This window comes from Bacteroides sp. Ga6A2, assembly GCF_000702225.1.
In the GTDB taxonomy this organism is placed as follows: domain Bacteria; phylum Bacteroidota; class Bacteroidia; order Bacteroidales; family Bacteroidaceae; genus Ga6A1.
Map to the genome: position 1 here is coordinate 115344 of NZ_JNKX01000001.1, position 57671 is coordinate 173014.

General features: G+C 46.1%; 31 protein-coding genes and 1 tRNA gene (2 of these 32 cut by a window edge). 18 read left to right on the plus strand and 14 right to left on the minus strand.

Annotation, left to right across the window (positions count from 1 at the left end):
* From T538_RS0100510 to rsmH, 11 genes are all read right to left on the minus strand, one after another.
* Positions 1-855, minus strand: partial view of a cell division FtsA domain-containing protein gene (locus tag T538_RS0100510; RefSeq protein WP_051655768.1) — the 5' portion only. Its footprint begins 810 nt before the window's first position; 855 of the gene's 1665 nt are visible here — the first part of the coding sequence; the start codon lies at positions 853-855; the stop codon falls past the left edge of the window.
* Positions 856-862: 7 nt separating this feature from the next.
* Entirely contained in the window at positions 863-1609 is a 747-nt protein-coding gene (locus tag T538_RS0100515; RefSeq protein WP_031531636.1) for a cell division protein FtsQ/DivIB, read from the minus strand.
* 9 nt (positions 1610-1618) lie between these two features.
* Positions 1619-2995 carry a UDP-N-acetylmuramate--L-alanine ligase gene (gene murC / locus T538_RS0100520; RefSeq protein WP_031531637.1) on the minus strand — a complete coding sequence of 459 codons (1377 nt, stop codon included), beginning with the start codon at positions 2993-2995 and terminating at the stop codon, positions 1619-1621.
* 5 nt (positions 2996-3000) lie between these two features.
* Complete coding sequence (gene murG, locus T538_RS0100525; RefSeq protein ID WP_031531638.1) at positions 3001-4131, minus strand: undecaprenyldiphospho-muramoylpentapeptide beta-N-acetylglucosaminyltransferase; 1131 nt, start codon at positions 4129-4131, stop codon at positions 3001-3003.
* 75 nt (positions 4132-4206) lie between these two features.
* Positions 4207-5466, minus strand: a complete 1260-nt coding sequence (locus T538_RS0100530; RefSeq protein WP_051655769.1) for an FtsW/RodA/SpoVE family cell cycle protein — start codon at positions 5464-5466, stop codon at positions 4207-4209.
* 19 nt (positions 5467-5485) lie between these two features.
* Positions 5486-6820, minus strand: coding sequence for a UDP-N-acetylmuramoyl-L-alanine--D-glutamate ligase (murD, locus tag T538_RS0100535; RefSeq protein ID WP_031531640.1), 1335 nt, complete (start codon positions 6818-6820; stop codon positions 5486-5488).
* 15 nt (positions 6821-6835) lie between these two features.
* Entirely contained in the window at positions 6836-8104 is a 1269-nt protein-coding gene (locus T538_RS0100540) for a phospho-N-acetylmuramoyl-pentapeptide-transferase (protein ID WP_031531641.1), read from the minus strand.
* Between the two features lie 29 nt (positions 8105-8133).
* Positions 8134-9591, minus strand: a complete 1458-nt coding sequence (locus T538_RS0100545; protein WP_031531642.1) for a UDP-N-acetylmuramoyl-L-alanyl-D-glutamate--2,6-diaminopimelate ligase — start codon at positions 9589-9591, stop codon at positions 8134-8136.
* A 25-nt stretch (positions 9592-9616) separates the two neighbouring features.
* On the minus strand, positions 9617-11854 hold the full coding sequence (locus tag T538_RS0100550; RefSeq protein WP_081834809.1) for a penicillin-binding protein: 2238 nt from the start codon (positions 11852-11854) through the stop codon (positions 9617-9619).
* Between the two features lie 3 nt (positions 11855-11857).
* Positions 11858-12328: an FtsL-like putative cell division protein gene (locus T538_RS0100555; protein WP_051655770.1), complete on the minus strand. Its 471-nt coding sequence runs from the start codon at positions 12326-12328 to the stop codon at positions 11858-11860.
* A 2-nt stretch (positions 12329-12330) separates the two neighbouring features.
* The gene (gene rsmH / locus T538_RS0100560; RefSeq protein ID WP_031531645.1) at positions 12331-13242 is read right to left on the minus strand and encodes a 16S rRNA (cytosine(1402)-N(4))-methyltransferase RsmH; all 912 of its coding nucleotides are present in this window, start codon (positions 13240-13242) and stop codon (positions 12331-12333) included.
* Between the two features lie 257 nt (positions 13243-13499).
* On the opposite strand from rsmH, the gene T538_RS0100565 reads away from it, so the two are divergent.
* The 6 genes from T538_RS0100565 to T538_RS0100590 all read left to right on the plus strand — a co-directional run bounded on the left by T538_RS0100565 (position 13500) and on the right by T538_RS0100590 (position 28852).
* The gene (locus T538_RS0100565; protein WP_081834810.1) at positions 13500-13982 is read left to right on the plus strand and encodes a TlpA family protein disulfide reductase; all 483 of its coding nucleotides are present in this window, start codon (positions 13500-13502) and stop codon (positions 13980-13982) included.
* Between the two features lie 81 nt (positions 13983-14063).
* Positions 14064-14882 carry a 1-acyl-sn-glycerol-3-phosphate acyltransferase gene (locus T538_RS0100570; RefSeq protein WP_031531647.1) on the plus strand — a complete coding sequence of 273 codons (819 nt, stop codon included), beginning with the start codon at positions 14064-14066 and terminating at the stop codon, positions 14880-14882.
* Positions 14883-14916: 34 nt separating this feature from the next.
* On the plus strand, positions 14917-15939 hold the full coding sequence (locus T538_RS0100575) for a GNAT family N-acetyltransferase (RefSeq protein ID WP_031531648.1): 1023 nt from the start codon (positions 14917-14919) through the stop codon (positions 15937-15939).
* Positions 15940-17432: 1493 nt separating this feature from the next.
* Positions 17433-19415, plus strand: coding sequence for a UvrD-helicase domain-containing protein (locus T538_RS0100580; protein WP_031531649.1), 1983 nt, complete (start codon positions 17433-17435; stop codon positions 19413-19415).
* A 2-nt stretch (positions 19416-19417) separates the two neighbouring features.
* Positions 19418-22738: a hypothetical protein gene (locus tag T538_RS0100585; RefSeq protein ID WP_155992905.1), complete on the plus strand. Its 3321-nt coding sequence runs from the start codon at positions 19418-19420 to the stop codon at positions 22736-22738.
* Between the two features lie 12 nt (positions 22739-22750).
* Positions 22751-28852 carry a DEAD/DEAH box helicase gene (locus T538_RS0100590; protein ID WP_031531651.1) on the plus strand — a complete coding sequence of 2034 codons (6102 nt, stop codon included), beginning with the start codon at positions 22751-22753 and terminating at the stop codon, positions 28850-28852.
* A 419-nt stretch (positions 28853-29271) separates the two neighbouring features.
* On the opposite strand, the gene T538_RS0100595 is transcribed toward T538_RS0100590, so the two are convergent.
* From T538_RS0100595 to ruvA, 3 genes are all read right to left on the minus strand, one after another.
* Positions 29272-29344, minus strand: a tRNA-Lys gene (locus tag T538_RS0100595).
* Positions 29345-29455: 111 nt separating this feature from the next.
* Complete coding sequence (gene sprA, locus T538_RS0100600) at positions 29456-36940, minus strand: T9SS outer membrane translocon Sov/SprA (RefSeq protein ID WP_051655772.1); 7485 nt, start codon at positions 36938-36940, stop codon at positions 29456-29458.
* Positions 36941-36959: 19 nt separating this feature from the next.
* Complete coding sequence (gene ruvA, locus T538_RS0100605) at positions 36960-37571, minus strand: Holliday junction branch migration protein RuvA (protein ID WP_031531653.1); 612 nt, start codon at positions 37569-37571, stop codon at positions 36960-36962.
* A gap of 481 nt (positions 37572-38052) precedes the next feature.
* On the opposite strand from ruvA, the gene T538_RS18285 reads away from it, so the two are divergent.
* The 12 genes from T538_RS18285 to T538_RS0100660 form a co-directional block, all read left to right on the plus strand.
* Positions 38053-38217 (plus strand): hypothetical protein, encoded by a 165-nt coding sequence (locus tag T538_RS18285; RefSeq protein ID WP_155992907.1) that lies wholly within the window; start codon positions 38053-38055, stop codon positions 38215-38217.
* A 115-nt stretch (positions 38218-38332) separates the two neighbouring features.
* The gene (locus T538_RS0100615) at positions 38333-39691 is read left to right on the plus strand and encodes a hypothetical protein (protein WP_155992909.1); all 1359 of its coding nucleotides are present in this window, start codon (positions 38333-38335) and stop codon (positions 39689-39691) included.
* 535 nt (positions 39692-40226) lie between these two features.
* Complete coding sequence (locus T538_RS0100620; protein WP_155992911.1) at positions 40227-41201, plus strand: hypothetical protein; 975 nt, start codon at positions 40227-40229, stop codon at positions 41199-41201.
* Between the two features lie 66 nt (positions 41202-41267).
* A complete protein-coding gene (locus T538_RS18290) occupies positions 41268-41453 on the plus strand; it encodes a hypothetical protein (RefSeq protein WP_139185243.1) in 186 nt (61 codons plus the stop codon).
* 49 nt (positions 41454-41502) lie between these two features.
* On the plus strand, positions 41503-42627 hold the full coding sequence (locus T538_RS0100625) for a nucleotidyltransferase domain-containing protein (RefSeq protein WP_031531656.1): 1125 nt from the start codon (positions 41503-41505) through the stop codon (positions 42625-42627).
* A gap of 6 nt (positions 42628-42633) precedes the next feature.
* The gene (locus T538_RS0100630; protein WP_031531657.1) at positions 42634-43059 is read left to right on the plus strand and encodes a S24/S26 family peptidase; all 426 of its coding nucleotides are present in this window, start codon (positions 42634-42636) and stop codon (positions 43057-43059) included.
* Positions 43060-43345: 286 nt separating this feature from the next.
* A complete protein-coding gene (locus T538_RS0100635) occupies positions 43346-43639 on the plus strand; it encodes a hypothetical protein (RefSeq protein WP_155992913.1) in 294 nt (97 codons plus the stop codon).
* Positions 43640-43723: 84 nt separating this feature from the next.
* Positions 43724-45703 carry a DUF3857 domain-containing protein gene (locus T538_RS0100640; protein WP_081834811.1) on the plus strand — a complete coding sequence of 660 codons (1980 nt, stop codon included), beginning with the start codon at positions 43724-43726 and terminating at the stop codon, positions 45701-45703.
* Between the two features lie 5 nt (positions 45704-45708).
* The gene (locus T538_RS0100645; RefSeq protein WP_031531660.1) at positions 45709-47610 is read left to right on the plus strand and encodes a transglutaminase domain-containing protein; all 1902 of its coding nucleotides are present in this window, start codon (positions 45709-45711) and stop codon (positions 47608-47610) included.
* Between the two features lie 92 nt (positions 47611-47702).
* A complete protein-coding gene (locus tag T538_RS0100650) occupies positions 47703-50423 on the plus strand; it encodes an alpha-d-galacturonidase (RefSeq protein ID WP_031531661.1) in 2721 nt (906 codons plus the stop codon).
* A gap of 15 nt (positions 50424-50438) precedes the next feature.
* Positions 50439-54629 (plus strand): beta-d-glucuronidase/beta-L-arabinofuranosidase, encoded by a 4191-nt coding sequence (locus tag T538_RS0100655; RefSeq protein WP_031531662.1) that lies wholly within the window; start codon positions 50439-50441, stop codon positions 54627-54629.
* A gap of 14 nt (positions 54630-54643) precedes the next feature.
* Positions 54644-57671, plus strand: partial view of a glycoside hydrolase family 2 TIM barrel-domain containing protein gene (locus T538_RS0100660; RefSeq protein WP_031531663.1) — the 5' portion only. The gene runs 224 nt beyond the window's last position; 3028 of the gene's 3252 nt are visible here — the first part of the coding sequence; the start codon lies at positions 54644-54646; the stop codon falls past the right edge of the window.

Below are 57671 nucleotides of genomic sequence, written 5' to 3' on the forward strand. Positions count from 1 at the left end.
CGACTTGTATTCAATATCATTGATAATGAACACCTTGTCGTCCTCCTGCTCGTTCTCGTCGGTAAGGGCAAGAGCCTGCTCGCACTTGAATGCCTCGGACCAGTCGTAGTCAATCTGCATTCCGTTGTCGAAATCCTTGTTTATGGTGTTGCTTCCGAGCGGAATTACTGCCAAGTGACGAAGGATGTTGTTGCGGTAGATGCTGACGGTTGTGGTCTCTGCACCAAAGTCGATGAGGATACACCCCGAGCGTTTCTCGTCTTCGGTAAGAAGATTCTCGCCGAGCACCAGCGGAATAAGTCGGGTGTCGGCAATGCTTACGTTAGCATCCTTGAAACTGTTCCACACTCTGTCTCTCAGGCGTGGATTGGCAATTACGTTGATATATTCGCATCGGATACTCTTTCCTTCTGTTCCTACAGGGTCGGTAGTAAGGTCTGAGCCGATTTTGTATTCTTGGCTTATAACGTTGAAAACCTCAGCGTTAGGATAAGTTACGTTCTCACTTTCGTTCTGCATCGACTTGACAATCTTGCGGTCGATTTTTGTAGAACTTACGAAAACTTTGCTGACTGTGTTTTTCACCGAGCGTATAGACTGGCCTCCGATGCCAACATATACCTTTGATATTTTTCCTAGGTCTCTAAAGGCAAGTTGCTTGTCAAGTTTGGTCTTGATAGATCTGATGCAGTTGGCTGTTTTGTCTATATTTGAAACAACACCTTTTCTTATGCAGCCGTTGCTCTGTTCGGTTGCATAAGCCAACACCTTAACACCGTCGGGCTCCTTTCGTCCTACGATGCCGACTATCTGTGATGTTCCCAGTGTTATTGCAGCTATAAAATCTTTTGCCATATATATGTTATTCTTTATTTGTACAAATTATTTGGTTGTCAAATTCAAGGTTTATCATCGAGTATCTGTCCCATCCAACCTTGCCGAGTATTTTTTTGTAGAACTGTTTGAGACGTGTGAGTTTCTCTTCCAAGTTCTCGCCCTTGCCCAGAAGGACTATGTGGTCGCCCACTCGTGGAATCAACTGTATCTCGCGGCTGGCAGTAACATTTATCTGCTCTATCTGGCAGTCCCAGAAATTGTCTTCCTGAATGATGTTAGCCAGTTCGAGAATCTCCTTCTTTGCGAGCTTGCGGTCTATGTTGCCTGTGGCAATCACGATGTCTGCCGGATGTCCTTTGCTCGAGAGAACGAAGCCGTTGTGGTCGAGATAGTAGTCTTCGCCGTTGTTCGACATTATTCTCACTATCGGTTTCTTCTGCGTTGCCTCGATTATAACCTTTCCGTTTGGTGTCTTGTAGCAGTTTGCCGTGTTGATGTACGGCTGCCGCAGCAGTACGGCTTCTATCGCCTTGCAGTCGATTCGGCTGATTCTCTCACCCTGCGGATACATCTTTGCCGACTTCAGCAGCATCTTTACGTTTGATGACGTGATGTAGTCGAGCTGCGCGCTGTCCTTGACTGTTATCTCAATTTGCGAGCAGACGGTTATTTTGCTTTGGTCGTCGGTTTTGAACAGGGCAAAAACCAGATATGTTATCAGCGCAACCAGAAGCAGAACTTGCAGAATGATTTTCAGCTTCTTATTCCACATTTCGGGCTCTTATCTTTTTGACAGAATCTCTGTTATCTCAGGAACAAGATTCTCGATGTCGCCTGCTCCGAGCGAGATGAGCACGTCGAACTCGTTGTTCTTGATGATGTCGATAATCTCGTCTCTGTGGCACATCTGCTTCTTTATTCCCGGCCGCAGATTGTTGTATATCAACTCGCTTGTAACGCCCGGAATAGGCTGTTCGCGCGCTGGATAGATGTCGACCAAGATAACCTCGTCGAGAAGTGACAGACTGCTAGCGAAATCCTTGTAGAAATCGCGTGTGCGTGTGTACAAGTGCGGTTGGAAGAGGGCTGTAACCTTGCGGTTCTTGTACAGTTCCTTTATTGAAAGCGCGCTCTGCTTAATTTCAGCAGGGTGGTGCGCATAGTCGCTCAGGAACACAATCTTGTCGTTTTTAATCTTGAAGTCGAAACGGCGGTCAACGCCTCCGAACGACAACATTCCGGCTTTAATTTCCTCGTTTGATACTCCGCTCATCTGTGCAAGAGCCATTGCTGCGATTCCGTTCTCGATGTTGATGCTTACCGGAACGCCAAGCTGAATGTCCTTGATGTTGCCGAATGGCGAAACAAAGTCGAAGAAAATCTCGCCGTTGCCGATGCGTATGTTCTCGGCGTGGAAGTCGCCCTCGTCGCGGCTGTATTCGTATAGTCTTACTCCATCCTGCAAAGCCGGCTTCATTTCAAGCCCCTTGTGAAGGATTAGTGCGCCGCCCGGCTGAATGAGCGATGTGTATTTGGTGAAACTCTCAAGATAAGCGTTCTTTGTTCCGTAGATGTCCAGATGGTCTGGGTCGGTTGCGGTGATTACGCTTATGAACGGAGTGAGGTGATGGAACGAGCGGTCGAACTCATCGGCCTCGATAACGACATATTCGCTCTTGTCAGAGAGAATGTAGTTTGTCTTGTAGTTCTTTGATATTCCGCCCAAGAAGGCGTTGCAGTCAACCTTGCTTTGGTGCAGAAGATGCGCAGCCATTGTCGATGTCGTTGTCTTTCCGTGAGTTCCGGCAACGCACAGACCTTTGTATGCTCTTGTAAGTGCTCCCAGAACCTGAGCGCGCTTCTCGATGTCGAAGCCGTTCTGCTCAAAGTACACAAGTTCCTTATGGTCGCTCGGAATGGCAGGGGTGTAAATTACGAGCGTCGTATCCTTGTCCTTGCAGCACTCCGGAATAAGAGCCTCGTCCTCCTCGTAGTGGATTTCTGCTCCCTCTTTCTGCAACTCCTCTGTAAGGTTGCTTGGAGTCTTGTCATATCCGGCAACGAAGATGCCTTTTGACAGAAAATATCGGGCTATGGCGCTCATGCCGATGCCGCCGATTCCTACAAAATATACTGATTTTATGTCGTTTATATTCATTTTTTTTATTTGTTAGAGTAAGTTGTTGCCAACTTGAAAACTTCGTTTGCAATTACGTTAGCCGAGTCTCTCAAGGCCAGTTTGGCGATGTTCTTGCTCAGCGATGTCAGTTTGTCTGAGTCGTTTACAGTCTTAATAGCCAGAGGCAGAAGCGTGTCTTTAGCCTCGGCGTCCTTCACGAACAGAGCCGCGTCGTTGTTTACCAGAGCCATGGCGTTCTTTGTCTGATGGTCTTCTGCAACGTTTGGCGAAGGAACGAGAATCACCGGCTTCTCGAGCAGGCAGAATTCAGATATCGAGCCTGCTCCTGCTCTCGAAATCACGAGGTCGGCAGCCGAGTAGGCATCTTCCATCTTCGATATGAAGTCTGTTACGAACAGATTTTCGGGTTTACCCTTTGTGTCGAGTTCTTTCAGAATCTGAGCGTTGTAGAATTTGCCTGTCTGCCATATGAACTGTATGCTGTCTTTAACGGCTTCGATTTCAGGAAGATGATTAAGAATGCTCTCGTTTACGGTTCGTGCTCCGAGGCTTCCGCCAACGATGAGAACCGTTTTCTTCTCAGCCGACAGTCCGAAGGTTTTTATTGCCTCTTCCTTCGGCTTCTGGTTGTTCAGCAGTCCCTGACGTACAGGATTTCCGGTAAGCATAATCTTCTCGGCAGGGAAGAAGCGTTCCATGTTGTTGTATGCCACGCAGACTTTGCTTGCCTTCTTTGCCAGCGACTTGTTTGTTACGCCGGCGTATGAGTTCTGTTCTTGAATAAGACATGGAATGCCCATGGAGTAGGCTGCGTTTAGTGTTGGTGCAGAGGCATATCCGCCCACGCCCACGGCAACCTGAGGCTTAAAGTCCTTTATGATTTGCTTTACCATGTTTTTGCTCTTGAAGAAATCCATCATAACACCGATGTTCTTCGGACTCCATAGTGGTCTGATAAGGCCTCTTACAGGTAAGCCTTTTATTTCGTATCCGGCTGCCGGAACTCGTTGCATTTCCATTCTGCCCTCGGCGCCTACGAATAGGATTTTAGTATTAGGGTGCTGTTCTTTTATAGCGTTGGCGATAGAAACGGCTGGGAAAATGTGTCCGCCAGTGCCTCCACCGCTTATGATAACTCTTAGTTCGGATTCCATAAAAAAATATATTTTTTGCAAAAATAAAAATAAAAACAATATATAAGGTGCATCAGTACAATTTATTGGAAATTTTTACTCAATATTGTCCTCATCGTCATAATCCGTTGTTTCGATGGCCGTTTCTTTTGGCAATGCACTCTGCTGATTATCTTCTTTTTCCGTAACGTAGCGGCTTATGCTCAGAATTATTCCGATGTATATTCCGCTGATGATGATTGACGAACCGCCTCGGCTCACGAAGGGCAGCGGCTGTCCGGTAACGGGAATGATGGAGACTGCTACCGCCATGTTGGTTATTGCCTGGATGGAGATGATTAGCGCAATACCGATGAGCGTGAACATTGGGAAGACCGTTTTGCACCGCGAGGCTATCTGCCCGATTTTTATTACGAGCACGATGTACATGAACATCACAAGCCCAGCTCCGAGAAGTCCTGTTTCCTCGATGATGATGGCAAAGATGAAGTCGGACGATGCCTGCGACAAAAAGTCGCGCTCGCTCGAGTTTCCCGGCATCTTTCCAACGCCGTGACTCGATGCTATGGCTATGTTGGCGTGTGCAATCTGCGCATCCTTGTCGAGGTCGAAACTGTCGGCAGGAACGCGTTCCGAACCGAAGTTCTTCAGACGGTTCTGCCAAGTTATTGCTCGGTGCGTTGCCGGAACGAAGGTCGACACAATCTTGAATATCTGCGGCGGAGTATATCTCAGCACCACAAACGTAGTGCCGCAGAACAAGGCTATGCTTACCAGAATCTTCCGGGCATACCGTGCCTTCATCTTTCCGATGAAGAGCATGCACAGAACCGTTACGAACAGCAGCATCGAGGTCGAGAAATTCTCGCTCAGGATAAGCAGAAATACCGGTGCGGTTACGCCAAGGGCTATGTTCACGGTCTTGTCGGTTAGTTTGCCGTCGGTGTTGTCTCTTCCCTTCGATATTATGTTGGCAATGAGTAGGATGATGCTCAGTTTTGCTATTTCCGAAGGCTGAAACTGAAAGCCGAAGAGGCTAATCCATCGGGTTGAGCCGTTGGTCTCTTGTCCTATGAATTTTGTAAGGACAAGAAGAATGATTGACACAATATATCCCACCGCTCCGACAAGGCGGAAGTATTTGAACGACTGACGATGAACAAGCCAAGCCACTAATATACCGCCAAAGAGCAAGATTGAGTGTTTGGTTATGGGAGCCCACAAGTCGTTGCTCTTGAATGTGAGTCGGCTGTCTGCGCTGAACACTTCGATAAGCGAAACGGTGCAGAGAAACAGATACACAATCCAGATAATCTTGTCTCCTTTGAGTATGTCTTTTAAGCTGAAGATATTCATCTGTCGAATTCAGTTTTGTTTAGAGTGAACGAACCAGTTCCTTGAACTGCTCACCTCTGTCTTCCATGTTCTTGAACAGGTCGAAACTTGCACAGCAAGGGCTCAGCAGAACGGTTGCTCCCGGCTCGGCGAGCTCTACGCAGGCTGCAACGCAGTCCTTCATGCTGTGAGTGTCGCGCACAGGGATTCCGAGCTTGTCGAAGTTGTCGTGAAGCTTCTGGTTGTCTGCTCCGAGATATACAAGTCCCGAGCATTTCTCCTTAACCAAGTCCATGATGGCGTTGTAGTCGTTACCTTTGTCCTTTCCGCCGATGATGAGGACGGTCTTAGTCTTCATGCTCTCGAGGGCGAAGAAGCAGGCATCAACGTTTGTTGCCTTCGAGTCGTTGATGAAGCGAACTCCGTTCTTTGTATCAACATATTCAAGACGGTGCTCAACGCCCTTGAACTCTTTCAGACCCTTGATTATGAACTCGTTTGGAACACCGGCATAGTTGCAGGCGAGTGCTGCTGCAAGCTGGTTGTACACGTTGTGGCGTCCCATCAGCGCAAGGTCGCTCTGAGCAATGGTGAATGGCGATTTGCCTTTGATTGTAACGGTTTTACCGTCGGCATATCCTTGGCAGCCGTCCTCAACCTTGTCGGCAAAGGCAACTTTCTGAGCCTTCAGATTGTATTTCGGAAGTTCTACGGTTACGACTGGGTCGTCGTTCCAGTATACGAATGCGTCGTTTTCTGTCTGATTCTGGATGATGCGCATCTTTGAATCTGTGTAGTTCTGCATCTTGAAATCGTATCTGTCAAGATGGTCGGGAGTGATGTTTAGCAGAACGGCTACATCAGCCTTGAACTTGTACATGTTGTCGAGCTGGAAACTGCTAAGTTCGATGATGTAGTAGTCGTGCTTCTCCTCGGCTACCTGAAGGGCGAGGCTGTGGCCGATGTTTCCTGCCAGTCCGGCATTCAGGCCAGCCTCCTTGAATATGTGGTAAATCAGCGATGTCGTTGTTGTCTTGCCGTTGCTTCCGGTAATGCAAATCATCTTGGCATCGGTATATCTGCCTGCAAATTCGATTTCAGAAATGATAGGAATGTTGTGTTCCTTTACCTTTACAATCATCGGAGCGTTGTCGGGAATTCCCGGGCTCTTTATAATCTCGTCGGCATTAAGGATTAGTTCTTCGGTATGCTGTTTTTCCTCGAACTCGATGCCGTATTTCTGCATCATCTCCTTGTAGTTGTCCTTGATTGCGCCCATGTCCGACACGAATACGTCGAAACCCTTCTTCAGAGCCAGTACGGCAGCTCCTACGCCACTTTCGGCAGCACCTAATACAACGATTCTCTTGCTCATTTTTCTAAATTCTTTTTATCGTATTTTTAATGTTAGTATTGTGATTGCTGCCAAGATGATGGTAGTAATCCAGAAACGAATTGTAATCTTTGACTCGTGGAATGAGTGTCTCGGAAACTTGATGAGATACTTGCACTCAGGGTCGAGTTGCTCGGGAAGCACACGGAAATTGTCGTGTATCGGGGTGCGCTTGAAGACTCTCTGCTTCACGCCCTTCTTCTTTCCGAGTTTGAAATATTCTACCTGTAGAATTACGCTGAGGCTCTCCATCAGGAACACGCCGCACAAGATAGGCACAAGCAACTCTTTGTGAATGATGATTGCTATTACGCCGATGATTCCGCCGATGGTAAGGCTGCCTGTGTCGCCCATGAAAATCTGTGCCGGATATGCGTTGTACCACAAGAATCCGACGAGCGCGCCAACGAATGCGCAGATGAATATTACAAGTTCCTGCGAGCCAGGAATATACATGATGTTAAGATAACTTGCCATCTCGATGTGACTCGAAACGTACGACAATATTCCCAATGCCACGCCTATGATTGCCGAGTTGCCGGCGCACATGCCGTCCATTCCGTCGTTGAGGTTTGCGCCGTTGCTCACGGCTGTCACAACGAGGATTGTAACGATACAGATAAGAATCCATGTGGCAGGCTCCTGATATTCTCCGCAGAAAGATACAATCTTTGAATAGTCGAGGTTGTTGTCCTTGAAGAACGGAATTGTCGTCTTCGTACTCTTTTCCAATTCGCTCTTGTACGTTACCTGAGTGCTGTGTGCCTTGTTCTCTATCGTCACGTTCTCGCGAATCTTGGCATCGGGACTAAGGTAAAGCGTAAGACCGACAATCAGTCCTATTGTAACCTGACCCACAATCTTGAACTTGCCCGGCATTCCTTCCTTGTCCTTCTTGAAAATCTTGATATAGTCGTCGAGAAAACCGAGAATTCCAAGCCAGATAGTCGTTACGAGCATCAGAATCATGTAGATGTTTCGCATACGTCCAAGCAGGAAACACGGAATAAGAATTGCTACGATGATGATGATTCCGCCCATCGACGGAACGCCAATCTTCTTCACTCCGAACGGGTCGATAGAAGCATCGCGCTGTGTCTCTGCAATCTTTTTCCTCTTCATCATCTTTATGAAATACTCGCCGAACCATGCCGAGATGATTAGCGAAAGCACCAATGCAAGGATTGCACGGAACGAAATGTACGACCACAGGTGCGAGCCCGTCACACCAAACTGTTCGAGATATCTGAATAGATAGTATAGCATGTTTTGAGTTTAAATCTTTTTCTTGTTGTTTAGTTATTGAATATTTCGGTTACGACTTCCTTGTCGTCGAAGTGATGCTTCACGCCCTTTACATCCTGATAGTTCTCGTGTCCCTTGCCGGCAATCAGGATAACGTCGTCGGGTTGGGCCATCATGCAGGCTGTGCGGATGGCTTCCTTGCGGTCTACGATAGAGATTACCTTCTTCATCTGCTCGCTGCTGAGGCCTGCAAGCATATCGTTGATGATGTCTTGAGGCTCTTCGAATCGAGGGTTGTCGCTTGTGATGATAACCTTGTCGCTATGGTTTGCCGCCTCTTGTGCCATGATAGGACGCTTGCCCTTGTCGCGGTTTCCGCCTGCGCCGCATACGGTTATAATCTGGCCTTTCTTCGAGCTCTTCATAACTTCTTCTATTGATTCGAGAACATTTACGAGAGCGTCTGGAGTGTGAGCGTAGTCTACGATGGCTGTGTAGCCGTTAGGAGAGTGCAGAGTCTCGAATCGTCCAGAGACAGGCTTCAGCGTGCTCAGGATTAGCAGAACGTCCTCAGCCTTCTTTCCAAGCATGATTGCTGTTCCGTATACAGCCAGAAGGTTAGACACGTTGAACTTTCCTGTAAAGTTTACGCCTACTTCCTTTCCGTTGATGTCGAGATACATACCCTCGAAGTGCTGTTCTATGATGTTGGCCTTGAAGTCGGCAATTGTGCGTGTAGAGTAAGTCTTGACTGTTGCCTTTGTATTCTGAACCATGAACATTCCGTTCTTGTCGTCGAGGTTTGTAACGGCGAAGGCATCCTTGTCGAGGCTGTCGAAGAAGCCCTTCTTTGCGTTGCGATAGTTCTCTACGGTCTTGTGATAGTCAAGATGGTCGCGTGTAAGATTTGTAAAGATTCCGCCCGCGAATTTCAGTCCGCCGATGCGCTTCTGTGCAACAGAGTGCGAACTCACTTCCATAAAAGCGTATGCGCAGCCCTCATCAGCCATGCGTCCAAGAAGTGCGTTCAGCGTGATAGGGTCGGGCGTTGTGTGGTCGGTTGGTACGGCAACATCGTCGATGTAGTTGCATACGGTTGAGACCAGTCCGACCTTGTATCCCATCTTGCGGAACATATTGTATAGCAGGGTGGCGATGGTTGTCTTGCCGTTTGTTCCGGTTACGCCGATAAGCTTCAGCTTGCTTGTCGGATTTCCGTAGAATGTCGTGGCGCACTTGCCAACCGCATCTTCGGTGCTTTCAACCTGAATGTAAGTTATTCCTTCTGTCTTTTCTGCTGGAATATCCTCGCACAGAATAGCCTTCGCTCCCAGTTCAACCGCCTTGTTTATGTAGTTGTGTCCGTCAGCCACCGTTCCCTTGATGGCAACGAACAGGTGATTATCCTTTATAAGGCGAGAGTCGATGTTTATGCCCTCGATGTTACGTTCTGTATCACCTATGGTTTGCAGAACCTTCAGATTACTGATAATTTCTGACAGTTTCATATCTTAATTTGTTTTTTGTCATTGTTTAGTCTATGTGCGCGTTCTGCTGCTCCTCGGCGGTAGGTTCTTTAACCTTAACCACGTTAGCCTTGCGGTGAGGGGCCGATTTCAGTCTCAGACTGATGAACTCGCCCTTGCTGTAGTTCTTGCCCGGATCGATGCTCTGCTCGTACACCTGTCCGATGCCGTTGATGCGCACTTTAAAGCCGAGCGTCTCGAGCAGGAATACCGCGTCTCGTGCTCCCATGCCCTTGACATCGGGCACCGTTCCGCGCTTAATTTTCTCTTTCTCGAGCGAGACGGAGTTGTTGTGCTTCACGGCCTTGCCCCAGATAGGGTTGCCGTTGGCGTAACTGTCTTTCCAGCCGTTGTCAACGTTTATGCTCAAGTAGTTGAGTATGCTGTGGAGTGCGGCGATGTTTCCAGCCTTCGAATCGGGTAGTATCGGACTGTCGTTCTTGTACGTCTCGATAGGATTCCGTCTTATCTCCTTGGCATATACTCGCGATGCTATATTTCCGAAGACCGGACCAGCCATTGCGCCGCCCGATGCGTACGGACCTTCTTTCTTTATTGCCACGATGCAACTGTATTTCGGGTCGTTGGCAGGGAAATATCCGCAGAAACTGCACATATAGTGGTGAATTCCGTCGTCCCAGATGTAGCCTTTTCCGTTAGGGTTGGCAATCTGCGCCGTTCCCGTCTTTCCTGCCACGAGGAAGTCGCTCGTCTTAGCCTTCTCGCCCGAGCCCATGTCGCACACGGTTTGCAGGATAATCTGAATTTTCTTCAGCGTAGGCTCTGAGCAGATTCGCTCCTGAATAACCTCGACAGGCATCTTTTCTACAATCTTGCCGTTTTTCTTCACGCTTTTCAGAAGTCGCGGCTTTACCAGCTTTCCGTTGTTGGCTATGGCGTTGTAGAATGCCAGAGTGTTTATTATCGGCAACTGTGTCTCGTATCCGATGGACATCCAGCCGAGCGTTGTCTTGTACCAGCCCTTCTGATTTGGCTGCTTTATTCGCGGACTTGCTGCGCCCGGAATTGGCATGTGAAGGTTGCTTCCGATGCCGATGCGGTACAATCCGTCGATGAATTTCTGCGGATTATTGTGGTAGTGGTCGTCAATTATGCGGGCTATTCCGATGTTAGATGAAACCTGCATTATTCGCGGAACGCTTATCTTTCCGTAGCCGCCCTTCTCCCAGTTGTGGTCTTTCATCTCGCGACCGTACATGTTATAGATTCCGTTTCCGGTATCGATTGTCTCGTTAAAGCCCACCACGCTGTCTTCGAATGCAATCATCAGCGATGCCGTCTTGAATGTCGAGCCCGGCTCCATCAGGTCGGCAAGGCAGTTGTTCTTTACCTCGTGATATTTGCCGTCGCCCTTGCAATGTGTAAGGTTTACGATAGATTTGATGTCGCCCGTCTCCACCTCCATAAGTATTACCATACCTTCCTCTCCGCCAATGAGTTTCATCTCGTCGATGAGGGCCTTCTCGCAGATGTCCTGCATGCTTACGTCGATGGTTGTCTCGAGGTCGAATCCGTCGATTGCCGGCTCGTCGATGAGGGTTAGGAACTTGTTCATAACCTTCTGGCGGTGGCTCAGACCTTTTGCGCCGCGCAGCAGAGAGTCGTAGGCAAGTTCAAGGCCGAATCGTGCCGAATCCTTGTCGGCATAGATGCCTCCGAGAGTTCGGCTTGCCAGTTCGCCGTACACCTTCTTACGCATCTGAAAGGTTTCGGCAATGAATCCGCCTTTGTATTGCGACCATTTGAATACGGGCAGTTTCTTTATCTCGTTGTACTGTTCGTATGTTATTCGGTGTGGATAGAGCTGATAGTGCTGCGACAGTTTGCCGTCCTTGTTGCGCCGGTTGCGTCCTATGCGGAAGTCGCGTCGGAATGCCTCTTCGCTCTTGTCGGGCATAATGCGGTGCAGTCCTCGGCAGATGATTGTCATGCTGTCGACGAGAGCCGAATCCTTGTGCAGTCCGCCAGCCTCGAAGTCGAAGTAGATTTTGTATTCGGGCAGGTTGCTCACAAGCAGTTTGCCGTCGGCAGAGTAGATGCTTCCGCGTCGTGGCGTAACTACGATGCCGTCTTTTTTCAGTCGGCTTGCCACCTGTTCCCAATATTCGCCTTCGGCAAATATGATGTATGCGCCCTTGGCAAGAATACAAGCAAATGCCATAATCACCAGTACGGTGAATATGACATATCCAAATCTGATGTTCTTGTACTCTAACTGTGGCATGGGTTATTCGAAATCTTCCTTTTTGAGTTTGTACGGGGCAGACATTGCTGTCCTTAGTGTGTTGGCGGTATCTTTTTTCAGAATGTTCTCTATTTTCGACTGCCTTGTAGCCTCGGTCAGTTTGCTCGAAACCGATATGGCATCGAACTCGAGCGTCTTTAGTTCCGTTCGCAAGTCGCTTATCTGTATCTGAAGCCTCTGGCACTCGTAGCGGTTGGCAACGTAGAGCATCAGGCAGATGCCGATGACGACGAGCAGTCCGAGTTGGTTTCGGAAGAAGGCGGTTGTGAGAATGTCTCCTCCCAGAACGCTTTTCAGCGTGATGGGTTTGTCGTTCTCCTTTTCGTCGTCGATGTATTTGTCGGTGGCGGCGAGAACCTCTTTTTCGTCATCGCTCAGTTCCTTGTTTTTCAGCAGGTGCTTTGCGAGTCGTCTGAATATGCTTTCTTTTTTCTGTTTATCTTTATCTGCCATGGCTATAGTTTTTCTGCTATTCGCAGTTTTGCGCTTCGGCTTCGTGGGTTGCGCTGAATCTCGTCGGCATCGGCCTCGATTACCTTTTTGTTTATGAGTTTGAACGGTGTGTTTACCTTTCCGAAGAAATCTTTCTCAACAACTCCCTCAACGTTGCCCGTCTTCATCATGTTCTTTACTATGCGGTCTTCGAGCGAGTGGTATGTTATCACCACCAGTCGTCCGCCGGGCTTCAGGTCGCGTGCCGCCGACTGTAGCATCTCTTTCAGCGCATCCATCTCGTGGTTCACCTCTATTCGCAATGCCTGAAACACCTTGGCGAGTTCTTTCTTCTCTCTCTCACGCCCGAAAAGCGGCTTTATTATCTCGAGAAACTGCTCTATGGTTTCAATCTTCTCCGCGGTTCTTGCCTTTGCAATCTTCTGTGCCAGTTGTCGGCCGTTCTTCAGTTCGCCGTAAAGGTAGAAGATGTTAGCCAAGTCCTCTTCTTTGTATTCGTTCACGATGTCGGCGGCAGTCATGTCGGCGCGCTTGTTCATGCGCATGTCGAGCGGGCCGCTGAATCTGAACGAGAATCCTCGCTCCGAGTCGTCGAGATGATGCGACGACACACCGAGGTCGGCAAGCAGAGCGTCAATCTGCTCCACGCCGTGATATCTCATAAAGTTGTGCAGATATCTGAAGTTGCTTCGCACAAACGTGAATCGCTCGTCGTCGATAATGTTGCGCTCGGCGTCGGCATCTTGGTCGAAACTGTACAGATGTCCCTCGGGCGAGAGATGCTTCAGAATCTCCTTTGAGTGCCCTCCGCCGCCAAACGTAACGTCAACGCAGATGCTGTCTGGCTTTATGTTCATGCCCTCGATGCTCTGTGCCAACAGAACCGGGACGTGATATGTTATGTTTTCAGTCATGTGCAGATTTTACTTTCAAGCGCCAAAATTAAATAAATGAATTGAATTTGAAACAATAAAAAACAAAATATTTTTAATATTTTTATCAACATCTTGTTAAAAATATTATACCTTTGATTTATAGGCTCTTTATTTTGTTTTCTTAAAGTATTGATTTAATATTTAGTTATATATATTTTTCGTGTTTTCCTTGGCACTAAACATAAGAAATGTTATCTTTGACGGCACATTTGTAACAAGTAGAAAGAATTTTGTAAATGAAGAGGTTGTTTTTGTCATTATTTGCCGCGCTAACCGTTATGTTGTGCTCGGCTCAGGCTAAATATACGGATTTTAGGCTGAAGGATGTTTCGGGAAAGGAACATTCGTTCAAGGAATATGTAAAGAAAGGTAAGAAAAACTACATCCTGATAGACTTCTGGGCTTCGTGGTGCGGTCCGTGCTGCCGCGAGATGCCCAACATAAAAGAGGCGTACGACAAGTATCACAAGAAGGGTTTCCAGATTGTGGGTGTATCACTAGACTTCAAGGCCGATGCTTGGAAAAGGGCGATAGAGAAGTACGAGATGACATGGCCGCAACTTTCCGACCTTCAGGGATGGAAGAGCAGCGCAGCCAGCAAGTACGACGTAAACTCCATTCCGTATACCGTTCTTGTAGACGGAGACGGGAAAATTGTAGCCACCGGACTGCGCGGCGCGGCGTTGCAGAAGAAACTGAAGCAAATATACGGCTTCTAAAACATTCTTTACAAAAAGAACAAAAAAGTTGCATATAAATAGAAAAGAATAAGTTATATTTGCAGATTATAATTTGTACAGATGGAAGATGAATCATTAAAATTGGATGTAGAGAAGATTCTGCAAAACAAAATGGGAAGCAAGGCTAAGTTCATTCCCGGTTTTGTCGTTTCATGGTTAAAGCGTATTCTTCACCAAGACGAACTTAATGTTTTCCTGATGGAAAAGGGACACGACACGGGTGTCGACTTCTTCGACGACTGCCTTGAGTTCCTCGACATCAAACTCGATATAAAAGGGCTCGAAAACCTTCCTCACGATGGGCGAAACTTCACTTTCGTGAGCAATCATCCGCTCGGCGGAATAGACGGCGTGGCTCTGGGCGCGGTTATCGGACATCAGTATGATTATAAGATAAAGTATCTTGTAAACGACCTGCTGATGAACATCAAGCCTCTGGCTCCGCTGTTCGTGGGAATTAACAAGACTGGCAGCCAGAGCAAGAAATTCCCCGCTATAGTCGAGGGCGTGTTCAAGTCAGACTCAAACGTGCTGATGTTCCCTGCCGGACTATGCTCGCGCAAGCAGAACGGCGTAATCCGCGACCTGCAATGGAAGAAGACATTCGTGGTAAAGAGCATCGAGACTCAGCGCGACGTTATTCCAATCCACTTCGAGGGGCAGAACTCGAATTTCTTCTACAATCTGGCTAACATCTGCAAGATGCTCGGCATAAAGTTCAACCTTGCAATGCTCTTCCTTGCCGACGAGATGATGAAGAACCGCCACAAAACATACAAGGTTACTTTCGGCAAGCCGATTCCTTACCAGACATTCGACAAGAGCCGCACTCCGGCGCAATGGGCCGAATATGTAAAAGACATTGTCTACAAACTTTAATATAAAAACAACCATAACCGTTCAGAATAAAGTGATGGAAGAAAAAATAATTGATCCGATACCAAGAGAAGTCCTCAAGCAGGAACTTACCGAGGATAAACGCTTGCGTTTCACGAACAAGAGTAACAACGAGATTTATGTAGTTACGTGGTTCGACTCGCCAAATGTGGTGAAGGAAATTGGCCGTCTGCGCGAGATTGCGTTCCGTGCTGCCGGCGGCGGAACAGGCAAGGCTATGGACCTCGACGAGTTCGACACGATGACGAATCCGTGCAAGCAGCTCATTGTCTGGAATCCAGAGGCCGAGGAGATAATCGGCGGATACAGATATATTCTTGGAAACGAAGTAGAGGTTGATGCCAACAATCAGCCAAAGATGGCAACCGCCCATCTGTTCCACTTCTCGGACAAGTTTATGCGCGACTACATGCCTTACACCATCGAACTGGGCAGAAGTTTCGTAACGCTCGAGTATCAGAGCACCCGAAAAGGCTCAAAGGCTCTCTTCGCCCTCGACAATCTGTGGGACGGTCTCGGCGCGCTCATGGTCATAAAGCCAAACGTAAAGTATTTCTTCGGAAAGATGACCATGTATCCATCTTACATACGCAAGGGCAGGGACATGATTCTTTATTTCCTGCGCAAGCATTTCGACGACAAGTTGAATCTGGTTACTCCTCTGCATCCGCTCACCATCGAGACAGATGAGAAGGAACTTGAGGCACTCTTCTGCGAGGACGATTTCAAGGCCGACTACCGAATACTTAACCGCGAGGTTCGTGCCCTTGGCTACAACATTCCACCGTTGGTAAATGCCTACATGAATCTTTCGCCAACGATGAAGATGTTCGGAACAGCCATCAACTACGGTTTTGGCGATGTTGAGGAAACAGGCATTCTTATTGCCGTAAACGAGATTCTCGAGGAGAAGCGCGTGCGTCATATCGAGTCGTACATAAAGGAGCATCCCGAGGCTGGCAAGATTACAAGCGGAGCCAACAACGTGTTCTACAAACCGACTGACGAAAAAGACGACGGCTTTGAACCAGTAAAGTGATTATAGGATTTTTTTATTGAGATATTTGCAAAACGCAGCCTTCTTACTAAGGGTTGCGTTTTTTTATTGACAATTTAGAGAAAGTTGAAAAAGGCAGAATTAACAATGGACAGTTGACAATTAACAATTCACAATTCATAATTCATAATTCATAATTGTTTTCGTAATCGCTGAGGATTTATAACGAACAATTTCGTCAGAAATTGTTCGAACGTCGTAGGAACGTCGTAGGAACGTCGTAGGAACGTCGTAGGAACGTCGTAGGAACGTCGTAGGAACGTCGAGGAACGTCGAGGAACGTCGAGGAACGTCGAGGAACGTCGAGGAACGTCGTAGAAAGGTAGAGGGAAGATAGAGGGAAGGTATATGCAATCAGAATTCTCGCAATTCAAAATTCAGAATTGATAATTCTGGATTAATAAGGGATAATTTGAATACGAATTGTTCTTTTGGTAAATACAAAATAGCGGCAAGGTACATCCAAGATACATCCAAGGTACATCCAAGATACGTCAAAGGTATATGCTGAGTATATGCAAGGTAGAGGGAAGGTAGAAGGAAGCAAGCCGATAGCAAGGGGGTAGCAAGGGGAAAGGTTCGACGAAGCATATATTGATGCAATTCTGAGAAACTTGAAATTTGAAAATTGAAAGTTTTGAATTTGTAATAAATTGCGCGGAAAATATTCTTTTTGTAAATACAAAATAGTGGGTAGGAAGAAGGTAGGAAGAAGGTAGGAAGAAGGTAGGAAGAAGGTAGAAAGAAGGTAGAAAGATGGTAGCAAGATAGAAGATAGATTCAAGGTAGATTCAAGTAAGCCGGAAGGTACGGGGAAGAGCTTATAAAGGTAGACTAATGGTTGAGAATCGGAATAGGTTAACTCTTAATATGAATTTACCAATGTAACAATTAGGGTTGGTATGGGTAACGTGAAACTCTGGGGAAGCCTAACTGCTATTTGACATATAATTCAAAATTATAGAAAAGTGAACTTTTTAGTCTTTGGGTAAATACAAAATAGTGCCAAGGTATATGCAAGGTATATGTTGGTATATGTAAGATATATGCAAAGTATAGCCAGATTAGGTGATGGGTAGGTTGTGGTGAAGTTGAAGAAAGTTGAAAATATTGAATTTACAAATGGGCAGTCGACAATCGATAAATCAAGATCCGACATTGGGTGTATCTGCAACGAGGCGTGGAAGAAATTCTAATATAACGGGATATTATTCTACGTGATATGTAAGAAAAACGAAAAAAGTGGAAATTCTGGAAGCGTGAGGAGGAAAATTCCACAAGAGGGGTGGCTTTCTTAGATTTTTTTTGTATCTTTGTCGTGTCATTGTTATTCTTTGCTTGCTTTGATATATAATACTATGAGTAAGAAATCTGGCATGACAAAATTGGGGGCAACAGAGTGTTGATTAAGAACTCATAAAAAAAGGTGAAGTGTTGCGGAATTTATTTAATTTGCTGTAGATTTAAGGAGGATCATGATAAAAATTCAAATTAAGAGTTTTGCAAAGGATACGACTATTCTTTCCAAAGAAGATGAAGCTGCAATCTCTTTGAAGGATAATCTCCAGGAGGAATTAGCCATGTATCCTAATGCTATGGGTACCATCTATATATTGACGAGCATTCGTATATTTGGTCAGAAGAGAAATGATATAGATATGCTCGTTATGGGCTTTATTGACAATCTGATTCTGAAAAATCCACAAACGAAAAATTATGGTTTGGTAAAGGATTTAGATGTTAAAAGTTTTATTTGTAATATAGAACTCAAATCACATGCTGCAAGTAGTGTGAAACGAGAAGGACTTGATTACATTGTCTCTTATTCTGGTATTCTTCATAATGCTTCTCAGCAATGTAATGAGGCAAAGTTCTCGCTATATAATCACTTGAACGATCAGTTGAATATCAAGCCATTTATCTGTGATGTGCTTTGGCTCAATGGCTTGTCCAAGAATGATTTATCATATATGAGGGGTAGTGCTTTTGATAATGCGTTACATAGAGGCTTTAAGTTTAGAGATCTTATCAACGTGATTTTGCAGCAGGCAAATGTGATGAAGATAGGTGCAACACAATTTTGTTTAGACTGCTTCAGTGAAGGAGAGAAAGAATATAATTCAATAGTAGATATTTTTACTGCTGTACGAAAGCCACAAGGTTTAACTAAACAAAAATTCGAACTGATAAGTCAGAAGAATACTGAAGTTGAAAAACTTCTGGCGGATGCAGGCGATAAACTTATGATAGTAACAGGCCGAGCAGGTACAGGTAAAACTGTTCAGCTACTTCAGTTAGCATTTATGCTCGCTAATGAAGATTATGCAAAACGTTGTTTGATTCTTACATATAACAATGCATTGGTTAGCGATATCAAACGACTGATTGACTATACTCCAATGCCATCGAAGGTAGATGGACGCACAGTATCAATTAAGACCATACACTCTTTCTTTTTGACATTGATGAAGGAAGTTGGTGTTGATGTAAATCATCTGAATCCACAGAAGAGGACGTTTGATGCTGACTATAATCAAGTATTGAAGCAACTGTATGACTTTGTTGTAGCAACGTGTCAGAAAGAAGACATTGACGCTCTGAAGGATATGGCAGAAAGTACTATTGATTGGGATTATATTCTGATTGATGAGGCGCAAGACTTTTCTGATTTAGAGAAGGAAATACTCTTTAAAATATATGGTGTGAACCGGTTGATTGTGGCAGATGGTGTGGATCAGTTCATGAGAGTTGGTAATCGTCAGATATGGGAAAGAGGCGTAGAAAAATCCCTCGTTCGAAAACCTAAGACTATGGATTTGGAACGCAGGCAGAAATCTAATCTAGTGTCATTTGTTAATTCTTTTGCACGTCTTGCTAATCTCGACTGGAAGGTGAAGCCAAACGATGCACTTCCTGGTGGAGAGATTAAGATCTACTCGAAGTTCATGAAGTCAACATACGATATGCTTAAGGCTAATTGCGATAGAAACAAGTGCGAGAACTATGACATTCTTATCCTTGAACCTCCAACCCAGGTAACTACAGATTGTAGGGGAAATCGATTTTTCTCTAAGGCGGAAGTATATATTCAGAAAGCAGGTATACCGATATTCGATGGAATTAATAATAGGAATAGAACAACTTATCCTACTAAAGACCAATGTCGTGTATATCAGTATGATTCGTGTCGTGGACTTGAAGGTTGGTGTGTTGTATGTGCAGATTTTGACGAATTGATACAGTATAAGTTAGATACATACAAGGCTAATGAAGATGAATTATGCTTTGATCCAGAAGTGGCAAAGAAAAGAAGCGTGCTCTTATGGGCGCTTATGCCATTAACTCGACCAATAGACACACTGGTAATAACATTGAATAATGCAAACTCGGAGATTGGTAAGATGCTAAAGCAACTTGCAGACATCTATCCAGATTTCATTGAATGGAACATAGATTAATTATGGACAGTTTTTTCTACAACAATTATTATAAATATTTTCTCTGGAATAATGGTTTGCTCGAGCATTTCTTCAAGAATGGCAAAGGTGAGATCCTTCTCCACATAGACAGACATCTTTTGGAAGAAATTGGTAAGACAATAGGAATAGACTCAGAGGATTATGCGAAAGAGTTTGAGTCATGCGTCAAAGGATTTTGTAGATGGTATATAAAATACGCATCTGCTACTATTATGTGCCCAACAACCAATAAATGTATACGGTGCAGTACAAACTCAAAGAAATGGTCTTGCTGCAATTGTAATAATTGTAAGTACAAGCCATGTATTAGAAATAGAGAGGACATTTTGGCTGTGGCAAATCATATTTTAACAAGACCAATAGAGTACTTTGATAAATATGTTGATGAGAATGGACGATTAAGGATTAATATGTCAGACGACAAAAAACTTCTTAAACATAGACTGCCATATTTTGCAATTGTTATATACCTCATATATAAGTTTGACAATAATAAAACGCAGCAATGGGAAAATGTAGGCACTGATATTGCTGCAAAATCAAGAGAATTTATACCTCAAATCTTTCAAAAAATACATGAATTTGATGAAAGATTTGATGATACAGCTAGTGTATATGATCGCTCAGAATCGGATCGCAATGATTATGCAGGAAGAATACTCTATCACTTGCCTTTGTCTACCTCTACACGCAACAAAATCCAAGATGCCATATATAAGTCGAGTGCTTGGAAGTCAATAGACTCTATGCCATTTTTGAAGATCATTGGATTGATTATGAATTCCCTAAAAGATGTTAGGGCCAATGATGAACTTAGAAATATATTACTAAAGTGCTATTCAAACAACGATTATAAGGGGATATCTGCTCGTAAGGTACAATCAGTCATTGATGATTTTGATATTGAAGCTTACGAGGCAAAGATTGTTGAACGTACAAAATCAACGGACTTCAGTCAAACTGTCATAAGTGGTGAATTTGCATTGGGTATCTATTTTCCGAATGACGATGAACAAACTGAAAATTCTATAGTGTTGCTTACGACTGTTTTGCATCAGTTGCACGATGAAGGAGTGCATATAGCGGAAGGAGGATCTGGAACATTGGCGGGGTATAATACATCGTTTGTGAAACTTGACAATGTGGGGCGCATTGAACTCAAAGATTATTCGTTGAGGACAAACATGTACAAAATAACATCATTACGTACGGATGATGTGATATTCTTCTATGAATATGATGACAGTCTGTTTATACAGACAAGAAAGATAATTCCTGCAAAATCATACATCGTTGCAGTCCGCAAGGGTACAGAAACGGTATTTGATAACTGGTGTAATGAGAGCCACAACTTGTTGACTAAATGGCCTATAGAAGATACTCGTGAACTTTTTGGTACCGATTGGACAATCTATTACACAGAGGATAGGCTCAATGGTCAGTTCTATGTAGATAGAATGTCATCTGGTTCGGAAACATTAGGATCTACCAATGTTGTAATGAAGGGCGGTATCAAAAAGAATGGTGATACTTATTTTATAAATGCTCTCCCTTATTTTGAGGTGCCATCTACTTATAAGCCAGAAGACGTTAAGGTATATATAAACCTTAATGGATATTCATTCGACAATTATAACCTACTTCAGAAAGGTAATAGGCTTATTATAGACATTCCAAAAATGCCTATTGATAGCATGGAAGTCGCGTATTTGGATGTCTGCGTAGAATGCAATAAAACGCAACAGTTTAATTATAGTATAAGTGTTTGTGGGCAAGCAACCTCATATAATACATTATATGCGTACAAGTTTGACAGATTTGGTATCCTAACAGACAGAGATACAGAGGTAGCATACTATGGTAATAACATTTGTGATGCATACCAGACGGGAAATATTCAGGGGCTATTTCAAATCAAAAAGTCGGAGTTTAGTGAGATAATAGACGAACTATATTTCACAAATTTGCTAGCTGCTTGTTGCTTTGATTCAGTGCATTATGATATAACTCACACAAAATTTAGAAAATGTGTCAGTTATGCAGCTACACGTCTTGATATTGATATTCAAAAAGACGGATTTATAGGTAATGTCAAAAGACTCCTTAGCAATGCCGGTGTAGTTCAGATTGACTATACAACAAGCAAATGTCAAGCGGTCCCTCCTTATTTTACCCGTGTGCCTTTCTCTGACTACTATACGGATGGTTCACAACTGTTTATGTTAGGCGGATGCTATACAAGGGCATTCATTGCAGATTTGATGGAATTTTGCAAAGAGTGTAATGTTAGTATATTTTCTGTAAAGAATACATGTGGGAAGGATGAAGAGAGATTGTTACCACCAATTATATTGCTTGGACACAATTTTTCATCTAAGGATTTCTCTCAAAGATATGGTCAGCAATATGATATAATGGAAGACTATGACTTAGCATTATCGTTGCTAAATGTAGTTCCTTCATATACAGACGTATTTGTAAGGTTCCATTTTGAATATAATAACTCATATCAATTCTTGGAAAAGCTGGATCCAGCATCAACAGAATCTTTGCCAAGAATAAGAACTATGAGAAGTACAAACTCTCGTGTTGTTCGATTCATTGAGAAACCGAACTGTGTTTTTTCAGAAATAGCTCAAGGATTGATGCCGTGGGCATCAATTTATTGCCATTACGAGAAGAATACTTCTATGGTGTTTATACAGAGAGACTATTCTGTGTATTTGCCAGTAACATTGATGTTGCCTAATTACGTGGAAAGAGCATTGTTCCTAATGAATATGGGACTGCCCGAAACAAAAAAGGTATTTGTGTGTTTTAACCCTGGAAATTCGTATTTTTCGTTGATGAATCAGTATAAGTTGCATAATGAGGAGCGGTGTAATGTTTTTGCAAAGAAGATAACTGGAGCAGAAGTCTCGGAATCCAATATGTTAGTGAGAAATTGTATTCATACCAAACACAAAATGGATTTTTACAAGTCAAATCTCAATGGTAGTAAATATCGAGAAAAGTATATGGTATTGAGAGACATTAATGGTGTTGACATTCTAGCTGTTGCTCACAACCACAAGGTTTACCTGAATTGTCAAGGGACATTCTTTAGAGTTGACGCAAAGAATGTTAACGAGGTAATGACCTTCCTTATACAGGATAGATGGGTGTTCGGAAACGGATGTAAAGCTATCGGGTACACACAAGGAGGAGGCCAAAAGTTTGAAACGGTATTTAATTTAACCACAGAAGTACTTGATATACCAGATTTTTCTTCATTTAGTAAAGAGAATATACAAATCATATAATAGTATAATCCGATGAAAAAATTCGAACATTTATTTTCGCAAGATCCAATAGGAGCTTTCGAAAAAATAGAAGAAGACTATACGCGTTACTTTGAGGTATCATACAAAATAAGTAACACGGAAATTAATAAAGAGCGTATGGATGTTCTTCGTGCAGATAACAACCTCAGCAAAGAGCCTTATCTTGAAGTGCTTCCGGAGTATTCTCCTGCTGAAGGACTCCGGAACATGGATGACTTGGTCAGCAGATTCTCTGGGCATTTTGGTGGTGAAACTTTCGCAAGGGAATACTTTGAGGAGTTTATTGCTAAAGGCTTGATGCAAGGGCTGATGGACAAGTATATTCCATACGGTCATCAGATAGGTATGCTTGAGAAGGCTTTTGCCGGAATTGACGAAAATGGTAATCCGTTAAAATATAAGAATACAGTTATCACTTCTGGTACCGGTTCTGGTAAGACGGAATCTTTTATGTTGCCTCTATTAGCAGACATCTATAAGGAGTATATTAGCAGTAGCTGGGCGCCTGCAATCTCACATGCAAAGTGGTTTGAAGGGAGAATAGAAGGACGTTCTAAAAAGAGGCAATATATTCCAAATCAACGTCTGAATGATCCACGTCCCGCAGCTATAAGGGCGCTTGTCCTGTATCCAATGAATGCGCTGGTTGAAGACCAAATGGCACGACTTCGAGAAGCTCTTGACAGCAATGATGTTCGAGCATTCATGCATAATAAGATGCAGGGCAATCGCATCTACTTCGGAAGTTATAATGGATCGACTATAGCACCCAAAAGTTATGACCTTCTGAATAATCCCGACCATAAGACAGCATTTACAAAGAAAAAACAGGAGGTTGCGGAACAGCTGAACAAAATTCACGAGCATTTTGAGTTTGTCAATAGATATGTTGCAGCTAATCCCGACAAGAAAGATGCTCTCTATATAGAACCACGATTAGGTGGAGATTTGACAACCAGCGAGATGATTACTCGTTGGGATATGCAATATTGGGCTCCTGATATCATGATTACCAACACCTCGATGTTGAGTATTATGCTAATGAGAAAGGCAGAAAGCAAAATGTTTGATGATACGAGACGTTGGCTAGCTGCAGAAGACTTACCTGAAGCTGAACGAGAAGAGGCAAAGAAAAATAGGGTGTTCCATATCATTGTAGATGAGCTTCACTTGTACAGAGGAACTGCTGGTAGTGAAGTCGCTTGCCTACTGAGAATGCTGTATAATGCTATCGGACTTGAACCTGTGGTAGATGATGATCGTGGTAATAAAGTACCTAACCCTCAGATCAAAATACTCGCATCTTCTGCATCTTTGGGTGATGAGACAGAAACCCAAAAATTCATGGAGGAATTCTTTGGTATTTATAGTACCATAGAAGGAGAGAATGTATTTAATGTACAGGTAGGTTCTAATTATATTGGTAAGAATAAGGATGTTATCATTGATTATACATCATTCTCGGAATTCAATCACGAGAACTTTGTGGCAATCGAACTAGATCCAGAAAATGCAGGTAAGGTAGAAGATGTTCGCAAAGGAAAGGTTCTGAACTTCTTAAAAGAAAAATTCGATTGTGATACGATTGAAAAGTTCTGCAAGAGATATGAAGAGCAGATGTTTAAGGACTTCTATGATTGTCTGCCATCAAATACGGACAATTCAAAAAGACCAATATCACAATCTCAACTAATTGAGTCCTTGTTTGCTGGTAATAAAGAAGCATACCGTGGATTCCTTATATTCCGTGGCTATATAGATACCATATATAAGAATCATAAGCTACCAAGGTTCCGCTTCCATAAGTTCTTCAAGTATGTAGAGGGATTGTGGGGCGAACTTAACCCTTCACTTTCGGATGATGTTCCTGCTGTGAAGAACCTTAGCTATAATTCAAAGGAGGTGGGAGCAAGAAAAGTACTGGAATTGCTTCGTTGTGAGAACTGTGGTCAGTTATTTATTGGAGGAAACAGAAAGAGAGAGACAAACGATGGAAGTGTGTCATTGACTCTAAACTTCCCAAATTTGGAGCAGATACCTAACTTTAATCCGACTCCTATGGTTCAGAATAAGACATATCAAGACTATGCAATATTCTGGCCAAAAGATTTGAATACAAAAATTGAATTAGAAAGAAAAGGAACACCTGAGGCTGGTGCAAATGATCGTGTTGTTGAGATCTTAACAGGAAAACATGGAACAGACTTGGGTAAGGCTGATTGGGTTCCTGGATACCTTGATTCTCTTACAGGTAAGTTCACGCCAAAGGATCAATCACTTGCTCCAAATACGGGTTCATTAATGGATAGTATTAAAACTAATGGCATCCAAGGGTTCTTGTACAGAGTAGTTAACAATAATAATGGCGCAGAAATAGATGACATAAAAGCATCAAAGATTTATGCCGCCCCTTGTACTTGTCCTCATTGCTTACAGGATTACACGTTGCGTAAATATACTAATTCTCCAATTCGAAGCTTTCGAACTGGTATTGATCGTAGCAACCAGATACTTAGTAAGGAATTGCTGTACCAGTTAGATGATAATTCTGCTAAGCTTATCGGCTTCTCTGATAGCCGTGAGGATGCTGCAAAACAGGCACTTGGTATTGAGAAGGAACAATATCGAGATATGGTGCGTATGCTATTTGTAGACAGTGTAAATGAGGTAGGTATCAATGATATAGTTGATTTTATAAAGCAGCAATTGTCAATAGGCACTAAAAAGAAAGAAATTCGGGAAGCTGTAAAGTCAAAATGGTTGCGACCAGACATCTCTGATGTTACAAATGCCATCTTTGACGCTATTGATGATGATGACTTCTCTGGATTATCACAATACTCACAAAATAATATCCCATTATCAAATTTCATTGGTAATGGTTTTGATGGTACATTGGTAAGAAAACTTCTCGAAAGAGGAATTAATCCTGCTGGTGAAGCTCATAAGTTCCAATGGTATGAGAAAGATAATGCTGAAGGATTATTCCATTGGAGTACAGCCTATGATTTTTCAAAGTTTGCCCTTGTACAGTATCCTCATTTTAAAAAGGAAGAATATAAAAGCCAAATCCGTAAGCAATTAGAAAATGCAATATTTGCCAACTCATTTGGTAAGTATATGGGAGTAAGTGTGCTTGATGCCGGTATTGGTTACATAAGTAGTCCTCAATCCGATGCCGTTGAAGCTTCGAATGAGTATCAAACGCTAAGAAGATTATTGCCAACAGATGTAAGCGTTTATGAATTTGTTGATGCATTCATTCGAGTAATGGGTGATAACTATCTCTATCCAAGTGTAGAAGAGGGTAATGCTTACGTAGATTACGAGCACTTAAAGGGTTCTGTAAAACGTCCAATTAAGGTATTCTGTGAAAGAAGAGGTGGTGATGAAAACAGTTTAGGAGATGCTCTTGTAAGGTATTTAAAGAAATATTGTACAGACATAAATGTACTGTCTCTTGAACTTGAAAAGTTGTCGTTTACGAAGATGACGAACGAGAAATATATGAAATGTCCGAAATGTGGTCGAGTTCATCCTAATAAGGGCTTTGGGTTCTGTACAAATACAAGCTGCATGGAGAAATTAGATCCATCGGTTACTGTAGATACAGATTCTCTACACGATCATTACATTTCGTTTGACATCTTGAAGGAGAAAAGGGCTCCAAGGCGATTGCATACAGAAGAGTTATCAGGACAGACGGATGACATTCAGGCACGTTTGCGTGAGTTTAAGGATCTCATTCTCATTGATGATAACGATCCTACAAAACTTGGAAAAGAGATGACAATGCCTATTGATATGGTTTGTGTTACAACAACCATGGAAGTAGGTGTGGATATTGGTAGTTTGCAAGCTATCTTCCAAGGCAATATGCCACCTACACGTTACAATTATCAGCAACGTGTAGGTCGTGGCGGTCGTCGAGGACAGGCTTATTCTACAGCATTCACCTTCTGCCGTGGTAGAAGTCATGATGTGTACTATTACGAAAAGGCTACAGATGAAATGGTAGGTGGTATTCCTGCAACACCTACATTGTCATTGGCACCATACAAAGACACTAATGGTGAGGTACGCATGAAGCAAGCTATAATGAAGCGTGTTATTGTCAAAGAGGTTTTGCATCAAGCATTTCTTAGTCTTCCATATCAATACGACCTTCAGGATACAGCAGGTGAATTTGGACGTATTGCTGATTGGGGCGTCAATCAAAAAGAGCTTAAAAACTGGCTTGCATCAAACGAAGATGCAGTGAATGGTATTGTACATCGTTATTTTGATCAGTTCAATACTAATAACCAGATTCAAAAGGACATCAAAGAAATCATTGAGTGGATATTAACTAAAATGGTTGGTCAAATTGATTTTGCTGTAAAAAAGACATCTAATAAAGACAAGGGACTTGCAGAATACCTTTCAGAAGCAGGATTCTTGCCTATGTATGGTATGCCATCTGATTCAAGGAACTTCTATCATGGGTTTGATAGTGTATTCAAAAGAGTAAAGAGTGTTGACCGTTCAAGTGAGATTGCCATATCGGAGTTTGCACCTGGTTCTGAGAAAACAAAGGACAAGGGCAAATATCGTGTAGAGGGTTTGACTATACCGATGATTGATGAAGCGAATGACAGAGGACAGATCAGTTTCTTTAACCCTAATGGTGATGCCTTGTCTGATAGGTATATCCTCACGTATATTAAAAATATAGGAGAGGATGATAATAATATTAAGGAGATCATTGAGGCTCCTGTTGGCGTACCATCTCATCAGATAAAATTGACCGACAAGCAACGCCTTATTGTGATTCCTCAAGCTTACCGATCACTTCAGATTAAAGGTAATACAGGTACTCCTGTGGAGAATAATGACAAGGGGAGTAGCTTCACTCAAAGCCAGATCTTTGCACGTGATAATAGTTCCTCATCTGCTCCATCAAACAAGAAAACTGTAGGTAACGTAGACATTTCTGTATATGAGATGGGATTAAACGAGGATCCTACGGTTTGGCATGTAAATAGTAATAATAACAGATTCTACACTGGTGCATATTCTGCAAATGGATTGGAAATGCCTTATGGTAAAATGGCAAACTTTATGTTCTTTGATAAATACAATACGAATGGCAGAACAGAGACCTCAAGAAAAGATCAAGATCCGCAAAACACTTTAGATATAGCTTTGGGTTCAAAGAAGATCACTGAAATGATAAAGCTTGAGCTGAAGACTTATCCATCTGTACTTAATCTGTCATTAGAAACAGGAAATAGATCTGCTATTAGAGCGGCATTCTACTCAGCTGCGTTCCTCCTGCAAAGGGCTTTGGCTGACAAACTTGACGTTCAACCTGACGAAATCGAAATCTGTGAGAAGATTGACGATAAGTTTGAATATCCATCTTTGTATCTAAGTGATGCGCTTCCTAATGGTGCTGGTATTGTAAGTTACCTATACCAAGATGGTAAATTGGAAGAATTGATCAGAAGCATCATCAATTTCGATTCATTTGACTCTGATAAGACTTCGAAGGATAAGAGTTTCATGCAATCCTTGATTTCGGAGAAACATATGAGAAACTGTCTGACAGCATGTCAAAAGTGCCTTTTAACATATAGTAATAGAGGATTTCATCATGTGCTTGATTGGAGATTAGGTGTTGGATTATTGCGTTTGATGTTGGACGAGACTTATGATTTTGGTTTTGATGCGTCAACTCGTGGTAGATACGAGGAAATGTCGGATTGGAACTATATTATACATGAATGTGCCCAAAAGTATAACTTTGCTCCAGAGTCGAATGAGCAGTATTATTGGTTCAAAGATGGGGCTTGTACTGTTTTCTATCATCCTTTGTGGAATAGGAAAAAGCTACTTGAGAATATTACAGAACAGTATGATGGTTTACACATGTTTAATACCTTTAAGATCCTAAGATCAGATATGACAGAAGATAAAGACGATAGTATAGTTGCCCATACATGCTCTGGGGTAAAGCGACTGAATAGAATAAAAGCGTCAAAGCTGAATTCCTCTCGTACTATTGCTCCTCAACAGATTAAAACAGAGGATGATAATGATGTGGAATTGTAATATTCAGGCATACCGATGTCTGGTAAAAGTTGAAAATGGATAAAAAAAAGAATCTGCATTGCCATAAACAGACATTGCGGATTCTTTTTTAAGGGAGGTAAGCCCTATGCATTTTTCACTCCAAATTGGTCATTTGGTTGGCTATTTTCGTGGTCGCATTCGTAACTGTTTGAAAAAGAACGTTCTATAAATTATTTTTTAATGACCGCCATTAGAAAATCGACTTCACAAATAACTGATTTTTTAGAAATTTACGAACTAAACCACGGATTTATTTACTTCTAATGACCGATTTGGGTTTAATAACTGATTTTGGAAATATGACTGTGCAATAACGGATTCAACGGATTCTGCAAAGGCAGAAAATGCCGCGGTAAAAACAAAAAAAGAAGGCTGATTAAAAATCAACCTTCTTTTTGTACGCTCTCAGGGGATCGAACCCTGGACCCACTGATTAAGAGTCAGTTGCTCTACCAACTGAGCTAAGAACGCATTTCCTTGTTTGCGGGTGCAAAGATACAAGGAATTTTGAAATCTCCAAAACTTTTTGCGAGAAAAATAAGGAAAATATTGCATTTTCTGCATTTTCCTCGCAAAAAGCCCTTATCGGGTGAGCGAGAACTTCATGCTCAGACCAAAATCGACCGTTGTGGTTGGATATGCCGTTGTGCTTATTAGCGGCACGTTTCGCTGGCGGTCGTAATACGCGCTCATCGTTAGCAGACGGTTGAACGTGTAGTCTGCGCTTATGCTCAGTTTTATCGCCTTGCTTCCGCTGTTGGCTGTTGTCAGAGCCGTGCTGATGTTTCGGCAGAGTGCGTTTTGTGAGCGCAGCGAGAAGTCGGCACGAATGTTAAGGTCTGTGCTCACGCGGTTGCGGCTCTTCTTTGCCGGCGCGGTGCTCTCTTCGCTGTTGCCCGAATCCTTTTTCTTGCTCTTCTTGTCCTTCATCACCTTGTGACCTCCGAAGAACTTGAAGTCCACAATCTTGTAGCCTGCGCCAAACACGAGGTCGTCGCTCGTAGTCTCCACAATCTGGGTCGAAGCCATGCTAAGGTTAAGTATGCGCGTCTTCTTCATCTCGACCTTTGCCGTAAGATTGTTGTGCAGCGTTACGTTCAGTCCGATGAGAGGCGAGAACGACTCGTTGATAGAGCATGTGCTCACGTCGAACATGCTGCTCGGAACAGGGTTTCCCGTTGCCACATCGGTAACGAAGCCCATATTGTCGCCCATGTACTGCTGGAAGGTAGAGAACGTGTTGTAACTTCCGATGCTGAAGATGCTCTTGTATCCGTGAGTGATGTTAACGCTCTTGAAGTACCTTCTGAAGAAGCTCAGCTTGCCCAAGCCCGAGTAGGTGAACTTCCAGTTTGGCATCATCTGGCTCAGGGTAGGGAAGATATCGAGTGGCGACGTCATGGCGTTGCCCTTGCTGTAGGCCGAGAGGAACGCCGGAATCATTACGTCGGCAGAATATTTGTTCACCGTTCCGTTGTTGGCATCGAACGTCTGTCCCGCCAGCGATGTTCCGTTAGGATATGTAGCCCCCGCATATCGCGCCTCTATTCGCTTCTGGATGATATCGAGGTTGTTTAGGAACTGGTTGAACGTTGCGCTGTAATATCCGTTGTTTACGTTTCCGCTGCTTGCGAAGGCCGATTTCAGCGACACGATGGTCATGTTGAGCGTTCCGCTTCGTGTCTCGGGCATTCCGCTGTACATATATTCTATGCTTCGTGCGCGGCTCACCGTTCGGCTTGCGTTAAGGTCTATCTTGAACTCGCGCACAGGCTCGAGCGTTACCTTAATCTGAAGGTCTTCGCTAAGGTTTGTCGTTGCAGGCGATGACAGACTGTCGTTGCCCATCAGCCAGCCGTTGTCGTGCGCTCTCTGAATGTATCCGTCGCCCACCATTCCGAAGGCAAAGCCCATACCCGGCGCCATGATGTCGCCCTTGCGCTGTCCGAAGAAGTCGCCCACCTCAGGGGCAAATCCCGGAAGCGACATGGCGTAGGTGTTGCGGTAACTGATGCTTGCGTTGCGTACCATCATCAGGCCGCGTGCCACATACTGCGCCGTCTTGAACCACGCCTTGTTCTCGAGAGGCTCTTTGGCAGTAACCGAAACCTTTACCCTTACCGAGTCGTTGTTCGTAATGTCAATCTTGTTCTCGTTTACTACCTTGTATTTTATAGGATATTCCTTGCCGTCCTTTGTGGTGGCTGTTACGATGAGGCGTTTGCTCTTGCGGTTGTGCAGCAGAGTCAGCGGCTTGTTTTTAGACAGCGTAACCTCTTTGGTAAACCTCTTTGAATTGCCCGGCTTGCTTGCCGCAGGTGCGTTGCCCTTCTTCTTTGGCTGATTGTTGCTTTTGCGCTGTATGCGTGCGAACTTCTGGTTCACCTCTTTCAGGAACGGAATTTTGTTGTAGAGAGTCTCGAAGTTCAGTTTTCCGTTCATGTTAATGGTGCGCTGCATGTTAATGGTGTTGCCGTAACTGTTGCCGTCCTCGTCCTCGGTGCCGCGCTCCCAGTTGTACGACGAGTTGTAGCTTGCGTCGGCATTTATCCAGTCGAAGCAAGGCAGCTTGTTCAGCGGACTCTGGAAACTTGCCGTGAATGTCTGCTGATAGTCGAGCGGACGACCCCAATGCATGATGCTCGTCTTTACCGAGTCCTTCCAAGCCGTGTACTCATCGGGATATAGGTCCTTGTTAACCGCAACGTACGGCTCTTCAATCTCGGCATGAGTGGCGGTGGTTAGGTTCATGTGAAGATTCTTCGTCAAGTCCCATCGCACGTTCATCTCGCGGTTAAACAGGAACTGGTCGGCAAAGCTGATAGGCAGATTGCTGCGTTCGCCGGCGGTGAGAGCCTCGATGTCGCGCTCCTGCAGCTCGTAGTAGTGGCGGCTGATGTCGGATGAGACAGAGATGCTCTGAGGCAGGTAGTTAAGGTTGAATTCCTTCAGAATTCTGTACCACTTGCTCTTGCTCTTTATCTTGCTGAACGGTTGCCAAGGCTTGTAGCTTGGCGCGTAGTTGTAGCTGATGAGTCCCTTCCAGTCGAGTTCCTTCTCCCAGTCGGTGCTCTCGCCGCTGTTGTACTTCATGCTTCGGCTGAAACTGAACGAGAAGTTGGCTGGGTCGTAAGGCATAGGGTTCTTGCTTGCTATGTTGAACTTGACGTTGCTGAAACTCAGGTTGCTGAAGGTTGAAATCGTCGTGGTGAGATGTTCGAGCGAGTCCTTCTCCTGCTTGTCGGCGCAGAGTGCGTACGAGTCTTTCAGAAGCATGTCCGTATCGAACGGATTGTACTTCGGCGTTGTTCTCTCCTTTGTGAACGAGTAGTAGAGCGGCATACTCAGTTTCACCTTCTCAGGAACGAGTTTGCCCAGCTCGAACGATGTTGTAACGGCATACTGGAAGTAGTCGTCCGTGCGTCGTTCGGCAAGCGTCTGCTCCAGTCCGCCGTAGCCTGCGCTCTCGTAGTGTCCTTGCAGCGATACCGAGCCAAGGTCGGCAAGTTGCATACTCAGATTGCCCTGTGCAGCCCATCCGCCTTCGTTTTCCGTGCCTTTCAGGCGTAGTTCGTTTACCCATACCTCGGCACTCTTTACCTCGCGGCTGTTATTGCGCAGACCAATCATTATTGTCTTAATCTCGCCCAGCGTAGGGTTACCCATTATGCTTATCTTGTTGTTTGGGTGTTCGGGGTCGTACTCGCTGTAAAGGTTGTTGAAGTTCACGCTTCCGTCGTTACGGGCTTTGTTGCGGGCCTTCTTTATCTTGGTGAATTTGCTGAACTCAACGTCCATGTAGTTGGCATCCGGCCATACCGATGTGCGTCCGCTCTCCTCGTGGTACTTACCTTCGGGAGTGAGGACGAGTGGAATCTCGTATTCGTAGTAGTTGTTCTTGTAGTCAGAGCCAAGGCGTACGAACATACTTATCTGGTTGTCTGTCAGATTTGTGATGTCGTTTTCGAGGGCGTTGGCATGAGCGTACATCTGTATGCGCTTGTATTGGCGAAGGTCGATGTTTGTGCCTTTGTAAACGGCGCGGGCATCGCCGCTCGACAGATTCTTTACAACGAGGCTCAGAGCCTGCTCGTTGTTCTGCGTAAGTTGGCTCTGGCTTGGGTCGAGCACACGGCTTATTCCCGGAGGAAGAACATAGTTTACAGGAGTCTTGTCGTTGTTCTCCTCGATGTTTACCGCGCTCATCAGCAGGGTAGCGTTTGTTGCAGGAGCATCGGCGGTGTAGAGTTTCTGGTCGTAGGTTCGCCAGTCGCTTCGCACAAGGTCGAGCGTTGCAAAGCGAAGTATTATCGGCTGCTCGAATCCCGTCAGGAACATTCGGGCAAAGCGTATGCTCGAGAAGTCGCTTATGTTGCCCACAATCTTCTCGTATTCGTCAACCGGAACGCGGAACTGATACCAGTAAACATCCTTTGTGTCGTCCTTGCAGATGGCGGCGCGCTTGTCTACGATAAAGTTGCGGCCTACAACCATGTCTTCGGGACGGATGCTTATGTGATACTGGAAATACTTCTCATATTCGTTCATTGTGTAGTCAGAGTTCTTATCCTCGGTATCAGGCACGCTCTTGTATGCCGTGTCGTACTTCTCGCCGTTGGTGCCCGATTCAGGCGAGTTGCCCGACGGGTTGTTTATGCGGCGGTAGCGGTCGAGGATGCCCACGCGCTGACTGTCGTAGTCGCTTCCGCGGAAGTAGTGATAGTCGTCGTTTGCAGGGTCGCTGTAAATAGAGTCGTAAACCGCAGGACTTACCTTGCCGCGAATCTCGTCGAGGTAAGCCTTGTAGGCAGGGTAGAGCCTCTCATCGTCGTCGCTTAGTCCGTTGAAGCCTACATCCTGCTTTGTTCTTGCTCCGGCGGTAGAGTTGAAGGCATACACCACGCTTGTCGATGTGTTCGGAACGCGTCCCCACGCCGTTTCGCTGTAGTTCTTGTCGGCATCGCTTATCGGCAGACCGCTCTCGTAGCCCTTCTTTCCGTCTTTCAGAATATCCTCGCTAATCTCGCCGAGGTTAAGGTAGAAGTCGCCGCCCCGGTTGCTTCCGTCGGTGTTGTAGATGAATGGGTCGAGCATCCAGAACTCAACATATTCGATGTTCGATGTCTCGAAGTCGTTAGTGTCGAGTTTTCGCATCATTCCGCCCCATCTCTTCGACGGATTGTTCAGTTTGCCTTCGTAAGTCAGGTCGGGGTCGAGGTTGTACGGACCTCTCTCCGAAGGATAGTAGGCGAGGTTGAGGATTGAGAGCGTTGTTGTCTCGCCCACGTTTGTATCCTTGTTCGGATAGATTTCGCGTTCGTACACCTCGCGCACATAGTGGTTGCTCAGTTGCTTAGTGTCGCTCTTGATGTAACTTGGCGTGAGCGACGAACTGCGGCGCGTAAACAGAGGGTCGATGTAATACCAACTCAGCGCGGCGCGGTTGAATCCGTAGCGCACGTCGTTGCTCAGTTTGCTCTCCTCGAAATCCGACGGAGTGCTACAGATGCTCCATGCCGTTGGCGTGCGTATGTCTATGCCGTTCTTTGTGTACTCAAAGTCGTCGATATACGATGCGCCGCCCTGCGTTCCGCTCGGACTGCCGGCAAACAGTCGGGCATACTCGCCCGTGAAGTTTATCGACGACGGTGCCGATGTGTTTACGAACGGAAGTTTGTCAATCATATTCGTGAGCCACTGGCTCTCTTTCTTGTACGACACGTTGAAGCCCACAACCGAGTTGTTGAGCGGTTCTTCGCTCATGCTCACCTTTGTTGTGAGCGGCTTCTCGCTCATGTGCTGCAACGTACCGCCTATGATGAAGTCTTTGTTGAACGTGTATTCCCAGTTCATGCCAAGCATCGTCTTGCGCTGAAGGCTGTATTCCGTGTTGCTTTCGAGGCTCACGTTTACCGATGTTCCGGCGTCGATTATGCTCTGGTTTATGATTGTAACCACGCCCAGACCGTAGTCTACCGTATAGTCGGTGTTCTCGGTAAGCGTTACTCCGCCTGCCGTTACAACCACCGAGCCTTGCGGAATGTTCATGCTGCCCAGTTGAATCTCGCTGCCCGATGAGGCTTTGTACTGTCCGGCAAGCATGAACTTGTTTTTCTCGGCAATCTGCTTGGCAACGGTCTTGGTGCTGTCGTACAGTTCGCTGAAGCAGTATTTGTTGGCGGTGGCTTCGGATGCTCCGCCCTTAATGATTGCGTTTTTCAGGTCATCGCCGAAAGGCTCGACCACCGGAAAGTATACTCGTCCGGTTGATGAGTTTACGGTGTAGCCCTCGATATAGTCGAAATAACCGTTAGGATTGCTTTTGTTGCTGTTGTCCAGACGGTCGCAGCCCAGCAGACGCAGCAGAGTCTTGTCCTTGAATTCTATTTCGGGCAGGTAGTTTGAGTAAATTCCGGTGGTATCGCTCTGAATCTTTATGTCGAGGCGGAATTTCTCTTTCTGCATTGAGTATGCGCCGAGCGAGTAGACGTTGCGCATCATCAGTTTCCATGTGCCCGATTTTGGCGAGTTGCTGGTGCTCTTCAGAAGTTTTACGAGAAGGGCAGAGTTTGAGTCTTTTATGTCGGTAGAGAATTCGCCCACCTGATACGTCTGTCCGCCGTAGGTGTATTCGAACGCAACGGCAAGCACTTGGTCGGTCTGGAGAGTGCTCTTCAGCGAGATGAAGCCGAAGTTGCTGTTCAGCGTGTATTCCGACGAAGTTAACATTCGGGCGTTCTCTATCTTTTCGTAGTCCACGCCGCCCTCCAGATTGTTGAATCCGTCGAGCGTGGTGCTTACCTGTTCAATGTCTCGTGCCGTCTGAATCTGCGAAACGGTAGAGTAGAGCGTGTTGCTTGTGTTGCTTGGGTTTGCCGAGCCGCCGCCCCAGTTTGGGTTGCTAAGATGTCTGCCTTCGCCCAAGTCGGTGAAAGCCACGATGTTGCGCGGACTTGTGTAACTGCCGTTTTTGTTAGTAACCCACACCTCTACGCGCGTTATGTTTATGCCCGACATGATGTTAGGCAGTTTTGCCATGTTGGCGTTGTATGTGTCGCGGAAGTATTGCGCAAGGAAGAAGTGGCGGTTCTCGTCGTAGTTGTCGGCCGAGAACTCGAACGGTGTTGTCTGTGCTCCGCCTTTCGACGAAACCGATTTCGAAGTAGAGTTCTTCTGCGAAACCACGGTCTGCAACTTCAGTTTGCCGAACTGCATGTCGGCGCGTATTCCGAAGAGCGACGATGCGCCCGATATGAGCGAGTTGTTCGAAGGAAAACTCACGTTTCCACCTTCGAGAAGTTTTATTATCTCGTCCTCCTTGCCCTCGTACTGGAGTTTGATTTTCTTTGTGTCGAAGTCGAACGTGGCATCGGTGTTGTAGTTGAGGTTCATCTTCATCTTGTCGCCCACCTTTCCGTTGAGCGAGAGATTTATTTTTTCGTCGAAGTCGAAGCCGAACGTGCGCCGGCTTCTCAGCGGCAGACTCGGATTCTCGGTGTTCTTGTAGTTTCCGCCGAGTTTTATCTCAGCCGAACCCTGAGTCTTAATCTGCACGCCGCCCTTGCCGAAAATCTTCTCGGCCGGACCAAGGTCGAAGTGCATGTCGCTGAAGTCGAACTTGTCCTTGCCCTTAGCCACGAAAGCCGAGTCGTTCTTCTGCTTGAAGAAGGCGCGCATTGCCTGCTTCTCGCGCCATTGTCCGTATTCGTTTACCGACATTATGAACGGCGTGTTCAGGAAATTGTTTCCGAGTTTGTTTCCTACGCGGTAGTAGTTGCCCTTCTCGTTGTATTCGGCTTCGGTTTTAAGGTTGTCGGGCGATTTCAGGTCCGATGTGTTCTCTTTCAGTTCGTCCTGCTCCATAGCAACAGTCTTGCTCACCCCAAAGCGAGGGTGAGCAAGACTGTCTGAATCTGCCTGAGCTTTGTATTCAGAATTTATTTCGTTGTTTAAGGCGGTCTTTATCCTTGCCTCTGGTGTGAGGATGTTAATTGCCCAGTTGGCAGAAGCCAGCGACACCAGAGCAGAAAGGACGGCAGCCTTGTTCCATTGTCTAAAGCCAATCATCAAAAAATGTTTGTCAAGATTATTTCAGCATCTTCAATGCCATCTTTATAACCTCCTGCACGGTGTAGTCGGGATTTTCCTTCAGCAACTCGTTCACCGCCTTGCTTGTTGGGGCAGGGGCGAAGCCGAGCATGGTGAGCGCGCTCACAGCCTCTTCGCGCGTCTCCTTCGTCTTGCTGCTTACGGCCGAGTCTGCCGATGCCGTGGTGCTTATTCCGTTGGTGTTGGCAATGTTGCCCACCTTGTCCTTCAGTTCAACAATTATTCGTTGTGCCGTTTTCAGTCCTATGCCTTTTACGCCCTTCAGAACCTTGTCGTTCTCGGTGGTTATGGTGTCGCACAGTTCGGCCGGAGTGAATGCCGACAGAATCATTCGTGCCGAGTTGCCGCCAATGCCCGAAACCGAGATGAGCAGCAGGAACAGCTCGCGCTCGCTTTTTGTGGCAAATCCGTACAGAACGTAGGCATCTTCGCGGATAGCCTCGTAGACGTATAGTTTTGCATCCTTCTTTCCCTGAATGGCAGAGAATGTATTTAGCGATATATTAAGCAGATAACCAACGCCGTTGCAGTCAATCACGGCAGTTGCCGGAGTCAGTTCGTCGAGTGTGCCTCTAACAAATTCAATCATGTGTGTAATATTATAAATAATATATACTCAACGCTCTTTTTCTTTATATATTGTGTATGATGATTTCTTTGGGTAGAAAAATGCTGATTTTTGCGCCATGATATTCGAACTTTTTTAGAGTAAAAATGTGCCGAAAAAAACTTTATGATTTTTACTTTTTTTTAGAAAGTCGTGATAAAAATTATCATTTCCAAAAAAAAACTATCCGTTTCTTGGATAATTGTTAGAATATATGTACTTTAGCCACGTTTTTCAGTTTAAGGGCATGAACATTTAACGATGATGAATATTTGGAAGAATTTTTTTGCTGAACTTTTCACGCTGATACTATTAAAATAGAGATAGTTTTTATGTCTAAACGTACAGCTATGCTGTGCGTGGTGGCATCTGCTTTAGTTGTTGCGGAGAGAAAAAACTATGTTCTTGCATAAAAAAGAATTTCGATTTTGCTTTATATTTATTAACTTTAAAAGTGAGAATTATGAAAAGAGTAAACATTAAAAGAAAGGGGTATCGTAAACCGGCGATGAAGGTCGTTAAGTTACAGCACCACAGCCATCTTTTGGCTGGCAGTTATAGTACATCTGGTTCCGGCAATGGAACTGGTACGAAAAACTACATCTGGAATACTCCTACTGAAGAGTAACGAACCCGCAAACGCAAGTAAAATTGTGATTACACGATGACTTAATAAGGCGTGCTTGTCTTTGTCGTGCATGAGCAATTTGAAGTTTAAAAAAATCAAGACAATGAAAAAGACAATGAGATTTCTTAGTATTGTAGCCCTCGCATTCGTGGGCGCAGTAATGACTGGCTGTTCAAACGATGACGACAGCGCCATCGACAAGTCGCAGCAGCTTGAGAACACAAGTAAAAAGGTTGTAACCATGACCACCAACGTTGCACTCGACGCCGGCGCAACAACGCGTGCATTGACTGGCGAAGGCGTTAAGACATTTGCCGTTGGCGAGCAGATGGCTATTGTTTACAGCAACGGAAGTGGCATGGTAAAGGCTGTGAGCCGTGCCCTCAAAGCAGACGATATCAAGGATGCCGGCACAAGTGCATCATTTACCTTCGACCTTGAAACACCTGACAAGTCGATAGATGTAACTTACATTTATCCTGCATTTATGGCGAGGGCTGACGGATCCATCAACTACGATGCCCTTGCTAATCAGGACGGTACTCTGGCAAGCCTTGCCAGCAATCTTGACTTGGCTACTTATAAAGGAGAGTGGCTAGGCGAAAATCTTCCAAGTTGTACGCTCGAAAACCAGCTCGCCATCCTTGCTCTTACCCTCAAGGACAGCGATGGAGCCAACGAAATTACTGGTAACGTTACTGATGTAACAGTTAAGGCAGATGAGGATACTTATACAGTAACCCGTTCGGCTGCTGCAGGTCCTATCTATGTTGCTATTAAGCCTATAGCTTCAAAGAACGTTCTGGTTACAACCACCGGTGGCTCAAAGGAGTATGTTAAGCTATTGACTGAAAAGACCTACGCCTCTGGCAATGGCTATAGTGTAAGTTGGAGGATGACTCCTATTATTCCTTTTACAGAAGCTACTGCCAATGACGTTGGCAGGGTGATTGCTATCGACGGTAAAGTCTACGACAATACAACCATTGCTACAGCGGTAAACACCACAGCAGTTGCAATAATTTCATACGTAGGCAATCCAAAAGACGCAGGAGTTGGGTGGTACAGAGGTCTTGCTATTGGCATGAGAGACTACACCGGTGGCCGCGTTGTTTGGAACGATGCCGCAAGTGTTGCTGAGAGCAATAACGGCACCGTGGTTCCAGGCGGCACCAGTGGCTGGTTCTTGCCGTCTGTAGCCCAGTTAGAAAAGGTTTGTCAGGGACTTGCAACCAAGAAAAAAGGTACTGCAGTTACTACAGAACTCTCAGTTGATGCTAACCCTGATTACGCATATACTAACTTGAATAGTATCATTACCGGTGCAGGTGGTACTGGTTTTGTAGATAGAGCCTATTGTACAAGTACAGCAACCAGTGAAACCACTGCGTGGTATTTTGGTTTCAGGAGTGGTATGCTTAATGATAAGCCGAAGAAGGATTTTGGCGACGTTCGCTCTGTCATTGCTTTCTAAATGGTTTCTCCATTTTCCAAAATATCTGATTTAGCCGCGTCAGCGGCTTGGAAAAACTAACGCCCAAGGAGGACGGCACTTTCGCCACGGCGAAAGAAGCCGCCCTCCTTTCTTTCCTAACTGCTAAAACTTAAAATCGAAGACCTCAGTCTGTTTGTCGCTATCAAAAAAATACGTCAGTTCGGAAATTCGGCAGAACGAAGATTTGTGGCTATTTCTTCGGGATGCCTTCGGGATTCGTTTGGGTTTTCTGCGTTCCATTTTTTCCGAATTTTCAACTTACCCTATTGTCAATTGTGAATTTTGAATTGTCCATTAAATATTTGTTTTTTTCAAATGTTTAGAAAATGATGGAAAATTTACGTTTTGCAAAATAAAATGTTATTTTTCCTTTGTCTAATAGAAAGAATATGTGTAATTTAGCCACGTTTTATTATTTAAGGCATGATTTTTAACTGCAGATGAATATTTTGAGGAATTTTTTGCTGAACTTTTCACGCTGATACTATTTTATTAACCCAAATAATATGTTATTATGAAAAAAAGTAGAACACTAAAAATGTTTTCGGCACGCGCAGCTATGCTGATGTTCGCAGCCATATTCTCTGCCGGAGCATGGGCACAGAATACCATTGAATGTAGTGGACCGAATCCGTATAAGGCTACTATCCATGGTGATACAGAGTCCGATGTACATATGGATGCATTTATAGGCGCAATGTTGTCTGCGATTGATTGTAAACGTGAGTTCAAAATAGGTGTGCCGGCTACTATTGTATTACCATTCCCTACAAGTGGTATGACTGTAACAGGAGGAAATTTCTATCAGTTTGCATGTGTAGATTATGACGAAACTAAAGGGCAGTGGGTGGCATCTATGACATCTGTTGATGCAAATAATCTGGAAAGAAACACCCCTTATATAATTGTCCCAACAGCAACTAAACTTGAATTTGACTTGCATGGCAGCGAGGTTCATTATTATACGGGTGATGCAATAGTAACATGCGATTGCTGGGCTTTTGTAGGTACATACAAAACAGTACGTTGGGCTGACGCTTCTATATCTACAGATGCCTTGGAATTTGACCATGATAATATTGAAGTTGGTGACTATTATGGATTTGCTGCAAATGGTGGCACGTCGATTGGAACAGGAGAATCTGTTGCAGCTGGTGAATTTGTAAAGTGTTCGGGTGATGGCTCTAAAAGCGGAAGTGCTTTCATTTATCCTTTGCGTGCATATCTTCAGTTTGTTGGTGATGAGAATTGCCCAGCAAATAATGATACGAAGAAGTATACACGCTCGTCAGGCAACAGTTTGCCTACAAATATTTCAGTTGTATTGCGCGATGCCGACGGTCAGGTTACCAACATAGGCACAATATCAAAAGACACTGGCGAAATCATCTTCGAAGGCTGGTTTACTATCGACGGCATAAAGTTGCCTGCCGAGCCTACAAAGAGCGGTGTTTACATCCACAATGGCAAGAAGGTCGTTGTTAAGTGATAATAGGCAACGGTTCTTAATGCTTAGGTGAGATAATAACATACGAAAATCTTAAAACGGAAAGATATGAAAAATGTAATTCGTACAATAGATATGTCTAAGAAGGGCTACAACAAGCCAGCGATGAGAGTGGTTAAGTTGCAGCACGAGGCTCATTTGCTGAGTGGAAGTGCAAAAAAGTGTGTTAATCCTAATCCTTCTTCTGGTGGTAGTAATCCTTCAGCAAAGATATGGCATTGGCAGGTTGATTAAGTGCCTGTGAAACAGATAACAGAGTGTTAATCAGAAAAAGACTTGTTAAATGAAAGACACTAAGCAAATCTGTCGCACCGAAAAATTCTATATGCTCCTGCGCCTGGCATTAGGTCAGACGCAGGACTTTTCAGTAGATTTAAGTGACGATGATTGGATGTGGATGTATGATGAGGCTGAGCGTCAGACACTTGTCGGTATATTATACAATGGTGTTAAATCGCTTTCCGAGGACAAAAAACCGCCTTTCGACGTGCTGATGCAATGGGCTTACGATGCTGATAACATCCGCAGACTGAACGAGAAACTTAACAGCGAGGCAGCGCGCCTAACACGCCTTTTTGCCGAGCAAGGCTGCAAAACAGCAATCCTGAAAGGGCAGGCAAACGCACGCCTCTATCCCGACAAATTCTGCCGTCAGCCCGGCGACATAGACATTTGGGTTGAAGGCGGAAAAGAAAAGGTGCTGAGTCTGTTGGGTAGTATGGGAAAAGAGTATGATGCCGAGGAAACCGCTCATAGCCACCATGCACATTATCAGGAGAATGGGGTGGATATAGAAGCGCATTTCCAGCCTTCGGCAGGAACCCATAACCCAAAGACAAACGAAAGACTGTTGCGTTGGCAGGAACGGGAAATAAACAATCTTACTCTGACCGAGAGCGGTTTCTATTCGCCTTCTGTGCTTTTCGCCCTTGTAATGCAAATGGCTCATATAATGCAGCATGTGTTAATGGCTGGTGTGGGATTGCGCCAAGTGATAGACTACTATTGGCTGCTGCAAAATTCTACAGCCGAGGAACGGAATTGCGTATCGTCTCTGCTTCGCCCCTTCGGGTTGCAGAATACGGCAGGTGCTTTGATGTGGATTTTAAAAGAAAAAATCGGTCTCGAATCCGACAAAATGCTGTGCAAACCCAATCGCAGTCTTGGAAAATATATGCATGGCATGATAATGAAAGGCGGCAATTTCGGAAGATATGAAGAGCAGGAACAATATAGCAACATCTGGATGGAGGTGCTGGATTCAAGACTTCGGAATCTGCGAGGCATCCCCTTTGACTTTGTAGGATGTATGAACATGGAACTGCAATTTTGGAAATATATCCTAAGCTCAATTCCAGAGCGTCTGAAACACAGAAGCATATTCTTGAGAAACGTACAGAACTTATAGCGCGTAATGGCTTGTGACAATATCATAGAAGAAACAATAAGACTGGTAAACGAAGGCGTTACAGTTACGCTGCCAGTAACGGGGTGGAGTATGCTGCCCTTCATAGTTGGGGAGCGCGACTGCGTTGTTCTGCAAAAACCGGCACAGACAAAGGTGGGCGATGTGGTTCTGGCATGGGTAGACGACTGCAAATACGTAGTGCATCGCGTTGTACGCATAGACGGCGAAGACCTCTTTCTGATGGGCGACGGCAACCTCATAGCCATAGAGCATTGCTCGGCAGCCGATGTAAAAGCCGTGGCTACCCACGTTGTAGATTCGTCTGCCAAAAAGCATTATCTGTATGGCAGATGGCGGCGACTTGCCGTAAAACTGTGGTACTGGCTGCTTCCGATAAGGAAATATCTGTTGGCAATATACAAACGGCTATGAATCAAAAGAACGGATTAGTGCAGCGTGTTCCGCTTTTCTTTCAGACTTTGGAAAGAGAGGCGGAACGCGTTTTCATACATGCTTGTATAATCTTTTTTTGATATGATTGGTTGGCAGAATAGGGGATTTGTTTTTCTTTTACTTACTGTAATACGAGTAATGATTTCCCCTTGGCAAAAAAACTATCCTTTTTCTTGTACAGTTGCCAATAAAAATGTATTTTAGCAATGTTTTTTGAAAACGAGATATGATCATTAAGGCTAAAAAGCATTTTAATTCTATTATCATGACAACAACAGTCGCATTTGTGGCATTGGTCGCTGTGTGCTGTACAACTGCCTATTCGCGGAATCTGTTTGCCGAGGCTGGTGCTGCCGACTTTGCGACGACGGCTTATTGCGCAGATTCTTCTGCCGAATATTGCCGTGCCAACGAACTTCCGCTCAATTTTCTCGGTGAAGCCGTTAAATATGATGGTGAAATAAACGGAAAAGAAAGTAAACTCTCTGATTTATCGAAACTTATCGATGATAAAACAGATATGAATATACAATGTTGTATATATGACAATAGCGATTAGTTTTGCTGCAAATTATCCCCATCATTCAATATAAAATCCAAAAACAAGTAATAATTCAATCCAAAAAGTTAATTCATTCAATTTATGAAAACAGGTATTTCACTAATGACACTTCTTCTGACGGGAAGCCTTTGTGCCCATGCACAGAAAAAGTTTGCCAAAGTCGATGTTGCCGACTTCAAGACTACGGTCTGTGCCATCGACAGTTCTGCTGCAGCCGAGTATATCTACCGTATCGGCGAAACTGAGTACTACTATGCTGAAGGACACTTCTACATTAAGACAGAACTGAAAACACGAATCAGAGTTCTGAAGGACGACGGCAAGGACGCTGCTAACGTGGCGATTAGGTATTATTACAACTCAAAACGCCCAGTTACAGAGAACGACCGCATACAGAATCTGTCGGCAACGGCATACAATCTTGTAGACGGCAAGGTGGTAAAGACTTCGATGCCGTCGAAATACGTCTTCAAGGAGACGGTGAACGAGAATTCCGAGCGAATGAAGTTCTCTATTCCCGACGTGAAGGTTGGAACAATCATCGAATATAAGTACACCCACATATCGGAAGGCTACCATAACATCGACACATGGTATTCTCAGCAGGAATATCCCGTTCAGTATTCGTTCTATACCGTTACTATTCCGCAGTATTTCAAGTTTCACATCGAGGAGAAAGGTTTTCAACATTCAAACACAACCAGAAAGCCAGTCGACATGGTGTTCAACGTACAGGGAAACGTGCTGAAGACTACTGGCGAGAGGGTAACCACCGAGGCCGAGAACCTGAAGGCTATAAAGGACGAGGGATTTGTGTGGTGTCCTAAGACCTACTCGCACAACTTGTCATTCGAACTCTACGGAATTGACATTCCGGGAGCCGTGTACAAAGACTATACATCATCGTGGAACAGTGTAAGAAAGACCCTTGCCGAGGAAGGCGGATACCGGAAATGCCTCTCTCTGAAGAATCCGTATTCTGAGGAGATGAAGCAACTCGGGCTCGACGGAATGTCGGCAACAAAGAAGGCGAGCGTGCTCTTCGGCTTTATTCAGAAGAAACTGAAGTGGAACGGCGACTACAAACTCGTTGCCGACAACCCAAACAAGGCTGTGAAGAACGGAAAAGGCTCGAATGCCGAACTTAACTTTATTTACATGAGCATGTTGCGCGAGGCTGGAATAACCTGCACTCCGCTTCTGCTTTGCCTTCGCGACCGCGGACGACTGCCGGTTACTTATCCTTCAATAGACAAGTTGCATACTTTCGTCGTTGCCTTCTCCGACGAGAAAGGCGCTTTGTTCTTTGCCGACTGTTCTGCCGAGTATGGTGATGTTAACGTGCTTCCGCTCAACCTACTTGCCGAGGGCGTTCTGTACGAAACCGGAATTACAAGCATCGATTCGCAAGTGTTCGACTTGGCAGCCATCAGAGGTCATGCCGCAAAAACCGTTATCCGATGCGGAATAAATCCTGAGGGCGACCTTGTGGGCACAAAGAACAACACTTGTACCGGCATCCTTGCCGAGATGTTCAAAAAACAGTATCATGAGACAGAAGACAGTCTGGCTCTGATAGAGAAGATTGAGAAGTGGGGCGACTGCAAACTACAGTCTTACAACGTGAAGAACGTTGACGGAACAGGACTGAGTTCGACCGAGCAGTACCGATTCACAAAATCGCTGGGCAAGAGCGGCGACCGCCTTTATGTAAACCCTATGGTGTTTGCCGACGAGCGCAATAACTATTTCGTAAACCCAACTCGCGATATGCCTATCGAGTTCAGCAACTTGCAGAACACCGAGATTAAGTCGAGCATCCTTATTCCTGAGGATTACGAAATAGAAGAAATTCCGGCAGGAAAACTCCTTACCTTCAAGGACGGCGAACTGGAGGCGAAAATAGACATAAAGCAGCAGGGACGACTCATAACTACGGTCTACGACTTCAACGTGAACAACTCGTTCATTCTTGCAGCCGACTATGCCGAACTTCAGAAATTCTGGACCGAACTGCTCGATATCAACTCCCTGAAGATTGTCTTAAAAAAGAAAGCATAACACAGATGATGAAAAGAAATATTCTTGCACTTGCACTGCTGGCATCCGCTATGCCGGCGGTGCTTTGTGCGCAAGTAAAGTATGATGTTGAGAGCATTCCCGACTCGCTTAAGAAAAATGCCTTTTCGGTGGTGCGGAATTATGATGTAGATGTTGATGCCTCGGCGCGTAGCGAGTCGACGGTTCACTTCCGCCGGGTGGTTACGATTCTTAACAAGAAAGGACTCGACCATAGCGGATGGCACCGTGTTTATGACAAGTTCTCGTACCTGTCGTCGTTCTCGGGAAAGGCATACGATGCTAATGGCAACGTAATCTCTAAGATAAAGCAGAAGGATTTGCGCACCACCGCCGTGTCGTCTAATCTGGCATCGGACAACGTGCATTTTTACTACGACTGCGAGATTCTGTCATATCCATTTACGATAGAATATGAATGGACAGAGAAGTCGCGCGGCGGATACATCGATTTTCCTGTATTCTCTCCGATGAAGTACAGCCATCAGTCTATGCAGGAGGCAACCTATCAGATTACGGCATCGCCAAAGGTCGAGGTGCTGAAATACGAAACTCCGTCGAAAATGAATTTCGACGTTCAGGAAACAGCTAAGGGCAAGACTTACAAGTGGACTTTTCCGGCGCATCGCCATCTTGTAGACGAGGATTATATAGACGATGACGATATGCGCTATCCGATGGTTATTGCCGAGCCGTCGGAATTCTCAATAGGAGGCTCAACCGGAAGCCTGAAGTCGTGGGAAGAGTTCGGAAAATGGTACTGGCAACTTGCCGAAGGCCGCGACGTTCTGCCAAAAGAAGAAATTGCAAAAGTGAACTCGCTCATCGCCGACTGCAAGACCGATTTGGATAAGATAAAGGCTCTGTACAAGTATCTTGGCGAGAAAACAAGATATGTAAACATAAGCCTTGGCTTGGGCGGATGGCAGCCAATGTCGGCAACCGAGGTTAGCCGCACCGGATTTGGCGACTGCAAGGCTCTGGCAAATTACATGCAGGCTTTGCTCAAGCAGGTGGGCATAAAGTCGTATCAGGTTGTCATAAGCACCGAGGACGAAAATCTGCTGAAGGACTTTCCGAACATGCACCAACTGAACCATGTTGTTCTGTATATCGTCCGTCCCGACGACAAGTTCATCCTGATGGACTGTACCTGTCCGCAGCTTCCACTCGGTTTCATTCATTCGTCGCTTGCCGGACACGAGTGCCTGCTCGTTACTCCAGACGGCGGAAAAATCGTCCGTCTGCCCGATTATTCGGCATCCGACAGTCGCGAGATCCTCAGCGCAGATGTCAAGATTGGCAGCGACGGCAACGGGAAACTCACCTTTAGTTGCGACCATTTTGGCAGAAGATACAGCCGCACTTTCGGCATGGCGCGCGAGGACAAAGGCGAGCAGAAAAAGATAGTCCGCCGTTGGATTCGTCTTGACGATGCCACCGTTACCGATGTCGAAGTGAAAGATTTTCACGAAGAGGAAAAGCCGCATCTGCTTGTGAAATGCAGCATGACTGCTGTGTACGGCAAGATGAACGGCAGCAGAATGTTCATCCGATGCAATCCGTTCAGGTCGTTTGGCACGCCGCGATTCCGCAACGAGCGCACATCGCCAATAGTGATAGACAACTCGTACAGTTACTGCGACACGGTTCGCATCTCAATCCCCGACGACATGAAGATTGAGGCATTGCCAAATCCGCTAAAGGAAGAGTCGGAATTCGGCAGTTTCAGTTTCGCGGCAGTGCCTCAAGGCAACGTCGTCACGGTTGTTTCGACAATGGAGTGCCGAAAGGGGAAACACGACATCTCGAAGAAAGACGATTTCCTTAAATACATGGAAAAAAGGTCGAAAGCATACGGCGCAACAATCGTACTTGTGAAAAAATAAAAACGATTGTCCTTGATATTCTGAAAATATTTGTACCTTTACCCCCTGAATGAGAAATTTTGACTAACTATTGACTGTTTTTTTACATTTGAATGAGGTATATAGGTAAAATCGTAGGTCTGACGACCATTATTGTATTATTTTCATCAAGTATCAGGGCACAAAAAAGTGCGAGTATATATTTGGGCAAGTCGGCTTCGAACCGTATTGAGTTTGGTGCCGGGCAGTTGCAGTCGTCTCTTGCCAAACAGGGAATAAAGGTTTCTGTCTTCAGAAACGTGCCTAAAAAGCCCGTTTCGAAAGGCGGAAACCTTGTTTTTGTACTGAAGGAAGGAGCCGATTCGCTGAAGAAAGAAGGCTACAGCATTACATCTTCGAAGGGCGTGACAACAATCGTCGGAGCCGACGGCAGCGGAGCACTCTACGGCTGTGTTGAGTTGGCAGACAACTACATCGCCAAGAAGAACTTCAACTTTCCAGCATATCGTAGCGAGGCTCCCGAGATGGTTCTGCGCGGAACGTGCATCGGCGTTCAGAAACCTTATCTTCTGCCGGGCAGAATGGTTTATGAATATCCCTACACGCCCGAACTCTTTCCGTGGCTGTACGACAAGCAGCAGTGGATTAAGTATCTCGACATGCTTGTACACAACAAGATGAACTCCGTTTATCTGTGGAACGGCCATCCGTTTGCATCGCTCGTAAAACTTCCCGACTATCCGTTTGCCGTTGAGGTTGATGACGCAACATTCAAGAAGAACGAGGAAATCTTCAAGTTCATTACCGATGAGGCCGACAAACGAGGCATCTTTGTTATACAGATGTTCTACAATATTCTGGTTTCAAAGCCGTTTGCCGAGCATTACAAGATTAAGACTCAGGACAGGAACCGACAGATTACTCCGCTACTTAGCGACTACACCCGAAAGAGCATCGCAGCCTTTGTCGAGAAGTACAGCAACGTGGGTCTGCTTGTATGCCTTGGCGAGGCAATGAACACCTACGACGACGATGTTGAGTGGTTTACAAAGACCATCATCCCCGGCGTAAAGGACGGACTGAAGAAACTCGGCCGCACCGACGAGCCGCCTATCCTTGTCCGCGCTCACGATACCGACTGCAAGATGGTTATGGACGCATCTCTGCCATTGTACAAGAATCTTTACACCATGCACAAGTACAACGGCGAGAGCCTTACAACATATCAGCCGCGCGGACCGTGGTCTAAGATTCACAAAGATTTGAGCAGCCTCGGAAGCATCCATATCAGCAACGTGCATATTCTTGCAAATCTTGAGCCGTTCCGCTGGAGTTCGCCTGATTTCATTCAGCGCGCCGTTACGGCAATGCACACCGTTCATGGGGCAAACGCACTTCATCTGTATCCGCAGGCATCGTACTGGGATTATCCTTATACTGCCGACAAACTCGATGGCGGCAAGCGCGAGGAACAGTTATACCGCGACTGGATGTGGTACAAGGCATGGGCGCGCTACGCTTGGAAGGTTGAGCGCAACCGCAGCGACGAGGTCGACTTTTGGAACGGCGAACTGGCATCGTTCTACGGAACAACCGATGCCAATGCCGACCTTATTCGCAAGGCGTTTGAGCAGAGCGGCGAGATTGCTCCGAAGTTGCTGCGCCGTTTCGGCATAACCGAAGGAAACCGCCAGTGCCTTCTGCTTGGAATGTTTGCGAGTCAACTTATAAACCCTTATAAGTATACCGTTTATCCCGGCTTTTACGAGAGTTGTGGACCAGAAGGCGAGAAACTCATTGAGTATGTAGAGAAAGAATGGAAGTTCCTTCCGCACGAGGGAGAGTTGCCCCTCGACATCATAGACCAAGTGATGAACCACGGCGACAGGGCGGTGAAGGCTATCGATGCCATCGACATAAACTCAGTTTCCGCCAACCGCGACGAGTTTGAGCGACTGAAGAACGATATTCATTGCTATCGCGAATTTGCATATTCATTTGCATACAAGGTTATGGCCTGCAAATATGTGCTCGACTATCAGTGGGGACACCGCATTGCCGACCTCGACAAGGCTCTGCCGCTGTTCGAGAAGAGTCTGGAGTATTACAAGAATCTTGTAAGCCTTACAAACGGCAGTTATCTCTATGCCAACAGTATGCAGACAACGATGCGCCGCATACCAATCACGGGCGAGAACGGCAAGAACAAGCATTGGAGCGAGATGCTGGTGCATTATCAGAACGAACTTGACAACTTCAAAAAGAATATCGACTACTTGAAGAAGGTTGAGTCGGGCGAGATAAACGTGAAGGCAAAGGAATACAAACCTCTGCACAAGGCCGACATCAAGTGGATTAGCAATTACAAACAGGTTGATTTGAAAGTCGGAACAGACCTGTTCAACGACCGTCCTAACACGGCAGTTGAGGCCGTTGCTCCTGAACTCGACGGACTCACCGCACTTCAGTTCAGTTGTAACGACCAACGCAATTCGAGCGTGCTCACGGCCATCGAGTTCGAGACCGACAAGCCTGTAAAGATTCTTGTAGGCTACTTCAAGGACGAGCAGGACAAATATGCTCAGGCTCCGAAACTAGAGATTGACGCAACAGCCAACGAGTACGGTCAGGCAGAGCCTTATCTTTCAAACTCAATAAGATTGGCAAACATGCCGCTCGTAAACGTTCATGCCTATCATTTTGGCGCAGGACACCACAAACTGAATATGCCAAACGGCTTCCTCTTGGTTCTCGGCGCGACAAACGACGAACTTGAGCCTCGCAACGTTGGATTGAACGGCGGTGCAAAGTCGGTAGACTGGCTATTCTATTAAAGAAACAATATTCAGATGAAATATTACAGACTAACTATAACATTGATACTCGCTGCTCTTGTAACAGCCTTTGCACGCGCTCAGGTTGTTACGCAAGAGCGCATGGCGCAAATCTACGAAGAAGTAAAGACACCGTACAAGTACGGAATGGTTGTTGCGCCTGCCGACAATAAACACAAGATTGACTGCCCGACTGTTTTCCGCGAAGGAAAGAAGTGGCTTATGACATACGTCGTATATAACGGAAAGGGCGGAACCGACGGACGCGGATACGAAACATGGCTTGCCGAGAGCGACAATCTGCTTGAATGGCGCACCGTTGGCTGTATCCTGAAATATCGCGACGGCTTTTGGGACGCCAACCAGCGCGGCGGATTCCCCGGGCTATTGAACACAGACTGGGAAGGTAACGAAGAACTCGGCAAGTACAAGGGCAAGAACTGGATGACATACATCGGCGGCTCAGGAACTGGCTACGAAGCCGTTAATGCTCCGCTTTCCATAGGCTTGGCATGGACATCGAAGCCGATAGCCAATGGCGATGAATGGCAGTCGCTCGCGACACCTCTGCTTTCGTATAACGATGCCGATGCCCAGTGGTGGGAGGAACTCACTCAGTACAAAAGCACAATCTATTTCGACAAGAGCAAGAAACTCGGTGCGCCTTTCGTTATGTACTACAACGCTGGCGGAATCAATCCCGAAACAAAGTGGAAGGGCGAGCGCATCGGTATAGCCCTCAGCAAGGATATGAAGAAGTGGAAGCGTTTCGACGGGAATCCTGTATTCTCGCACGAGAGCAGCGGAACAATCACCGGTGATGCGCAGATAAAGAAGATTGGTGACCTCTACGTAATGTTCTACTTCTCGGCTTTCAATCCAACCAGAGCGTACAAGGCATACAACACCTTTGCGTGCAGTTACGACCTTGTTCATTGGTACGACTGGCTGGGCGACGACCTTATTTATCCGTCAAAGCCATACGACGAACTTTTTGCTCACAAGAGTTATGTGATAAAGCACAACGGCGTGGTCTATCACTTCTATTGCGCCGTAAACAATGCCGAGCAGCGCGGAATAGCCGTGGCAACGAGCAAGCCGATGGGCAAGAGCCGCGTTTCTTTTCCAGAGCCCGATGCCAAAGGCAGAAGAACCCTCATCAATCTGAAAGACAACTGGAGTACTTGTCTTCTCGACAACGACGGAAAGAAAATCGACAAGCAAGAATGGAAGAAGGTCAGCGTTCCGCACAACTGGGATACTTACGAAGGTGCGCGCCAGATGATTCACGGCAATCTTCATGGTTCAGCCGTTTATCGCACCGAGGTTGATGCGCCCGAGATTAAGCCTAATCAGCACGTGTTCATTAGGCTCGAAGGCGTAGGCAGTTACGGAACACTCTCGGTAAACGGCTCTAAGGTAGCCGAGCGTCAGCCGATGGGCCGCGTAACACACACTTACGAAATTAGCAAGTTCCTGAAGTCGGGCGCAAAGAACTCAGTCGAGATTCTGGCCGAACATCCTTCGGGAATAAAAGATATGCCTTGGGTTTGCGGCGGATGCTCTTCAGAATGGGGATTCAGCGAAGGCTCGCAGCCGCTCGGAATATTCCGCCCCGTTGTTATTGAGATAACCGACGAGGTCAGGGTAGAGCCGTTCGGCGTTCATGTGTGGAACACCGACAAGGCATCGGTCACTTCGGCAGATATTTTCGTCGAGACCGAGGTGAAGAATTACTCCTCTGCCGAGCAGAAAATTCAACTGATAAGCAAGATATGCAATGCCGACGGCGTTCAGAAGATGCGCCTTACCGACGAGGTCGTTCTTGCTCCCGGCGAGACGAAAACAGTAAGGCAGAAAGGCACGTTGGACAATCCGCAACTCTGGAGCGATGCCTCTCCATACTTATACAAGGCTGTCACCCTCGTAAAACGCAACGGAAAGACAACCGACGAGGAGAACACTACGTTTGGCGTCCGCACCATAAGTTGGCCGCTAACCAGAAAGGACGGCGACAAACGATTCATGATAAACGGCAAGCCCGTCTTCATTCACGGAGTTTGCGAATACGAGCATCTCTTTGGAATGAGTCATGCCTTTACGCCAGAGCAGGTAATGGCTCGCGTAAAGCAGATTACCGACCTTGGATTCAACGCGTTTCGCGATGCGCATCATCCGCACAACCTGCTCTATCAGCACGAATGGGACAAGCGTGGAATTGTGTGCTGGCCGCAGTTCAGCGCGCACATCTGGTACGATACTCCGGCTTTCCGCAACAACTTCAAGCAACTTTTGCGCCAGTGGGTTAAGGAACGCCGCAATTCGCCTTCGCTCGTGCTCTGGGGCTTGCAGAACGAGAGCACTCTGCCGCGCGATTTTGCTGCCGAGTGTTCAGAAATCATCCGTCAGATGGACCCAACCGCAACAAATATGCGACTGATTACGACTTGCAACGGCGGCGAGGGCACGGATTGGAACGTAATTCAGAACTGGAGCGGAACTTACGGCGGACATCCCGACAGGTACGATAAGGAACTGAAGAACGACAAGCAACTGCTGAATGGCGAGTACGGCGCATGGCGAACCCTCGACTTTCACGGTAGCGAGTCGCTCGATATAAAGGCTTATACCGAAGACCGCGCCTGCAATCTTCTCGAACTGAAGATGCGCAAGGCATGGTCGGCAAAAGATAGCGTCTGCGGACAATTCCAATGGATTTACAGCAGTCACGACAATCCCGGCCGTCGTCAGCCCGATGAGGCTCTGCGCCTTATAGACAAGGTTGGTCCGTACAACTACAAAGGCATCGTTACGCCGTGGGAAGAGCCGTCGGATATGTACTATCTCTACCGCGCCATTGGCGGCAAAGAGCCGATGGTTAGAATCATCAGCCTCGAAAAAGTTTATACAAACTGCGATTCCGTCAGACTGTATAACGATGTAGCTGAAAATGAATATCTTGCAACCGCAATAAAGAAAGAGGGCGAGTGCCGCGTGTCGTTCGGAAACATCGGCATACGTTATGGTATAGTCCGCGCTGTGGGCTATAAAAACGGCAAGCCAGCGGCAGAAGACATGATGATGGACTACGCAAAGTCCGAATCTCCGAAAATGTCGCTTCTTGCACAGGGCGACAGCCATCGCGAGGCGGTGAGCATCAAGGGCGAGGCTAATCAGAACTACATCTATCGCATAAACTGCGGCGGCGACGATTATACAGATGAGTATGGTCAGCTTTGGCATCAGGATAACAAGGCCGTTTCGCACTCGTGGGATGACCGTTTCGACGGACTTCAGCCTTATCTCGGAAGTCAGCGCACCATCTCTGCGCCAGTCAGAGGCACAAAGGATATGAAACTGATGCAGACGTTCCGCTTCGGACGCGAGCAGCTGTATTACGAATTCAAAGTCGGGGCAGATGCCGCCACAAACTATCGCATCGAGCTGTACATGATTGAGCCGTGGATAGGTAGGGGCGAGTCGTACACCGCCGACAAGGAAGGACTCCGTCTATTCGACGTGGCTGTGAACGACTCGGTAAAACTCCGTAACATCGACCTTTGGGCAGAACGAGGCTTTGCCGGACTCTGCAAGTTTGTTGTCTATTCTCGTGCCAAGGACGGAAAACTCCGCATCTCGTTCCCTCGCGTGGCGGTGGGCGAGGCTGTGATTTCAGCCATCGCAATTTCTGCCGATTCTTCTGCCGGAAACATCGAGACAACAAAACTCGAAGCCGACAAAAACTTCAGTTGGGCTGAGGCGGACAAACAGGTCTACGAGAAGATGCCGGAAAATCTTCTGCCTAAAGAAGACAACGTTCGTGCGCAAATGACCTACGAGGCCGAAGATGCCGCAGTAAAAGGCAAGAAGACGATAAAAGAGCACAAAAAGCAGAAGGGCGTATTCTTCGAGAAAGGCGGAAGCGGCTCTATAGTCTGGAACATCTCAACCGGACTGGCTCAGGAATACACTCTCCGGTTCAAGTACATGAATCAGAATGCCGAGCCGGCAAAGGCTCATGTGCGCATGATTGATGCCAAGGGCGTCGTTCTCTTTGAGCAGGACATGCTGCTGCCCGACACGCCTGCCAAGTGGAAGGTTGTAAACACCACCACAGGCTCGTTCATCAACGCCGGACACTACAAGATAGAACTTTCGGCAAAAGACACGAAGGGACTCGCCTTCGATGCATTGATTGTAGAGTAAAAGATTTTTTAGATATGAATATTAAGAAACTGTTTGTGAGTTGCGTTGTGGCTGGTTCGGCATTCGTTCCGGCTCTTGCGCAACTTGCGGATATCGAAGACCAGAACATTCTGCAACGCAATCGCGAGGCGGCGCGGGCTTCTTTCGTTCCTTTCGTTCAGCAGAACGGCGATTCGTTCGTCCTTCTTGACGGCGACTGGAAGTTCAACTGGATGCCGAGTGCCATTGGCGATGATGGCGGCGCATTCAAGTGGGGCGATGCTCCTTTCTGGGAGCAATGCTCGGCATGGAATACGATAAAAGTACCGGCAACATGGGAGGTTAGCGGATACGGCACGCCAATTTACGTCTCGGCAGGATATCCTTTCAGAATCAAGCCACCTTTCGTGATGGAAGAGCCGAAGGAAAGCTATACCACCTACAAGGAGCGAAATCCTACTGGACAGTATGTGCGCACGTTCAGCGTTCCGGTATCATGGAACGGCAGCCGCATTTCCGTCCGCTTCGAAGGCGTGGCAAGTGCTTTTCATCTTTGGATAAACGGCGAGATGGCAGGCTACAGCCAAGGTGCGATGGAGCCTGCCGAATTCGACATAACATCGCTCCTGAAGAGTGGCGAGAACACCATCGCTGTTCAGGTTTACAAGTACAGCGACGGTGCGTATCTCGAAGACCAGGATTTTTGGCGTCTTGCCGGAATACACCGCAGCGTATATCTTCTGCGCAATCCGCAACTAAGCATTGCCGATTATACAGTCCGCACCGAGGCGGCAGACAAGCAGTATCGCGATTTCACACTCAGCATCGACCCCGAACTTCGCCTTTCCGACGATACGCTCGATGTTTCCTCATACCGCCTTGCCGCCGTCCTTACAGATAACGGCAGAACCATCGCTACCGATACGGTTGGCGTTGCCGATGTGCTCGACCTCGAACACAAGGCCTCGCGCATGAACGAGTGGTTTCCGCAGCGAGGCTACCGAAAGTGGGGTAGAATGAAGATGCAGATTAAGAAGCCAAACCGATGGACGGCCGAGACTCCTTATCTGTACAAACTGCGCCTTACTTTGATTGATTCTGAAGGGAAGATCGTTCAGCAGGTTTTGCAGAACGTGGGCTTCCGCACGGTAGAGATTCGCGACGGATTGTTCCTCGTAAATGGTCGCCCGGTAAAGATGCGCGGCGTAAACCGTCATGAGCACGACCCTAAACTCGGCAGGGTGATGACCGAGGAGCGTATGCTTCAGGACATCAGACTGATGAAACAGGCTAATATCAACGCCGTGAGAACAAGCCATTATCCAGATTCTCCAAGATGGTACGAGTTGTGCGACAGTATCGGACTCTACGTCCTCGACGAGGCTGATTTGGAGACTCACGGACTGCGCGGAACTCTGGCAAGCGACCCAACATGGGCAGCCGCCTACATCGACCGCGTGAGCCGCATGGCTGAGCGCGACAAGAATCACCCGTCGGTGGTGATGTGGAGCCTTGGCAACGAGAGCGGATGGGGACCTAACTTTGCCGCCTGCGCTTCGTGGCTTCACAACTTCGACTCAACCCGCCCAGTTCATTACGAAGGGGCGCAAGGCTCCGACGGAAATCCCGACCCTCGCGAGGTTGATGTGATAAGCCGATTCTATCCGCGCGTGATGGACGACTATCTCAATCCGGGAGTGCCCGAAGGCGAGGACAAGGAACGCGCCGAGAATGCACGATGGGAGCGTCTGCTCGAGATTGCCAAGCGCAAGAACGACAACCGCCCTGTGTTGACAAGCGAGTATGCCCACGCAATGGGAAACGCAATGGGCAATCTGAATATGTATTGGGACGAGATTTACTCGCATCCGCGAATGTTGGGCGGATTCATCTGGGATTGGGTAGACCAAGGCATCTATCGCAAGCGCGACGACGGCAAGATTCAGGTCTGCTACGGAGGCGACTTCGGCGACAAGCCAAACCTGAAAGCCTTCTGCCTTAATGGCATCGTGATGTCCGACCGCGAACTCACACCGAAATATTACGAGGTTAAGAACGTCTATCAGCCTCTGACATTCAGATACAAGAGCAGCAACAAGCAGATTTCAGTCATCAACCGCCAGCATCACACGGGACTTGCTCCGTACAACATAAAGGTGCAGCTTTTGGTCGATGGCGCGGTAAAGGCCGAGAGCGCAGGCACTCTGTCAAAGACTCCGACCGATTCGCTCTACAACGTGAACACCGCCGTTTCCGACATCATCTCGCGCTTTGTTGGCAGCGGAAAGAACGTTCAGATAAACGTCTCAGCCTTGTTGAAGCAAGCCACTTCGTGGGCACCTGCCGGATTTGTGGTGGCATCGGCTCAGTTTGCCGTTCAAAACGATATTGCCGTGGCTCCGGTCGTAAAGTTGGCAGACGAGATGGTAGAGGCTTCGCGCGCCGACAGCATTATCAATATCAAATCGAAATCGTTTAACTATCAGATTCTTAACAACGGAACATTCCGCAGCCTTACCCAGCAGGGCGATGAGATTTTCTGCGGTGGCAGACTGTCTGTTTCGCGAGCATCTACCGACAACGACAAGGGCTTTGGCAACTGGCTCGACAAGGAGTGGAAGAAGAACAACCTGTTCGATGCTCCGCTTGCTGGCGAGATTATAAGTTGGCAGCAGATGGCAGACGGCAACGTAGTAGTAATTGTGCGCCAGACGTCGAAACTTGCCAGCGGCTCGGTTGTTGCAAACATAAAATACACCATCGATACAAAGGGCTGCGTAGATGTTCAGAGTCACTTCACGACCGAAGGCTCTGTTCCGGCTCTTCCGCGATATGCTTTGCGATGGAAGTTCAGCAATCAGTACAAGAACATCAGTTATTACGCCCGCGGAAGTCACGACAGTTATCCCGACAGAAAGCAGTCGGCCTTCGTCGGACTTTACAACAGCTCGGTGACGGCTCAGTACACACACTATCCGCGTCCGCAGGATAACGGAAACCACGAGGACGCAAGTTATCTCATCTTGAAGAAGAACGCCAAAGACAAGAGCGGCATCACCATTC

Bases quoted from the DNA above. Each gene is read 5' to 3' on its own strand.
- T538_RS0100565 (WP_081834810.1), top strand. From the start codon at position 13,500: ATGAAGAGGTTGTTTTTGTCATTATTTGCCGCGCTAACCGTTATGTTG.
- T538_RS0100615 (WP_155992909.1), top strand. From the start codon at position 38,333: ATGAGATTTCTTAGTATTGTAGCCCTCGCATTCGTGGGCGCAGTAATG.
- T538_RS0100630 (WP_031531657.1), top strand. From the start codon at position 42,634: ATGGCTTGTGACAATATCATAGAAGAAACAATAAGACTGGTAAACGAA.
- T538_RS0100645 (WP_031531660.1), top strand. From the start codon at position 45,709: ATGATGAAAAGAAATATTCTTGCACTTGCACTGCTGGCATCCGCTATG.
- T538_RS0100545 (WP_031531642.1), bottom strand. From the start codon at position 9,591: ATGAAACTGTCAGAAATTATCAGTAATCTGAAGGTTCTGCAAACCATA.
- T538_RS0100655 (WP_031531662.1), top strand. From the start codon at position 50,439: ATGAAATATTACAGACTAACTATAACATTGATACTCGCTGCTCTTGTA.
- T538_RS0100555 (WP_051655770.1), bottom strand. From the start codon at position 12,328: ATGGCAGATAAAGATAAACAGAAAAAAGAAAGCATATTCAGACGACTC.
- T538_RS0100575 (WP_031531648.1), top strand. From the start codon at position 14,917: ATGGAAGAAAAAATAATTGATCCGATACCAAGAGAAGTCCTCAAGCAG.
- T538_RS18285 (WP_155992907.1), top strand. From the start codon at position 38,053: ATGAAAAGAGTAAACATTAAAAGAAAGGGGTATCGTAAACCGGCGATG.
- murC (WP_031531637.1), bottom strand. From the start codon at position 2,995: ATGAATATAAACGACATAAAATCAGTATATTTTGTAGGAATCGGCGGC.
- T538_RS0100635 (WP_155992913.1), top strand. From the start codon at position 43,346: ATGACAACAACAGTCGCATTTGTGGCATTGGTCGCTGTGTGCTGTACA.
- T538_RS0100515 (WP_031531636.1), bottom strand. From the start codon at position 1,609: ATGTGGAATAAGAAGCTGAAAATCATTCTGCAAGTTCTGCTTCTGGTT.
- rsmH (WP_031531645.1), bottom strand. From the start codon at position 13,242: ATGACTGAAAACATAACATATCACGTCCCGGTTCTGTTGGCACAGAGC.
- T538_RS0100640 (WP_081834811.1), top strand. From the start codon at position 43,724: ATGAAAACAGGTATTTCACTAATGACACTTCTTCTGACGGGAAGCCTT.
- T538_RS0100540 (WP_031531641.1), bottom strand. From the start codon at position 8,104: ATGCTATACTATCTATTCAGATATCTCGAACAGTTTGGTGTGACGGGC.
- ruvA (WP_031531653.1), bottom strand. From the start codon at position 37,571: ATGATTGAATTTGTTAGAGGCACACTCGACGAACTGACTCCGGCAACT.
- T538_RS0100550 (WP_081834809.1), bottom strand. From the start codon at position 11,854: ATGCCACAGTTAGAGTACAAGAACATCAGATTTGGATATGTCATATTC.
- T538_RS0100570 (WP_031531647.1), top strand. From the start codon at position 14,064: ATGGAAGATGAATCATTAAAATTGGATGTAGAGAAGATTCTGCAAAAC.
- T538_RS0100620 (WP_155992911.1), top strand. From the start codon at position 40,227: ATGAAAAAAAGTAGAACACTAAAAATGTTTTCGGCACGCGCAGCTATG.
- T538_RS0100625 (WP_031531656.1), top strand. From the start codon at position 41,503: ATGAAAGACACTAAGCAAATCTGTCGCACCGAAAAATTCTATATGCTC.
- T538_RS0100585 (WP_155992905.1), top strand. From the start codon at position 19,418: ATGGACAGTTTTTTCTACAACAATTATTATAAATATTTTCTCTGGAAT.
- murG (WP_031531638.1), bottom strand. From the start codon at position 4,131: ATGGAATCCGAACTAAGAGTTATCATAAGCGGTGGAGGCACTGGCGGA.
- murD (WP_031531640.1), bottom strand. From the start codon at position 6,820: ATGAGCAAGAGAATCGTTGTATTAGGTGCTGCCGAAAGTGGCGTAGGA.
- T538_RS0100580 (WP_031531649.1), top strand. From the start codon at position 17,433: ATGATAAAAATTCAAATTAAGAGTTTTGCAAAGGATACGACTATTCTT.
- T538_RS0100650 (WP_031531661.1), top strand. From the start codon at position 47,703: ATGAGGTATATAGGTAAAATCGTAGGTCTGACGACCATTATTGTATTA.
- T538_RS0100530 (WP_051655769.1), bottom strand. From the start codon at position 5,466: ATGAATATCTTCAGCTTAAAAGACATACTCAAAGGAGACAAGATTATC.
- T538_RS0100590 (WP_031531651.1), top strand. From the start codon at position 22,751: ATGAAAAAATTCGAACATTTATTTTCGCAAGATCCAATAGGAGCTTTC.
- T538_RS18290 (WP_139185243.1), top strand. From the start codon at position 41,268: ATGAAAAATGTAATTCGTACAATAGATATGTCTAAGAAGGGCTACAAC.
- sprA (WP_051655772.1), bottom strand. From the start codon at position 36,940: ATGATTGGCTTTAGACAATGGAACAAGGCTGCCGTCCTTTCTGCTCTG.